The organism is Bacteroides sp. (genome assembly GCF_030151085.1).
GTDB lineage: Bacteria > Bacteroidota > Bacteroidia > Bacteroidales > Bacteroidaceae > Bacteroides.
In genome coordinates this window covers 1-57,671 of record NZ_JASLER010000098.1, presented here as the reverse complement: position 1 = coordinate 57,671, position 57,671 = coordinate 1, and the positions used below count along the sequence as shown (strand labels likewise).

Here is a 57,671-nt window from a genome sequence, read left to right as displayed (position 1 = left end):
ACATACTGGGTAGGGTTTACTGCACTTGCTGAGAAGTTCATTACACTTGCCATTACTACTGCTAACATTACAACTGCTTTGGAGATTAAGTTCGTTTTCATAATCGTTATTTTTTTATTGTTATTACTTCGTTTTCTGAGGTGGTGTTTTTGTCAACCGCCTTCGCCTATATATAGTCAATTCGCGTGCCAAACTAGTAATTGGTTGATTATCAGTGATTATCCAAAATGAAGCTATGTCCGCTTTCGGACAAGTGTCCGCACAGAAACGAACAATATCAATAAAAAGCAATCATTATGTTTGCGTTATCATCAATAAAGCATGTTCATTTCTACTGGAAAAGAGCCAATCAGGCAATCAAGTATTTACCGTATATTGAAAATAATTATCTAGTCAGTGATAACTAACTTTCCGGTATGGTTAAAACAATTTCTAAACATGCAATAAATATATAAGCTGTTTGCAACCGACTTATGGGATGTTTGCAACCAACCGATGAGCTGTTTATAACCAACTTATAGGACGTTTGTAAGCAGCCCACTAGTTTGTAGGCATAGAAAGGATTATTATTAGGGTTGAAAAAACTTATTTCTAGTGATTTAAGAGGTTATATTACACATTGTTATTTAATTCATTTCAAGTAAGTAATGAATTAAATGCATATATCTTATTTTTCGACGCAGATAACGCAGATTTAATGGCTGCGCTATGAGTAAAAGAAAAATCTGCGTTGTCAGCGTCATCTGTGTCAAAAGATTAACTCCCCCCCCCGTCAGATACCCTTTTTAGTGATTGGTACCTTCAAATAAGTCACGGCTATCTTTTGAATTCTGCGAACTCCGCTTGAAATGATTGAAAGTGTAGCTGATAGACAGCGTGATAACGGGAAACTTTGGTCGTATATGCGTGATAGATTGTAGGTTAGGAGTGATAATTTCACTCTTATAACGTGCAGAGTTGAATATATCCCGGAAGGCCAGGGTTGATTGCAGATTGGAACCCAGCCATTGCTGACGGATAGCCAGATTGACAAACCAGAAGGAATCCGACCGTCCTTGGGTAGTCACTGAAGGACCTACAAAGTTGCCGTCCAATTGAATACGAGTGTTCTTGAACACACGCAAGAGATTATTTACGGTTACGTCGTAATTGGTGCTCGTCTCTTTTTTACCTCCCGAATTGATGTTGTTCACTACCTTATAATAATAGACATTACCGTTCACATTCAGGTTCCACCATTTGTTGACTATGAATTGTCCGCTTAGTTCCATGCCCAGTGCATGGTCATTACCTACATTAGCCATTGAGTCCAGTGTAACCCCAGCTTCGTATGGTACGCGTAAACGCTCAATTTTATCTTTGCGCGACCGGTAGAACAGGCTCGATTGCAGCACCTGCTCACCGATGCTCTTTTTATAATTCAGTTCAAATGAATGTATGTATTCGGGACGTATGTCGGGATTTCCAATTTCGGCCGTATAATAGTCGCGATAGGTGATATACGGTTCCATATAAAAGAGTTGCGGGCGATTAGTCCGGTAAGAATAGGCAAATGTCAGTTTCTGCTCATGAGGTAGCGTGTAGCCGATGTGTACCGAAGGGAATATCTCAAAACGGTTTTCGGTGCGCTTTGCCCCTTCAATAGAGCTGCGCAGCACTTGGTGCGTATGCTCCCCTCTGACTCCAGCCTGTATATCGAATGCCTTGTAACTGTCACTTCCTATCAGGTAAACCGAATGGATTCCGCGTTGAAAGTAGAAAGTATTGTATATATCTTCACGCCAGTAAAATTCCTGTTTCTCCGGGTTCCAGAATTGCATGCTGTAATCACCGTCTTCCAGATAGGAATGATACTGATAACCACTTTCCAAAGTACCGGTTTTGCTGTATGGGTAATTATAGGTAAGATCTGCCTCCACAGTGCGGCGTGTTTCACTTTCCCAGGCACGGTGTCCCTGTTGGCGTTGCCCGCTCTTGTCGAAAAGATCGCTTTGAAAATATTCAAGCGGATCGTTTTCGATGCCTATCCTGAAGCTTCCGTTCAAGGCATGTCCGTCGTCGTCGAACTTGTGCGAGAATCCAGCTTTGGCACTGTTGACAGTCGAATGCAGGTTGTACATGTCGCGGCTGTTGTGATTGTACGGGCCGGATACGCCGTTGGCATCCGTATGCATTTCTGTATAATCCAGGTTTCCTTCACGGGTGAATTTATCATAAACGATCTCCAATTCTGCATTGACCGATGTTCGGGGAGAGAAGGCATAGTCTACGCCACCCCGTAATCCATAATGATAGTTTTTCCCTTTTCGGGGGCCGTTGGATATGGAAGTGGTGGTGATGTTATCAACAATGGTAGTCTTGCTCTGTTCGAAATCACTTTCACGTATCGGTTGATTCCAGTGTCCAGCGAGGTGCCATTGCAGTTTGTTATGTTGCTGTGACAGTAAGAAGTCTATGCTGTTGGAGAGAGCTGTGCTGCCCGACAGATTAACCATGCCGTTAATGCCCTGTTGCTTATTCTTCTTGGTGATGATATGAATCATACCCACTTCTCCGTCTGTGTGGTAGCGTGCCGAAGGAGTGGTAATGATTTCAATGTTCTCTATTTGTCCGGCAGGTATCTGCTGCAATGCCTGACTGCCCGAATAGAAACTAGGCTTTCCATCGATATATACCTTGAAACCGCTGCTTCCTCTGAAAGTCACTTCTCCGTCTGCATCGACCCGGAACGACGGAGTGTTTTCAAGAATATCCACTGCTGTGCCCCCACTGCTCATCAGCGCGCTGGAAGCATCTATAATTTTCTTGTCCAGTTTGTAAACCACTTGCCTCTTCGTGCCTTTCACTACGACTTCGGCTATACCGATTTCCAGCGGTTGCAGTTCGATCACTCCCATGTCCGTAACCCGTTCAGTAGGGTGGATAACAATTGAATCCCGCGTATAAATATCATATCCCAGAAACTTCACCATCAGCGAATAGGTTCCGGCTTCCACGCCTGACAACAGGAAACTTCCGCTAAGTTCCGTATGAGTTTTGGCAATGATGCCTGCTCCATTCTTCGAGAGGTAAACATCGGCAAACTCCAGCGGATTGCCTGTACCTTTTTCACGAACTATCCCTTTGATTTGCGAAGAATTCGCTATTACGGATTGGAAGCAGAAAAAGAAAAAAAGAAGAATAAATGTACTTTTCATGTCGATTATTTTATAATGTGTGCTGCAAAGATAATCAGATGCTTCAAAACCGGAAAGAAATGAATTAATTATAACTCAGTACTGTGACATATTAGTAGAAACCTTTTTCAATCCTTATTTGAAATAAGCTTTGCGTAAAGCTTAATGTAATACAAAACATTTCATGGAAGTGATTTGTTAAAATGAAAGAATTAATGATGTCTTCAATATATAATGAAATTTGATATGACTAAAAAGATAGATTATATTTCTTTGTTCGCACGTATAGCTATTGCTTTGAGCTTTCTGTCAGCAGTTGCAGACCGCTTTGGATTGTGGACACCTCTTTTGGGGAATGAGAATGTTGTTTGGGGTAATATGGATAACTTTATCACATATACCGGTATCTTAGTACCGTGGGTTCCTAAACTCGTATTACCACTTTTAGCTTGGGGAGTTACCATTGCAGAAGTTGCCCTTGGAGTATTATTGATAGTTGGCTACCAGAAACGTATAGTATCACTTCTCAGTGGACTTTTATTAGTGGCTTTTGCATTCTCTATGTTGCTCTTTTCTAGTTTCAAGGCTCCATTGGATTATAGTGTATTCTCGGCAGCGGCTTGTTCTTTCCTACTATTCAAAAACTATCAGAAAGAGAAGTAAGATAGGATGGATTAGTTAATCCATCCCTTTATTCTTTCTGTAATCGGCAGGAGATACTCCTGCCCGGCGTTTAAAGAACTTACCAAAGGACGATTGGTCAGAGAAACACAGTGTTGCCGTAATTTCTTGTATAGAAAGTTTGGAGTAAGTCAACAGGTTGCGCGCATCACTATAAAGCATTTCAAAGATAAAGTCACAGACACTTTGCCCGGTGATGCGCTTTACAATTAAGGTGAGGTAATGCGCCGAAATATTCAGTTGGGAAGCATAGAAATCTACTTTATGCTCTTTACGGTAATTCTCTATCAGCAGTTCTATGAGAGCTTTGATGATGCTTTCATGGCGCGTCAGGCTGGGGTCGTCGTACCATTCACTTTTCCGGTCGATAACATCGCTCAGGTCGAGGTAGAAAGCAAAAAGGGTATTCAGAATAACATCTTTATAATGCCGATGGGCAGTGTTGACGATTGCCCGGTCGATGGCGGATATTCGTGTGGAGAGAAGGGAAATATCTTCAGGAGCCATAACGAGTATGGGGGCGTTGTAAAGTCGGACGCCATATCGTATTCGTCGGTAAATCATATCAGTAGAGTCCATCTCCTTCATAAACTCTTTACTTACAAAAAGACAAAGGCAACGGAAATCGGGACTGCAATTTTCGAAAAAGAGGAGATGGGAAGCGGAAAGGACGAAGGTCGTATTGGCTGAGACCGAATGGGATTGATGATTGATGTTTGCCTGCGCTGTTCCAGATAAAACCAATATGCAGATAGTGGCATTGAAGAAGACCGGAGAGAATAGATGTTTCCGGATACCCTCTGCATCGAACTCCACACAATTAATCTTCCTCCGTATAGGTTCTTTATCCCCTTGTAGGAAGTCACTGATGCTCTTTATGTGAATGGGCCTTTTCATGTCCTGATGCTCCTTCTTAATCTTTGTACAAAGGTACTCAAAAGAATGGAATGGTACAAATAAAACCAGTATTGTGTAATTTGAGATTTTAAGAGGTGAGGCTTTTTCCCGACCTTTGCCGCCGATTTTGAGAACAATAATTAATTAGTTTACAATAGGTATTATATGAGGAAATTTACTCTTTCTCTATTCATGCTTTCAGGAATGGGGTGTGGTGCTTGTATCTTGGCCCAAACCCCTTCCAATTGTGTTTTGAGCATAGAACAGATGTTTGAACTGGCTGATAAGAACAGCCGTAGTATCAAGACCTTTGACTTGGCGGAACAGGAAGCCGGACAGGCTGTGAAGGTGGCGAAGAATGCTTTGTTACCCTCAATTGATGTCTCCCTCTCTGCCAGCTATCTGGGCGATGCTTGGATTGCCGACCGTGATTTCTCGGATGGTGAAAACGCGCCTATGCCGCACTTCGGGAATAATTTTGCTATCGAAGCTTCACAAGTACTTTATGCCGGTGGAGCTATTACGAGCAATATTGCAATGGCAAAACTGCGCCAACAAGTAGCGCAATTGGACAAGGACAAGAATCGGCAAGATATTCGTTTTCTGCTGGTTGGTAATTATCTGGAGTTATATAAACTGCGTAATCAGGCGGAGGTATATAAGCAGAACATCGAACAGACCAAACGCCTGCTGACTGATATCACAGCAAAAGCACACGAAGGCCTTGCTTTGAAAAACGACATCACCCGCTATGAACTACAATTGAAGTCGCTGGAACTGGCACTGACACAAATAGAAAATAGTCAAATTATCATCAACAATCAGCTCGTCACCATTCTGGGGCTTCCGCGGGAAACCGTGATTGGCATTGATTCTTGTATTCTTGACAAACTTCCCTTAGTTTCTCCCGAAATGGAATGGCAGAATACCGCTGCCGAACAGCTTCCGGCATTGAAACAGGCAGAACTGGGTATCAAACAATCGCAGCATGGCGAGAAACTGGCGAAGTCCGAACGCTTACCATCTGTTGCCTTGTTTGCTGCTAATCTTTTGGATGGCCCGATTACCATTGAGGTGCCTCCCATTGATAAGAACCTGAATTATTGGTATGTCGGGGTAGGAGTGAAGTTTAATATCGCTTCTATTTATCAGTCCGGTAAGAATATCCGCAAGGCGAAGATTGCCACGCAACGTGCCGTGGAGGGCAGGCGTCTGCTGCAAGAAGATGTACAGACTGAAGTAAAAGCAGCATACGTCCGCTTCGGAGAATCATTCACCATTTACGATACGCAACTAAAGAGCCTTGAACTGGCTAGTCAAAATTATGATATTATTCGCAATCGTTATCTGCATGAGTTAGCGCTAATTACCGATATGCTCGATGCTAGTAATTCCAAACTAAGTGCAGAATTACAGGTGGCAAATGCGCGTATCAATATTCTGTTTAATTACTTCAAGTTGAAGAAGACTACAGGAAGAATTTAGTGAAGCAGAGTTTCGATAAAAGTTATAACTATTCACATGACTAATCAAAGTCTCAATTAATTAAAATATAAAGAGCAATGAAGCACAAAACTAAAAAGTTAATCTACAACATCGTAGTAATCATTCTTATACTGGCTGGGATCTGCTGGGTAAGCTCCCGTTTTATTCATTTGGGTAATGTGGAGTTTACTGATAACGCACAAGTGAAACAACTTATCGTCCCTGTGAATTCCCGTGTGCAAGGCTTTATTAAGGAAGTCCGTTTTAAAGAAAACCAGACAGTGCATAAAGGCGATACTTTGGCCTTGATAGAAGATACCGAGTATCGTTTCCGCCTGGCACAAGCTGAGGCGGATTATCAGAATGCTCTATCCGGTAAATCGGCTATGACGACTACGATTCATACGACGCAGAACAATATCTCCGTATCGGATGCAACCATTGAAGAAGCCCGTATACGCATGGAGAATGCAGAGCGCGAATATAATCGTTACAAGAATCTTTACGAGCAGGAAGCTGTTACCCGTCAGCAATATGATGGGGTAAAGACGGACTATGATGCACTAAAAGCCCGTTATGAGGTGTTGCTTCGGCAAAAACAATCCACTACTTTGGTGAAACAAGAGCAAACGCAACGCCTCGACCAGACCGTTGCCGGCATTCAGCTTGCCGAAGCTGCACTTGCCTTGGCTAAATTGAATCTTTCTTATACCGTCATCCTTGCCCCTTGCGATGGAACGACCGGACGTAAGAATATTCAGGAAGGTCAGTTGATACAACCCGGACAAACCATTGTCGATGTAGTCGATGCTAACGACCGATGGATTATCGCCAATTACAAAGAAACCCAAACCGCCAATATCAGCGAAGGCAATCTAGTCGAAATAGAAGTCGATGCCATTCCCGGCATTACTTTCCGGGGAATAGTGAAATCTCTTTCAAGAGCTACCGGCGCCAGCTTTTCGCTGCTTCCACAAGATAATTCTGCCGGTAATTTCGTAAAGATAGAACAGCGCATCCCCGTTCGTATAGAGTTTACGCCGGACAACCGCCCCGAAGATATGAACCGCCTATGTGCCGGTATGAATGTAGAATGCGAAGTAAACTATTAATCCTATGCACGAAACAGGACCTTTTTCTATCCCTGCCATCCGTGATTTTGTCCCGGAGAAGTGGAAGCCGTGGATTATTATCTGTATGGTAGTCATCTTCCAACTTTCCGGTGGCATCTATATGGCGGCGGCAGGTGAGATGGTTGGCTCACTGGCACTGATGCAGGAAGATATCATGATGGCAGGTTATGCTTCTATGGCAGGCATGGCGTTGACATTTGCCATCATGTTCCGGCTGAAATTCCAGTTTACCTCGAAGGTGGCATTCCTCACTTGTTGTACGGCGCTAATCATTTGTAACCTGATTTGCGTAAATACAGATTGTGTGCCTCTTTTGGTGGGAATCAGCTTTATTTCGGGCTTTTTCCGCATGTGGGCTACCTTTGAATGTAATTCAACAATACAACTTTGGCTTACTCCAAAGCGTGACCTTTCCATCTTTTTCTGCTTCATATACTTGCTGGTGAACAGTTGTATCCAGCTGTCGGGACTTGCCACTATTTACGTTTCCTATTTCACGAAGTGGGAATATATGCACTGGTTCATCATTGGTTTGCTGGGCTTTGTAATGCTGCTTGTGATGGTACTTTTTCGCAATATCCGTGTGATGCGCAGGTTGCCGTTATATGGGATCGATTGGCTGGGGGCTTTATTATGGGGCTTAATTCTTCTTTGTATCATCTTCATCTGTCTTTACGGTGACCATTATGACTGGTTTGAATCCGACTATATTCGCATGGCTACATTGGCAGGACTGGTGATGTTGCTGCTCAACATTTGGCGTGCATCATTCATCCGGCATCCGTTTATTGCACTCAAGACGTTCAGTTATCGCATGGTATGGTTGCCGTTTCTTCTTTATATATTGATAGATTTCCTGCTTGCCCCGTCACATTTGTTGGAACATGTCTATCTGGAAGGGATTCTCGGTTATGATTCCTTGAATACAGTTTCTTTGAATTGGGTGGTGATGCTTGGCATTGTGGCGGGTGCATTCTTTACCTATCAGACATTTGCCTTGCGTAAATGGAGCTATAAAGTGATGACGGTCATTGCATTTACTTCTATCGTGGGTTATTTGGCGATGTTCTATTTCACTATCGACTATAATCTGCCTAAGTCGGCTTTAGTACTACCTGTTTTTCTGCGAGGCTTCGGGTATGTGATTATTGCGATTTGTTTTCTCACGGCTTTGTCTCGTGTGCCGTTCGAGAACTTTTTTCAGGCAGTCGGTGTTCAGGCGTTTGTTAGTGCTGCTTTCGGTAGTGTGCTAGGAACAGCTATGTTAGGTGAAATCTTGAAATTTACACTGAAACGGAATGCGATGCTTCTTGGTACAAATCTCGATCATGTAAATCCCCTAGCTTCACATATTCCTTTAGGACAACTCTATGGTGTCGTGCAGCAGCAAGCGCTTATAGTGTCAATGAAAGAGATTTTTGGTTGGCTGACACTATTAGGTTTATTCTGTTTGCTTTTGTTTATGGTGAATGAGAGCAAGGTACGTCCACAAAATGCAATACATCCTACTTACAAAGCTATTCGTAAGTTAGTGAAACGGGAGACGTGGCAATCGACGCACGAGGAATGAAATGGCTATTAATCCGCGCTACTTTGAACAACGTACAGGTTGACATACAATTCGCTTGACAGATTTATACCCTTTTTCTTATCATAATCAGTTGAAAATCGCTACCTTTGCACCTCTAAACGATAATTTCATTGACACTATGATATCTGTAGAAGGACTGAAGGTAGAATTTAATGCCACCCCTCTGTTTGAAGACGTCTCTTACGTCATCAACAAAAAAGACCGCATAGCCCTTGTGGGTAAAAACGGTGCGGGCAAATCTACCATGCTCAAGATACTGGCTGGCATGCAGCAGCCTACCTCCGGCGTAATTGCTGTTCCCAAAGAATGTACCATCGGTTATTTACCTCAGGTAATGATACTCAGCGATGAGCATACCGTAATGCAAGAAGCCGAACTTGCCTTTGAACACATCTTCGAAATGCAGGCGGATATTGAACGCATGAACCAACAACTTGCCGAACGTACGGATTATGACAGCGAAGATTACCAAAAACTCATTGACCGCTTCACTCACGAGAACGAACGTTTCTTGATGATGGGCGGTACCAATTACCGTGCCGAAATAGAACGCACCCTTATGGGACTCGGTTTCTGCCGTGAGGATTTTGACCGCTCCACCAGTGAGTTTTCCGGTGGTTGGCGCATGCGTATCGAATTGGCAAAACTTTTGCTGCGCCGTCCCGACGTATTGTTGCTTGATGAGCCTACCAATCATCTAGATATCGAGAGTATTCAATGGCTGGAGAATTTCCTCTCTACTCGTGCCAATGCGGTAGTGCTCGTCAGCCATGACCGTGCTTTCCTCAATAATGTAACTACCCGTACCATTGAAATCACTTGCGGCCGCATCTATGACTATAAAGTGAAATATGACGAATTTGTCGTGCTTCGCAAAGAGCGCCGTGAACAGCAACTTCGTGCCTACGAGAATCAGCAGAAGCAGATTCAGGATACCGAAGACTTCATCGAACGTTTCCGCTATAAAGCCACTAAAGCAGTGCAAGTACAGAGCCGCATCAAACAACTGGAGAAGATAGACCGTATTGAGGTGGACGAGGAAGACAACTCCTCACTTCGACTTAAATTTGTTTGTAGCAGCCGTAGTGGTAATTATCCGGTCATCTGTGAAGAGGTAGCCAAAGCCTACGGCAATCATGTTATTTTCCACGATGTAAATCTGACCATAAACCGTGGTGAGAAGATAGCGTTTGTTGGAAAGAATGGTGAAGGTAAATCTACCCTCGTGAAGTGTATTATGGATCAGATTACCGACTATACCGGTAAACTGACTTTAGGACATAATGTGCAGATAGGCTACTTTGCCCAGAACCAAGCACAGTTGCTCAACGAAGATCTTACGGTTTTCGATACGATAGATCATGTTGCCGTAGGTGATATCCGTCTGAAAATACGCGATATTCTCGGTGCTTTCATGTTTGGTGGCGAAGCTTCGGACAAGAAGGTAAAAGTACTTTCCGGTGGAGAGCGTACCCGCCTTGCTATGATTAAGCTGTTGCTGGAACCGGTGAATTTCCTTATTCTCGATGAACCGACGAACCATCTTGATATGCGATCTAAAGATGTGCTGAAAGATGCTATTCGTGAATTTGACGGTACAGTGATAATTGTCAGTCACGACCGTGACTTTTTGGATGGACTTGCGACTAAAGTATATGAATTCGGTGGAGGATTGGTGAAAGAACATCTCGGAGGTATCTATGACTTCCTTCAAAAAAAGCAGATAGAGAGCCTGAACGAGTTGCAGAAATCTTCTGGCTTATCGGCTTCGCTGGCTACTAATAAGACAGTAGAAGCTGACAATGTCCAGCCTTCGGATAACAAACTCTCTTACGAAGCTCAGAAAGAACTGAATAAGAAATTGAAGAAATTAGAACGTCGGGTGGCAGACTGTGAGTCTGAAATAGAACAAACCGAATCAGCCATTGCCATCCTTGAAGCCAAGATGGCTACCCCGGAGGGTGCGTCGGATATGTCTCTTTATGACCAGCATCAAAAGTTGAAAAGCCAACTGGACCGTGTGATGGAAGAGTGGGATGAGGCTTCTGTGGAGATGGAAGAAGCAAGAAAAGGATGATAAAACTGTAAACTATAACTTTATAACATTATTTTATGAGAGCATTTCATTATTTACCTATCGCAGCGTTCTGTCTAATGGCAGCATCCTGCAGCACAGGCAAGAAGCAAGCCGAACTTACAGCCGGCATCCAACTTGCCAATCTTGACACAACGGCTCTACCTGGAACCGATTTCTATGAATACGCTTGTGGCGGTTGGATGAAGAATAATCCTATTCCAGCCGAATATTCACAATATGGTTCTTTTACCATTCTGGCGGAAAAAAATCGTAAGCAGATTCAAGGACTTATCGAAGAGTTAGCTGCTACTCAGCACGAAGCTGGTAGTGTAGCTCAGAAGATCGGCGATCTTTATAAAATTGTGATGGACAGCGTCAAACTGAATAAAGAAGGTGTAGCTCCCATCCAACCGGAACTGGACCAACTGGCCGCCTTGAAAGATACGAAAGATGTTTATGCACTGCTGGGAGATTTGCAAAAGAAAGGTATCATTGCATATAATGTTATGTATGTTGGCGCTGACGAGATGAATAGCTCCATGAATGCCGTTCTGGCTTATCAATCCGGTTTAAGTATGGGCGAACGCGAATACTATCTGGAAAATGATGAGGCTACCGCTAAAATTCGTGACGCTTTCCGTACTCATGTACAGAAAATGTATCAATTGGCCGGTTTTGATGAAGCAGCCGCAAAGAAGGGTGTTGAAGTTGTTATGGATGTAGAAACCCGTCTTGCCAAGGCATTCCGCTCTCGTACGGAATTGCGTGATCCGCATGCCAACTATAATAAAATGAGCATCGAAGAGTTGCAGAAGAATTATCCTACTTTCGATTGGAATGCTTATTTATCTGCGCTGGGATTGAAGGATGCGAAAGAAATAATTGTCGGTCAGCCTGCTTCTTTGAAGGCTGCTGCTGATATTCTGAACACTTTGCCTGCCGATCAACAGGGCCTTTACTTGCAATGGAAGTTGATTGACGCTTCTGCCGATTATTTGAATGATGCTATGGCTGAACAGAATTTTGATTTCTATAGCCGCACGATGTCCGGTACGCAAGAAATGCAACCCCGTTGGAAGAAAGCAGTGGGCACTGTAAGTTCTGCGTTGGGTGAAGCTGTTGGCCAGATGTATGTAGAGAAATATTTTCCTGCTGCTGCCAAAGAACGTATGGTTACTTTAGTGAAGAACTTACAAGAAAGCTTGGGTGAACGCATCCAGAACCTTGCTTGGATGGGTGATTCTACTAAAGTGAAAGCTTTGGAGAAACTGGCTACCTTCCACGTGAAAATCGGCTACCCTGACAAATGGAAAGATTATTCTACATTGGAGATCAAGGATGATTCTTATTGGGCAAATATGGAACGTGCCAATCAGTGGGGACATGCTGAGATGATTGCCAAAGCCGGTAAACCGGTTGATAAGGATGAGTGGTTGATGACTCCTCAAACTGTAAATGCTTATTACAATCCTACTACCAATGAGATTTGTTTCCCTGCCGCTATCCTGCAATATCCGTTCTTTGACATGAATGCTGACGATGCTTTCAATTATGGTGCTATTGGTGTGGTAATTGGACACGAGATGACTCACGGATTTGACGATCAGGGACGCCAATACGATAAAGACGGTAACCTGAAAGATTGGTGGACAGAAGAAGATGCCAAACGTTTTGACGAACGTGCACAGATTATGGTGAATGTATTCGATAGCATTGAGGTTGCTCCGGGTGTATATGGCAATGGTCGTATGACTTTGGGTGAAAATATCGCCGACCACGGTGGCTTGCAGGTATCTTACCAGGCATTCAAGAAAGCGACTGCCAATGCTCCGCTTGCCGAGAAAGACGGCTTTACTCCCGAACAACGCTTCTTCCTGGCTTATGCAGGAGTATGGGCTAATGACATTCGTCCTGAAGAAATACTGAACCGTACGAAGAGCGACGTTCACTCATTGGGTAAATGGCGTGTGGATGGTGCATTGCCGCAAATCGGTGCTTGGTACGAAGCATTCAATATCACTGAAAAAGATCCGATGTTCTTGCCGGTGGAAAAAAGAGTTTCCATCTGGTAAAATCGGAAAATATTTCCTTTAAAAAAGGCAGCAGACTGGCGACAGATGCTGCCTTTTTTAATTATACCTAATTTATTGTATATGAATGTATGAACGAATAAACAAAATTTGTAACTTTGCACACCAAAATACTTATATACGCATACTTTAATACGCAAATCCATGTCTGAAACAAAAAGAATTAAAACAGCATTGGTGTCCGTTTACCATAAGGAAGGTTTAGACGAAATCATTACCAAGCTGCATGAAGAAGGTGTAGAGTTCCTTTCAACCGGTGGAACCCGTCAATTTATAGAATCTTTAGGTTACCCCTGCAAGGCAGTGGAAGACCTTACTACATACCCTTCCATTCTGGGTGGACGTGTAAAGACTTTGCATCCGAAGATTTTCGGAGGTATTCTTTGTCGTCGCGGATTGGAACAAGACATGCAACAAATTGATAAATATGAAATTCCCGAAATAGATATTGTAATCGTCGACCTTTATCCGTTTGAGGCAACAGTTGCCAGCGGTGCCGACGAACCTACTATTATCGAGAAAATTGATATAGGTGGTATCTCTTTGATTCGTGCCGCCGCTAAAAACTATAACGATGTAGTTATCATTGCTTCTCAGGCTCAATATCAACCGTTCCGCGATATGTTGATGGAACATGGCGCTACAACTACGCTTGAAGAGCGTCGCTGGTTTGCTAAAGAAGCTTTTGGCGTTTCTTCTCACTATGACTCAGCTATCTTTAACTACTTTGATGGTGAAGAAGGTTCTGCCTTCCGCCAGTCGGCAAACAGTCAGAAGACTTTGCGTTATGGCGAAAATCCTCATCAGAAGGGTTATTTCTTTGGTAATCTGGATGCGATGTTCGACCAGATTCATGGCAAAGAAATCTCATACAACAATCTGCTTGACATCAATGCAGCGGTTGATTTGATTGATGAGTTTACAGAAACGACTTTCGCCGTTTTGAAACATAACAATGCTTGCGGTCTGGCTTCACGTCCTACCGTACTCGAAGCATGGAACGATGCACTTGCAGGTGATCCGGTTTCTGCTTTCGGTGGCGTGCTTATCACCAATGCGGTGATTGATAAAGCTGCTGCTGAAGAAATCAACAAGATCTTCTTTGAGGTGATCATTGCTCCCGATTATGATGTAGATGCATTGGAAATCCTCGGTCAGAAGAAGAATCGTATTATTTTAGTTCGCAAGCAGGCAACCCTTCCTAATAAGCAATTCCGTTCTTTGCTGAATGGGGTATTGGTACAAGACCGTGACCTCAAAGTAGAAACTCCGGAAGACTTAAAGACTGTTACAACAAAAGCTCCTACAGCACAGGAAGTTGAAGATATGCTTTTCGCCAATAAGATTGTAAAGAACAGTAAATCGAATGCGATTGTATTGGCAAAAGACAAGCAATTGTTAGCAAGCGGTGTCGGTCAGACTAGCCGTGTTGATGCTTTGAAGCAAGCTATCGAGAAAGCCAAGAACTTCGGTTTTGAACTGGAGGGCGCTGTAATGGCAAGTGATGCTTTCTTCCCCTTCCCCGACTGTGTGGAAATAGCAGGCAATGAAGGTGTAAAAGCTGTTATTCAACCGGGTGGAAGCATTAAAGATGAACTTTCATTTGAGTATTGCAACGAGCATGGCATTGCAATGGTAATTACTGGATTCCGTCACTTTAAACACTAATTAGGATTTACGATTTGACGATTTACGATTTACGATTAAAGTTACATTGTGAATCTAAATCTCAAATTGTAAATAAGAGAAATATTAATCGTAAATCGTAAATAGTTAAATTGTAAATACACATGGGATTATTCTCTTTTACTCAAGAAATAGCGATGGACCTTGGCACAGCCAATACCATCATTACCACAAATGGTAAGATTGTGGTGGATGAGCCTTCGGTAGTGGCATTGGACCGTCGGACAGATAAGATGATTGCCGTGGGCGAAAAGGCAAAGTTGATGCACGAGAAGACTCACGAAAATATACGTACCATCCGTCCGCTTCGTGACGGTGTAATTGCCGACTTCTATGCTTGCGAGCAGATGATACGCGGACTTATCAAGATGGTGAATAACCGCAATCGTTTGTTTTCTCCTTCACTCCGTATGGTGATTGGTGTTCCTTCGGGTAGTACCGAAGTAGAACTTCGTGCTGTACGCGACTCTGCCGAGCATGCCGGTGGACGTGATGTCTATTTGATTTTTGAACCGATGGCTGCTGCTATTGGTATCGGCATCGACGTGGAGGCTCCGGAAGGTAACATGATTGTTGATATAGGTGGTGGTTCTACGGAAATTGCCGTTATCTCTTTAGGAGGTATCGTTTCTAACAATTCTATCCGTATAGCCGGTGATGACTTTACAGCCGATATTCAGGAATACATGAGCCGTCAGCATAACGTGAAAGTCAGCGAACGTATGGCCGAGCGTATCAAAATCAATGCGGGTGCTGCCTTGACCGAATTAGGTGAAGATGCTCCGGAAGATTACATTGTGCACGGTCCGAACCGTATCACAGCACTGCCGATGGAAGTACCTGTTTGCTATCAGGAAGTGGCACACTGTCTGGAGAAATCCATCTCTAAGATTGAAACTGCTGTTCTGAGCGCATTGGAGAATACTCCTCCCGAACTTTATGCCGATATTGTACACAACGGTATCTATCTGGCAGGTGGCGGTGCTTTGCTTCGTGGACTGGATAAACGTTTGACTGATAAGATAAACATACCGTTCCATATTGCGGAAGATCCTTTGCACGCTGTTGCCAAAGGTACGGGAATTGCATTGAAGAATGTTGATCGTTTCTCATTCTTAATGAGATAATACAGGCATGCGAAATTTACTGAACTTTCTCATTAAATACAATTACTGGTTCCTCTTTCTTTTGTTAGAGGTGACCAGTTTTGTTTTATTGTTCCGTTTCAACCATTACCAGCAGAGTGTATATTTTACGTCTGCTAACGGAATTGCAGGGAAGGTTTATGAGGTTTCGGGAGGCATTACTTCCTATTTCCATTTAAAGTCTGTAAACGAGGACTTGCTTGATCGTAATATGTTACTGGAACAGCGCGTTTCCTTTCTTGAAAAAACCTTGGCTGAAAATGGCATGGACTCGGTAAGATTGTATAGCATGGAACGGCTTGCCCCCGAAGGTTATCGCATATTCAAGGCAAGTGTCATTAAGAACAGTTTGAACCGGGAGAATAATTACATCACTTTGGATCGGGGCATTCAAGAAGGTATCCGTCCCGAAATGGGAGTGGTTGATGCTAACGGTGTAGTGGGTATTGTTTATAAGACGTCCCCGCATTATTCTTTGGTTATACCTATACTGAATAGTAAGTCCAGTATTAGTTGTAAGATTGTGGGTAGCGACTATTTTGGCTATTTGAAGTGGGAGGGGGGCGATTCACGTTATGCCTACCTGAAAGACTTACCTCGGCATGCAGAATTTAACTTGGGCGATACGGTAGTAACCAGTGGCTATTCCACTGTATTTCCCGAAGGTGTAATAGTAGGAACGGTAGATGATATGTCCGATTCACACGATGGACTTTCTTACCTGTTGAAAATAAAGTTGGCTACGGACTTTGGTAAAGTGAGTGATGTGCGAGTTATTTCGCGTAGTGGGCAAGAAGAGCAAAATGCGTTAGAAGCAAAAGAGGAAGAAAAGTGATCATCAATTATCTACATAAAATAGGGTGGTTTATCGGTTTGGTACTGTTACAGGTACTGATATTGAACAATGTACATATTGCCGGGTATGCCACCCCATTCTTATATATCTACCTGATATTAAAATTTGAATCGGATGTTCCTCGTAATGTTCTGATGCTTTGGGCTTTCTTTTTGGGATTGACCATTGATATACTCTCTGATACTCCGGGAATGAATGCGGCGGCTACTGTTATGTTGGCTTTCCTACGACCTGTATTCCTGCGACTGTTTGTACCTCGTGATACACTGGACGGTTTAGTGCCGGCAGTCCGTACAATGGGAGTTGCTCCCTTCTTGAAATACTTAATTGTTAGTGTCTTTGTACATCACGGAATGCTGCTTACCATTGAATTCTTTTCTTTTGCCCACATCGGTACACTGTTGCTGAGGATTGTGGCAAGTACATTGTTGACTGTTACTTGTATCATGGCAATGGAGGGGATTAGGAAGAAGTGATTAGTGATTTGAGGAGGAAGAATGGCAAAAGATTATATACTGGAAAAGCGAAAATATGTAGTAGGCATGGCAGCTGTTGTCATCGTCATTATTTATGTATTGCGTTTGTTCGACTTGCAAATCATGACGGATGATTACAAGAAGAATGCAGATAGTAATGCCTTTTTAAATAAGATTCAATATCCTTCTCGTGGTGCTATTTATGACCGGAATGGTAAATTGCTGGTATTTAATCAACCTGCATATGATATTACTTTCGTTCCCCGTGAGGTGACACAACTGGACACACTTGACCTTTGCCGTACACTGAATATCACCCTCGAACAGTTTGAAAAACGTATGAAGGACGTAAGGAACCGTTGGATGAATCCCGGCTATTCCAAATATACTCATCAGACTTTTATGACACAGCTTTCCGCCGAAGAGTGCGGCGTATTTCAGGAAAAGCTGTTTAAGTTCTCCGGGTTTTATATTCAGCGGCGTACTATCAGACAATATACGTATAACTCTGCCGGTCATGCATTGGGAGACATCGGAGAAGTATCAAAGAAAGATATTGAGAACGATGATTATTATATCCGTGGCGACTATGTAGGTAAGCAAGGTATTGAGAAATCTTACGAAAAATATCTTCGTGGAGAGAAAGGAGTCGAAATTTTGCTTCGCGATGCTCATGGGCGTATTCAGGGTCATTATATGGATGGAAAACTGGATCGTCCTTCTGTTCCTGGTAAGAACTTGACTTTGGGTATTGACATAGACCTGCAAATGTTGGGTGAGCGCCTGTTGCAGCATAAAATTGGATCTATTGTTGCCATTGAACCTGCAACGGGAGAGATTCTTTGTATGGTATCTTCGCCGACTTTTGATCCTCACTTGATGATTGGGCGTCAACGTGGTAAGAATCATCGGATATTGCAAATGGATAAACGGAAGCCATTGCTGAACCGGTCTATTATGGGAGCTTATCCTCCGGGATCTACCTTCAAGACAGCCCAAGCATTGACTTTTCTTCAAGAAGGAATTGTGCACGAGGATTATCCGGCCTTCCCTTGTGGACATGGATTTAACTATGGAAGTTTGCACGTTGGTTGTCACGCTCACGGATCGCCTCTGCCTTTGGTGCCGGCAATTGCTACTTCTTGTAACTCTTATTTCTGTTGGGGACTGTTCAGGATGTTTGGTGATAAGAAATATGGCAAACCGCAAAATGCGATTACCGTTTGGAAAGATCACATGGTGTCACAAGGTTTTGGTTACCGGCTTGGAACTGACTTACCTGGTGAACAACGAGGTCTGATTCCAAATGCCGCTTTCTATGATAAAGCATACCGAGGCTCTTGGAATGGACTAACTGTCATAAGTATTGCTATTGGTCAAGGTGAAGTTCTTGCTACTCCATTGCAGATAGCCAATCTTGGAGCAACGATTGCCAATCGCGGACATTTTATAACTCCGCATATCGTGAAAGAAATACAGGATAATGAACTGGATAGTCTTTATCGCTTTCCACATTATCCGACAATTGACAAAATGCACTATGAAGAAGTAGTGAAAGGTATGCGTGCGGCTGTTACCGGTGGTACTTGCCGTTTACTCAATACTATCCTCCCGGGTATCGAATCTTGTGGTAAAACGGGTACAGCTCAGAATCGTGGAAAAGACCATTCCGCTTTTATGGGATTTGCTCCTATGGATAATCCGAAGATAGCTATTGCTGTTTATGTGGAGAATGGAGGATTTGGAGCAACCTTTGGTGTACCTATCGGAGCTTTAATGATGGATCAATATCTGAATGGGAAGTTATCTCCTGCCAATGAGATACTGGCAGAAGACTTCAGTAATCGAGTAATATTGTATGGTGACGAGGAGAGATAGTATATGGAAATCGCTGGATTGGGTAACAATTGTTGTTTACCTGATGCTGATTGTATTCGGCTGGTTCAGCGTTTGCGGGGCAAGTTACGATTATGGTGACCGTGACTTTCTGGATTTCTCAACCCGTGCCGGTAAGCAGTTTGTGTGGATTATATGTTCTTTCGGATTGGGATTTGTTTTGTTGATGCTGGACGATGCCCTTTATGATACATTCTCATACCTTATATATATAGGACTAATGCTACTTCTTATAGTCACGATATTTATTGCGCCCGATACGAAGGGGTCGCGGTCGTGGCTGATATTAGGACCGGTAAGTTTGCAACCGGCGGAGTTTGCTAAGTTCGCGACGGCATTAGCGCTGGCTAAGTATATGAGTGCTTATTCGTTTACAATGAAGAATTGGAAGAGTGCAGTAATGCTATTGTTCTTGATCTTGTTTCCGATGGTACTGATTATTCTGCAACGGGAAACAGGTTCCGCATTGGTTTATTCTGCTTTCTTCCTGATGCTTTATAGAGAAGGAATGCCGGGAGTTGTTTTATTTTCCGGTATTTGTGCGGTGGTTTATTTTGTGGTCGGCATACGTTTTGACAATGTAATGATTGCAGATACGCCTACGCCGATTGGTGAATTTGTAGTATTGTTAATGGTACTACTATTTGCCGGCGGAATGGTGTGGGTTTATAAAAAGCGATGGGCACCTGCCTGTAATATCATACTGGGCTCTTTGGGGGGATTACTTATAGCTTATTTGGTCTCAGAGTATGTGGTACACTTCAATCTAGTGTGGGTGCAATGGGGACTTTGTGCAGTTGTTATCTGTTATCTTTTGTTCTTGGCATTGAGTGAACGTCATTTTTCTTACATTCTGATAGGCTTGTTTGCTCTTGGATCCATTGGCTTCCTTTATTCCAGTGATTATTTCTTTAATAAAGTGTTGGAGCCGCATCAACAGATACGTATCAAGGTTGTGCTTGGTATGGAAGAAGATTTGACTGGTGCCGGATATAATGTGAACCAGTCAAAAATAGCTATTGGATCGGGTGGCTTGATGGGGAAAGGTTTCCTGAACGGAACTCAAACGAAGCTGAAATATGTTCCCGAACAAGATACGGACTTTATCTTTTGTACTGTAGGAGAAGAAGAAGGTTTTGTGGGCTCTGCCGCTGTATTGCTTTTGTTTCTTATCCTGATATTGCGGTTAATTGTCGTAGCAGAGCGACAACCTTCGGTTTTTGGGCGTGTGTATGGATATTCGGTACTCAGCATTTTTCTGTTTCACCTTTTTATAAATATCGGTATGGTATTAGGCTTGACGCCGGTAATTGGCATCCCATTGCCTTTTTTCAGTTATGGTGGTTCTTCATTATGGGGCTTCACTATCTTACTCTTTATTTTCCTGCGGATTGATGCAGGACGAAATCGCAGGCTATAGCGTTCTACTTTATAGGAAAATGATGCGCTCATTTAGAGGTGTTCAGCGTGTCCAAGCAGGAAATGTCCGTTCCCACGTGGGGAAACGAACGTTCCCATTAGGAGAAACGGATGTTCCCATTAGTGGAAACGGGAGTTTCTATTAGAGGGAAAAATAAGTATTTGCTTTTATTTCTTCAGTTTAATACCGATGTCGTTGATTCCGCTTAGCACTTTGTCAGGAAGGGTGTAGGCTATCTTGAATTGATAGATACCCGATTTACTAATTTGGACACCTCCTACCGAAAATTCAGACTGATAGAGGCTGCCCCAGCCAGTACCTTTCCATTTACCTTCTTTATCGGCTAGAGTGAGTTGAAGAGAGTCGGTTGGTAAAGAGGTAGAATCAGGGGTTTGATAGTTAATGGACAGATTGAGATTTTGGTAAGGATAGTCATTTCGGTTCCTGATTTCTACGGATAACTTATAATAAGTGAAAGAGTCGGGAACCTCTACTGCAAAAGAGAGTGTATCTTTCTGCTGCCATCCTTCCGCAGGGATTGATTGGAAGGAATGATATACAGTCTGTTTGTCGCAAGCAAACAATGCACTTGCGACAAACAGCAATATGATACTTTTCAGATAGAAACTACTATTCTTGAACCGGTTTATCATTGTTGTGGGCAGGTCTTTCTCCTTGCGGTCTGGGATTGTTGTTACGTGGCGGTCTACGGTTATTATTCCGTTGCTGATGATCCCCTTGTCTTTGTTGATCCTTAGGTCGGGAGTGTTGTTGATCTCCTTGTCTGGATGGCTGCTGCCCTTGTTGCCTGGGCTGCTGTTCTCCTTGTCTAGGCTCTCCTGGTCTAGATTGTTCCCTGTTTTGAGGAGCAGACTGCTCACCTCCTTGGGGACGGTTGTCATTAGGTCTTCTCTTTTTCTTGTTACGGTTGTTGTTGCCACCATTCCCTTCTCTGTTGTCACCACCATTCTTACCTTTGCGGCTACGGTCAAAGCGGGTAAGGCTTTCTTGTTCCAACAGATCTACCGGTTTCTTAGGCTCAGGGCGATGAATCTCTTCAACTAAATTATCCGGTTTGATACCTCGTCTGTTTAACCCGATTATTTCGAAAGCACGTCTTCCACTGATAGTAACCAAGTTGGCAGGAATATTTTTATCACTGGAATAAGTTATCTGATTGTTTAAGATATCAGCTTTGAAGAAATAGTAGAAGCCATCTTTAGTTTCCAATTCAATTTCTCTGGAAGGCAGACGTTTTTGTGCTTCTACGTAACAGTCTACTTCATAATTGAGGCAACACTTCAGTTTGGCACACTGACCGGCAAGCTTCTGAGGATTGAGTGAAATGTCCTGGAAGCGTGCTGCACTGGTTGATACCGAAACAAAAGAAGTCATCCAGGTAGCGCAGCATAATTCGCGTCCGCAAGGTCCAATACCACCAATGCGTCCGGCCTCCTGGCGTGCACCGATTTGTTTCATTTCAATGCGAACATGAAAAGCATCAGCAAGTACCTTAATCAATTGGCGGAAGTCTACACGTTCATCGGCAATGTAGTAGAAGATGGCTTTGTTTCCGTCTCCCTGATACTCCACATCTCCGATTTTCATGTTGAGATTAAGATCTACAGCTATTTGGCGGGCACGTATCATGGTGGAATGCTCGCGACTTTTGGCTTCATTGTATTTATCCATATCTACCGGCTTAGCTTTGCGATAGATACGTTTGATGTCGGCTTCCGACTTAATGTTAGCCTTCTTCATCTGTAGCGGAACAAGGCGTCCGGTTAGTGTTACCACACCGATATCGTGACCGGGGGTAGCTTCTACGGCTACAATATCTCCTTTTTCCAAAGGTATCTTATTGCTGTTACGGAAATAGCCCTTACGGGTATTCTTAAACTGAACTTCCACTAAATCGCTTTCTTCGGCATTGCCGGGAATATCGGCGAGCCAATCGTAGGTATTCAGTTGCTTGTCTTGCCTGCCGCAGCTTTTGCAGCAGAGACCTCCGCTTCCATTATGTAGTTTAAATTCCATTCTTATCTATTGTTTTAATAATACAATCATTTTTAGTGAAAAATCAAAGAAAACCATTCTGGCATTGACGTTCTGCTCTATATGTACTTGCGCTTCGGTCAGCTCGTCCATAATGCCCATAACGTTTCGTTCGTTGACGAATGGGGCAAAACGGGTAGCGAAGTTCTGTTCAGGCAATGTCATATAACTCATCTCTTTTTGATGCAAATTATAGATGAAGTTCTCCCGAATCATGCGTTGGCAGTATTCCAAAAAGTGTTTTTGACGCTCGCGTCCTATACTTGCCAGTTGTTCGCTCCATTGCTTCATTTCCCTTATTTTACGTTGATAAGAGAGACGCATCAAGTTGACAAACAGCTCGAAAAAAAGTTCATTCTCTTCGTTCAGATGGATGGTTTCCAGTGCTTTGACAAAGTCTCCATTTGCGAGATGGGCTATCGTTTCACTGTCTCTGGGCTGCACTCCATATTTTTGTTGCAAGGCTGCTGCCATATCCGATTCTTCGATCTTATTGATGTTGAAACGTTGTGTACGACTGAGGATGGTTTGCAAAATCATCTCAGGAGCTTCGGATATTAACAGGAATATTGTTTTCTCAGGTGGTTCCTCCAATAGTTTGAGTAGCTTATTGGCACATACTTCATGCATCTTTTCCGGCAACCAGACTATGGTTACTTTATAACCTCCTTCGCTGGACTTCAAACTGAGTTTACGAGTAATTTCGTCACTTTCTTTGGCATAGATAATGGCTTGACCATTCTCAGCATCCATCTCATTCAGCCAATGGTTTAGCCCGAAGTAAGCACTATTGAGCAACAGGTTGCGCCAACTAGCAATATAGTCATCGCAAACTTCTTTCTTACTCTTGGCATTTTTTACAATCGGAAAAACGAAGTGCACATCGGGATGTACCAGTTTATTCCATTTTACACAAGAGGGACAAGTACCGCACGCATCTGTTTCCGTACGGTTAGGGCAGCAGATATAACGGGCATAGGCCAATGCTAATGGAAGTTTGCCTACTCCTGACGGACCACAAAAAAGTTGTGCATGAGGAATACGCCCTTCTTGCACTTCTTGTATCAGCCTTTGTTTGGCAGCTTCTTGTCCTATTACATCTTTAAAACCGAACACGATATATTAGTGATTAGTGATTAGTGATTAGTAATTAATCACGATAATCAGTTAGTTCTCAATTCTTATTTCTTAATAAATTTGCTTGGCAACTTCTTTGATGCTGTCTGTTGCTCCTACAGAATAGAAGTGCAGACTTGGGATACCATGTGCCATAAGCTCCTTGCATTGTTGCACACACCACTCAATACCTACTTGTTGTGCATCAGCGTCACTCTTGCATTTCAAAGTTTCTTTAGTCAGATCTTCGGGCAAATCAACTTTGAATGTTTTGGGGATCATACTGAGTTGCGACATCTTCTTAAACGGTTTGATACCTGGAATGATGGGAATGGTAACACCTGCTTGGCGGGCACGTTCCACAAAATCGAAATATTTCCGGTTATCATAGAAAAGTTGGGTAACTGCATATTCGGCACCCATTTCCATTTTCTTCTTTAGCCAGTAGATGTCTGAATCTAAGTTGGGAGATTCTTCATGTTTTTCTGGATAGCAGGCTACACCGTATGAGAAGGGGGTATTGGTGACTTTCATTTCCGAACCATCCACGAAAATACCATTGTTGAAATTATTGATTTGTTCCTGTAGTTCAATCGCATGATGGTAGCCATCACCTTCCGGAGTAAACACGGATTCATGCTTTGCTTTGTCACCACGTAATACCAATAGGTCGGTAATTCCCAGAAACTGTAAATCGAGCAAAACATATTCTGTCTCTTCCCGGCTAAAACCACTACAAAGAATATGGGGGACAGCCGTAATGTTGTATTTATTTTGGATGGCAGCCGCTACAGCTACAGTACCCGGACGACGACGTAGACGATTCCGTTGGAATAATCCGTTGCCAAGGTCTTTGTATACATACTCGCTACGGTGTGTGGTAATGTTGATGTATTTGGGATCGAATTCTCGTAATGTATCTATGGTTTGGTACAGCTTATCAATGCCTGTGCCTTTCAAAGGTGGCAATATTTCAAATGAAAAAGCTGTTTTTTCGTTACTGTGTATCAGGTCGATTACTCTCATTTCTTTTTCGTTATCTTTGTCTAATTGGCAAAAATCTTGCACATTGGGAACAAAAATACGAAAAAGAAATGAGATATGCCGAAAATGGCGGCTATTCTTTTATACAGCGAATGGAAAGACCTTTATAATAATTATAGCCCGTTGCTATCGTTTGATCTTTAACCATTTCATTACTTTGCCCCATAAAAAATACAGTTTGTTCAGGAACTTTACCGGTTACTTCATCCAAACTCCAAAAACCTGCCATCTTGTATATGTTCGCATGATAATTCTGAAACCACATTCCGGCAGGATACAAGTTGAACATTGTCTTATTTTCTACCGGAGCGACATCGCCGGTTCCATGTCCTGCATACTGCCATTCCCCTGATTTCAGTAAAGAAGCATCTTCGTTTATATAAGCATTCAGCTTATCCCAGTCTGCTGTTGTTGGTATTTTCCATCCGTATGGAGCTATTGACTTTGTATTTACAGCTTCTCCGTTATAAAAGTAAAAATCATAGTCTTTTGCTTTGTAATATCCGGGATCTTTACCAAGGTTTATTAGCAATGCTATAGGACTACCGTCTTGATAATAAGTAGCTCGTAGATTATCTTTCATCCAATATTGAGTACCTATTTTTACAATAGGATATTCTTGTACCCCATTTTTTGTGTCACGTATCGTGTATTTTGCAATACTTACGTTGATGGGTGCCTCCGGTTTGCTTTGGAAAATGTTGCCGTCTTTGTCAAAGTAGATTTCGTTGATGGCTGCTGAGTTACCGGCATCGTAGCTAAATGAATTTTTCTCCTTATCCCAGCAGATGATTCCACCATTAATCGCTTCTTTGGTATCCAATAGTTGAAGTACTTTTCCTCTGCTTAAATCGGTTGTTTCATCTTCCTTAACCGGGTAGACTACAATTGCTTTTGAGGTCAGTTTTCCTGATGACAGATATTCTTTGCATATTTCTGCTATTGGCTTATTGTTTGAATAAACCCGGTATACATTGGATTGGGAGAAGGAAAGAACAGATAAGTGAAGGGCGGCATAGCTTCCATTATTGTTTGTGTTGTCTAATGCAATACAAGATTCCCATTCTTTGATTGACCCAATCATGCTGCTCAATATATTACTATTAGCCTGCATTGATGTTATCCTGATTTCATATTGCTTGCTACCTGCTATTTCCTCAGGGGTGGGTATGGGACAGCTATATATTCGTCCGTTCCACTCCATTTGAAGTGATTGCTCTTTGCTGATTGGTTGAGGGATGATAATAAACTCTTTGCCTGTTAGATTATTGTCTTTGTCTTTTTCCCATGTACCCGATGAGATAATATCCGATACGGTTCCATCTGATAGATTGAAAGTTCCTTTTGTCAGGTCATATTCTGCATGTGTGTAGAAACCGGTGGCAATAATTCGTGGATTTGCTTTTAGCATGTTATCTATATTTTCATTTTTGCCCGGGATAAGGGTGATTTTCATTTTAGTAAGTTTGTGCTGGTACTCTAATTCTACGGTTTCGCTACTGCTAGCAGTTCCGGTGGCTTTTGCTAAAACAAAATCGCTTTGCGAATAGGCATCTTTATCGTTTTGGTTGGATTGTACAGATATGGGAATAAGGGAACTTCCGGTTGGAATACCCTCATCACAGTAAGGGTAGTAGCTGATAAAATGCAGGGTTGCATCTTCTCCTTCCGGATAAAATATATCTTTGGAAGGTATCAGGGTGTTATTGCTTCCACAAGTCAGACATAAGTTGTCGAGGTATCGCTTCTGGTCAATGCTGAATTCCGGTAGCATTGCGTACAACGCTACTTTATCACCTTTGTCAAAAAGATTGTTGGTAGCTTTGGTTGAGGCTTTACCTTCTTTTATGGCGAAAGTGATTGGTACACTTCCTTCTTGAGTCTCTTTTTCGATTTGATTAACACATGCTGTAGTACAGCAAAATAGTGTCATAAAAAACATGTTTCCAATTAGCGTTTTCTTTTTCATAATATAGAATTTGTTCGGGATGGTAACTGCCTATATCCCTGTTAATATTCACTGATCTAGTGTATCTAAATATAGACTGAGTAGTACCTAATTGGTATGGAAAAGTAGTTGCGCTTTAGGATGCTAATTGTTAATGTCTCGCTAGACATTATGGTGCATTTCACTCTGTGTTTATCGCACTTTTTCGTTATAAACGGTAACAAAAGTAGTTTTATATATTGAATGGTAGACCATAAATCAATAAAAACTTTTATAAATTATTTATCACACTCTGATTTTTTGTCTAACTTTACACACTAAAATCGTATATAGTAATAAGTTAAACCATAGATATAAATTCATGCCTTTAAATTTACCCGATAAACTACCTGCTATAGAGTTGCTTAAAGAAGAGAATATTTTTGTCATTGACAACTCTCGGGCAACGCAACAAGACATTCGTCCATTACGCATTGTGATCCTGAATCTCATGCCGTTGAAGATAACGACGGAAACGGACTTAGTTCGTCTGCTATCCAATACCCCCCTTCAGGTGGAAATCTCTTTCATGAAGATAAAGAGCCATACTTCTAAAAACACGCCAATAGAACACATGAAAACGTTCTACACCGATTTTGAGAAGATGCGGGGCGAGAAGTACGATGGAATGATTATTACCGGTGCTCCGGTAGAGCAGATGGACTTTGAGGAAGTTACCTATTGGGATGAAATTACAGAGATTTTCGATTGGGCTCGTACGCATGTCACTTCGACCTTATATATTTGTTGGGCGGCACAGGCTGGGCTTTATCACCATTATGGTGTACCCAAATATGCTTTAGGTAAGAAGATGTTCGGTGTTTTCGAACATCGTACATTGCAACCTTTGCATCCCATTTTTCGGGGATTTGATGATATGTTCTTTGTGCCTCATAGCCGTCATACGGAAGTGCGCAGAGAAGATATACTGAAAGTACCGGAATTGACAGTGCTTTCCGAATCAAAAGAAGCAGGTGTATATTTGGCGGTGGCTCGTGGCGGACGTGAGTTCTTCGTAACCGGTCATTCTGAATATTCCCCGTTAACTCTGGATACGGAATATCGTCGCGACTTAGATAAGGGATTGCCTATTGAAATGCCTCGCAATTATTATGTGGATGACGATTTAGAAAAGGGCGTTTTGGTACGTTGGCGTGCGCATGCCAATTTATTATTCTCCAACTGGCTGAATTACTTTGTATATCAGGAAACGCCGTATAATATTAATGATATTGAATAAACAACGAGTGATAAAGCAAAGAAAAATAGAGCTGCTGGCTCCTGCCAAGAATTTGGAATGTGGTATTGAAGCAGTGAATCATGGTGCGGATGCTGTGTATATCGGTGCCCCTAAGTTTGGTGCCCGTGCTGCCGCCGTCAATTCACTGGAAGATATTGCAGCTTTGGTGGAACATGCTCATCTGTATAACACCCGTATCTATGTTACCGTTAATACCATTCTGAAAGAAGAAGAGTTAGAAGAGACGGAGAAGATGATTTGGGAATTATACCGTATCGGTGTGGATGCATTGATCGTTCAAGATATGGGTATCACGAAATTGAATCTTCCGCCTATTCCGTTGCACGGCAGTACCCAGATGGATAACCGTACTCCGGAGAAAGTGCGTTTTCTGGCTGAAGCTGGTTTTCGTCAGGTGGTGCTGGCGAGGGAACTTTCTTTGCAAGAGATACGTGACATCCACGAAGCATGTCCCGAGGTGCCGCTTGAAGTTTTTGTGCATGGGGCACTTTGCGTCAGCTATAGTGGGCAATGCTATGTCAGTCAGGCATGTTTCGGGCGGAGTGCCAACCGGGGCGAATGTGCGCAATTCTGCCGGTTACCGTTTAGTCTGGTAGATTCTGACGGCAAGACGATAGTGCGTGATAAACATTTGCTTTCTTTGAAAGACCTCAATCAGAGCGAGATACTGGAAGAACTGCTGGATGCAGGCGCTACTTCCTTAAAGATAGAAGGTCGCCTGAAAGACGTTACATACGTGAAAAACGTCACAGCAGCGTACCGTCAGAAGTTGGATACCATTTTTGCCCGTCGTAAGGAGTATGTACGTGCTTCTTCGGGTACTTGCCATATCGACTTTAAGCCTCAGTTAGATAAGAGTTTCAGTCGAGGCTTCACTCATTATTTCCTTCAGGGAAGGGAACAGGATATTACTTCTTTCGATACTCCTAAATCATTGGGAGAAGAAATGGGTACCATGAAGGAGCAGCGAGGCAATTATCTTACCGTTGCCGGTGTGAAGTCCTTCCATAATGGAGACGGTGTTTGTTTCCTCGACGAGCAGGGACGTCTGCAAGGTTTCCGCATTAACCGGGTGGAGGACAATAAACTTTATCCGGCAGGGGAGATACCTCGCATCAAACCACGTACCCGTCTTTATCGCAATTTCGATCAGGACTTTGAGCGCATCCTTACCCGTAAATCTGCCGAACGTAAGATCGGTATTTTCTGGGAACTATCTGAAACCGCTTTCGGCTTTGCTCTTTCGGTTGCAGACGAAGATGACAACCGGGTTACTCTTTCTTTCCCTTATTCAAAAGAACTGGCACGTACGCCGCAGCAGGAAAATCTACGGTCTCAATTGAGTAAACTGGGTAATACACCTTTTGAGGTAAAGGCAACTTTGTCGGAAGATACCGCAGGGATTATGATCCGCTTTACCGAAAACTGGTTTATTCCTGCTTCTGTTGTAGCCGACTGGCGCCGCCAGACTATTGATAAATTGATGGCTGCCCGCCGCATTACCTACCGTCGCGAACTGGCTGTATGGAAACCTACCCAACATGCCTTCCCCGCTAATTCTCTGACGTATTTGGGAAATGTAATGAACAGTGCAGCCCGGGGCTTCTATCTGGAGCATGGATTATCTTCCGTGTCGCCGGCTTACGAAAAACAGACTGTACCCCAGGCGGTACTTATGTTCTGCAAACATTGCCTGCGTTATAGTATGGGGTGGTGTCCCACTCATCAGAAAGGCCATTCTCCTTACCGTGAACCTTATTTTCTGGAAGGTACGGACGGTAAACGATTCCGCTTGAGTTTCGACTGTAAGAATTGTCAGATGAAAGTATATGGAAATGAAGAATAAGGAATTAAGAATGAAGAACTTGCAAAGGAAGGACTACGAAAGTCTGATGGGCAACTGTTGGCAGGTAGTGAGAGGTAGGAGGCATTTCTTGCACTCCTTATGCTCCCTGCGCGCGCTCTTATTCTTCATTCTTTATTCTTCATTCTTCATTTCTCTGGTTTCTTGCCACTATCCCCGTCCCAATCTGGAAGACGAGGAGATGAGTGAGAAAACCCGTGACTCGCTGACCTACTTATACGAACGGCATTATACATGGAATACGAACCTGGAAGTGCATGCCGATTCTATAAATCTTGCTTGTTTGCCCGTAAAAGATTGCTATAATATGCTCTATCAGGGGGACCGGGTAGTAGTAGCAGAATTTGCCATCCATCCTGCAGACAGCGTGGATAGCGTGTGGGTGAAGTTGGCGCATTCGCAAGAGATACAAGGCTGGCTGAGGGAGTCGGAGATGATGCATGCCTTTGTGCCGACGGACAGCATTTCACAGTCTATCTATCTGTTTAGTGATACGCATGCCTCGTATTTTTTTATCATCTTTGCACTATTTGTGGCTGCCTGGCTTTTCCGGGCATTCCGTCGCAAGCAGTTGAGGATGGTTTATTTCAATGATATCGACAGTGTTTATCCGTTATTGTTATGTCTGCTGATGGCGTTTAGTGCTACGGTTTACGAGTCGATGCAGGTATTTGTGCCCGATACGTGGCAGCACTTCTACTTTAATCCTACTTTGTCGCCCTTCAAGGTGCCATTCGTCCTTTCTATATTCTTGATGAGCATTTGGCTGTTTATCATCGTGCTGTTGGCGGTACTTGATGATTTATTCCGCCAACTTTCCCCGGCAGCGGCTGTATTCTATCTTTTAGGATTGGCGTCCTGTTGTATCTTCTGCTATTTCTTCTTTATTCTCACCACATATATTTACGTGGGCTATCTGTTTTTGGCAGCTTTCCTTTGGGTGTTTGTCAAGAGGTTGCGAGTGTCTCTCACCGTGTCCCGATACCGTTGCGGTAAGTGTGGACAAAAAATCAAGGAAAAAGGCATTTGTCCGCATTGCGGTGCTATCAATGAATAATGTTTTAGTGCAATACATTACTCATTTCATTACAAATTATAATCTAAAGTATCATTACTTTTATCCTCGCTACAAGGCAATCTGAACGGGGGCTTTGTTCGGCACCGAGGAACGAGTCGTTCGACACCGGGGAACCCTACCTTCGACACCGAGGAACCCCTTGTTGCTCGGTGCCGTTCTTTTCAGCTATTGGAATGAATGGTAAGATAATAGTATAATTTTTCTTAGAACCTGCAACGCAATTCTATACCAGCTTGTACCGGACGGCCTTTTTGCATAAATCCGTTGCCCATGCTTTCGAAGTAGAAGGCTGCATAATCTTTATCCAATGCATTGCGCACCCAGAAATCAATTTGCCCACGGCCTTTCTGGAAGCTGACACGTCCGTTCAGTGTTCCGTAGAATGCCTGGCTGACTGTATTTTCTTCCGTCCAGTAGATGCGTCCGGCGGCGGTGTAGTTGGCATTCAACTGAATGCGGTCCAGAAAGTGCCCCGGATTGATACGGAAGACGTATTGTCCGCCGATGTTCATTGTGTGCTTGGGAACAAAAGGTACATAATTACCCTTGTAGTTGTTTTTATCACTTGTTGCATAATCTTTGAAAGTGGCGTATGTATAACCGTAACAAGCGTTTAAAGTCAAGGCATCGGTCAGTGCTGCGCGCAGACTGGCTTCCGCTCCATAACTATGACTTTTTCCAGCATTCACGGTGATGCGTCCCAAACCTTTTTCGGCAAATTTGGAAATCTGTTGGTCACGGGTATCCATGTAGAAAGCGGAGACATCGGCTAGCAGGCGGCCTTCCCATAATGTCAAGTGAGTGCCTATTTCGTAATTCCAAGTATATTCAGGTTTGTAACGGGTAGCTTCTTGTACATCGGGCACCTCGTTTTTCATCTTTGTTATCATGGCGGACATTGCACTGAATGTGGGGTCGGCGGCAATGGCATCCATCATCGAATTGCTTAGTACGCCTGTGATGAGGTCGGAGAACATCTGTATGTTGTATCCTCCTGAACGATATCCGCGGGCGGCGGTGGCGTATACATTGTTTCCCTTTCCCCACTCATATTGCAAGGCAAATTTAGGCAGTAGCTGAACATAGTCTGTTGATTCTTTACCCAAGTATGCCGCGTCAGCTTTCAGTCCTTTACTTTCGAGATTCATAGGTGGCTTTGCCATGACTAACGAGAAGTTAAAGTCCGTAGTACTTGACATGGAATTATAATCCATCCGTATCTTCTCATAGTCTAGACGTAATCCGATGGTGGCCGACAATCCTTTTATCAACAAATCATTGAAGGTGGATTGATGGAAAAGTGCGCCACTTAGAGTGGGTGTATCGAAGCTGCCGCTCACTCGCAGGCTTTCATTATTGATGCTCAAATGCATGGTAGGCGCTCCCGGTTTGGAGGCAAGTCCGTCGAAAACATTATTCGCATTTCCTTCGATGACCTGATTGATACCTTCTTTATGAAATTCTACCGGACCTTCCGTATGCAGCCATTGATAGAATCCAAAAGCTCCCGTAGTCCACTGCCAGCGGCGGTTGGGTTTGGATTTGAGAACAATTTCTTCGGAGATGGTATTCATCTTCTGCTTCTGTTCGATATTAAAAATATTCTCGGGAGTAAAATCCTGATCCATGAACATACGGTCTCGTAGGAACTGGTAACCGGTGACGGCACTCAGTGTGAAGTTCTGTGCCTGATATTCAATATTCAGTCCGGCGTTCATCAGGTTGCGGTAATAACTGCTCCGTTCGTCGTTGGAGATTTTACCGATATAAGGTTTCAATTCTTCTTTTTGTTCTGTGGGGTTTATTTTCCCCATATAGAAGTACGGATAACCTCCCTGATCGCTATATTCGTAGCTGATGTTCAAGTCCAGTTTCAAATTCTCAGTGGGCAGGTAGATGCCACGGAAACGGCCGCCTGCCGATTGTCCTTTGTCCACCTTTTCGTTGTTTCGCACTACATTGCGGAAGAATCCACCTTGATAGTCGTAAAAACCTCCGGTAGAGAAAGCGAAGCGGTCCGATACCCGGTGATAATGGGTTACTGAAGCATTATAAGCATTGTGTGTACCTGCTCCCATACGCAAATCCGTGCCTTGATAGCTGAAAGGGGATTTGGTGTGTACCTTAATCAATCCGCCCATCGCATTGCGACCGTACAGTGTGCCTTGCGGGCCACGCAATACGTCGATACGCTCCACGTCGGAGTAATTGAAGTCGAAGGCGGACTTGTCTATATAAGGTATATTATCTACATACAATCCTACGGATGGAGTATTGATACGTGAGCCGATACCACGGATATAAACCGCTGAAGTCAACCGCGAACCATAATCGGGGATAAACATATTAGGAACGAGTGAAGTCAAGTTTTTGATAGAGTTCACTTGTGTGGCTTGCATGTCTTGCTGGGAGAGCAAGGTTACGGCAGCGGGTTGCTCGCGCAACTTCTTGTTTTCTTTGGGTGCTGCGATGACAAGTACTTCTTCTACATCTACTACTTTTAGTGTATCTGCTTCTTCTGCCAGGATGTTTCCGGTTGATAGAAAGGATAAAACCAGAGCGAAAATTCTATATTTGTTCATAGGTTAATTTATTTCGTCTGCAAAGTAAGGGGAAATCGGTAGCATACGCAATCCTCATTTATGAGGAAAAAGGCTATATCCTGTCCGCCTCCACATATCCGTGCATCACAGCATAAATGGTAAGTCCCGAAACAGATTTGATGCCGAGTTTCTCCGTAATATTCTTTCGGTGTGATATAACGGTAGTCAGACTGATATTCAGTTTATCTGCTATTTCTTTATTGATAAGTCCCTTGGTGACTAAAACCAACACTTCTATTTCGCGGGCGGAAAGGTCGTGCTCGCTGGTAGTGTTCGGCATGGTTTCGGGATGCTTGCCGGGAGTTTGCTTACCCGGATGCCCATGATTGTGCCCGTATTGATGTAACTGCAAGATAGTCTTCACCAAACTCTTTTCGTCTTGATAAATATTCAAGGTAAGCACTCCTGATAGTTGAGGCTGGTTATCACCGCCTGTCAGTACTATCGTCTTAGGTTTACGTTCAAGGAAGAAAGCGGTATGCTCGAAATAAATCTGCGAAGAGATGAAATAATGGGCGTACATGTCCGGAGTATCATCCATCAGTTCCGCAAAAGAGTGAAAAGAACGGATGGTAGCCATTGGAATAATTTCTTCCAAAAGATTTTGTAATCCAAGGCAAGACAAGGTATTGGAGGTGATAATTGCTATTTCAGGAATCATATACTTGACATGTTTTTGCAAAAATACGGATGATTCATGATAAAGCAATAGAATTTTTGAAATAAGAGAATGTTTTTCTTTATTCTAAGTTAGAACTCTGTTACTCCTTATTTTGTTATATGCTTATAATTAACTTAAAACCTTAGCGTTATGATATATGATATAGCCATTATCGGCGGTGGACCCGCCGGATATACAGCTGCCGAAAGGGCGGCTGCAGGCGGTTTGAAGACCGTCTTGTTTGAGAAGAAAGCCATTGGCGGTGTGTGTTTGAATGAAGGGTGTATTCCTACAAAGACTCTGTTGTATTCTGCAAAATTGTGGGACAACATGAAAGGTGCTGCAAAATATGGTATTTCTGTCCCCGATGGTCCTGCTTTCGACATGAAGAAAATTATCGACCGTAAGAATAAAATCGTGAAGAAACTCACAGGAGGAGTAAAGATGACTGTAACCTCATACGGTGCTGTTATTGTGGAACAGGAAGCTGTGATTGTAGGCGAGCAGGATGGTTTGTTCCGTATCTCTGCTGGCGGCGAAATATACGAAGTGACTTATCTGCTGGTTTGTACCGGTTCCGATACTGTTATTCCACCTATTCCGGGACTATCTGAAATTGATTACTGGACTTCCAAAGAAGCTTTGGAAAGTTCTGTACTACCCGAATCTCTCGTTATTATTGGCGGAGGTGTCATTGGTATGGAATTTGCTTCTTTCTTTAATAGCATGGGTGTTCAGGTTAGTGTTATTGAAATGATGCCCGAGATATTGGGTGCTATGGATAAAGAAACCAGTGCTATGCTGCGCTCCGAATATCAGAAACGGGGTATTAATTTTAATCTGAATACCAAAGTGACTGCGGTTAGCAAAGAAGGAGTAACGATTGAGAAAGATGGAAAGTCTTCACTTGTAAAAGCTGATAAAGTGCTGGTTAGCGTAGGGCGTAAAGCAAATTTAGGGCAGGTGGGATTGGATAAACTGAATATCGAACTGCTTCGGAACGGTGTGAAAGTAGATGAACATCTGTTGACATCCCACCCTCATGTATATGCTTGTGGGGATATAACGGGACGTTCCATGTTGGCTCATACCGCTATCCGCGAAGCGGAAGTCGCCATTAACCATATCCTGGGAGTGGAAGACCGCATGAACTACGATTGCATTCCCGGTGTGGTGTATACCAATCCTGAAGTTGCCGGAGTGGGGAAGACGGAAGAAGAATTGAAAGCTGCCGGTATCAGCTACCACGTGCAGAAACTTCCTATGGTCTATTCGGGCCGTTTTGTTGCAGAAAATGAAACCGTGAATGGTCTTTGTAAAATGATTCTGGACGATGACGACCGTATCATTGGTTGTCACATACTGGGCAATCCTGCTTCTGAAATCATTGTGATTGCAGGTATTGCTATCCAAAAGGGTTATACGGTGGAAGAATTCCAAAAGAGTGTCTTTCCGCATCCTACGGTCGGTGAGATTTTCCATGAAATACTTTTTTCGTAATGTTGTGCATAGACAATCGTTGCACGGATATCTATTGGAATCTGGCAGCAGAAGAATATCTTTTGAAGCAGAAGAAGGATAATTACTTTATGCTTTGGCAGTCGGACCCCTGTGTCGTGATTGGGAAACACCAGAATGTACAGGCCGAAGTGGACGAACATTATCTTCAGGAAAAGGGCATTTCATTAGCACGCCGTTTTTCGGGTGGAGGGGCGGTTTATCATGATATGGGGAACATAAACCTGAGTTTCATTGAAACTGTAAACCAACCCGATTTCGAATATTACTTGCAACAAACTATTGACTTCCTCGACCAAATGGGGGTCACTGCTTATTCGGATAAACGAATGGGAATTTACGTTGATGGTCGGAAGATTTCGGGTAGTGCACAATGCATTCACAAGAATCGGGTGATGTATCATTGCACATTACTCTTTTCTACGGATCTCGAAGTCTTGAATGCTTCATTAAGGGGCAATTCGGATTCTGAAAACTTACTACCTGGTTCGCAAACAGTGCGTGCTGTTCCTTCTGTGCGGAGTGAAGTAACGAATATCAGTGAACATTTAATTACTCCCGTTACCGTTAAACGTATTATCCGTCTGCTTCTTCATTATTTTCTGGAGAATGATGAGAATCAGTCGTACCGCTTTACTCATAAAGATGTGGAAGCTATCGAACGTTTGAAGAATGAAAAATATGCCAATGAAGAATGGATATACAATAAGTCGGTATTAACTTTTACGTAAGTTAAAACCTTATTATCCAAATATTTGTTTAAGTATAAACGAATAACTTAAAACCTAACTATATGTCAAGATTTGAAATAAAGATGCCTAAACTGGGCGAAAGTATAACCGAAGGAACTATTATCTCCTGGTCGGTGAAAGTAGGAGATGTCATAAAGGAAGACGATGTCCTGTTTGAAGTAAATACAGCTAAAGTGAGTGCTGAGATTCCCTCTCCGGTTGCTGGTAGGATCCTGGAGATTTTATTTAAAGAAGGTGATACGGTTGCGGTTGGTACCGTAGTAGCCATTGTAAATATGGACGATGAAGATGAGGATGAAGCTCCTCTTTCAACTTCTTCTGAGGAGAAAAAAGAAAGTTCTTCTTCACCTGCTGCTGAAACACCGGCACAAGAACTTCCTCTGGCTAAAGCCGTTAAGACAGAAGAAGAACGATGGTATTCACCAGTTGTACTTCAGCTGGCACGTGAGGCACATATCCAGCAACAAGAACTTGATACTATTCCCGGAACCGGTTATCAAGGACGTCTAAGTAAAAAAGATATAAAGCATTACATTGCCCAAAAACAGAAGGGAACTGCAAGTATCGCTGTTCCAAAGGCTGCTTCGCAACCTGTTTCTACTGAAAGTCCCAAACAGCAGCCCGTATCGCAACCTGCTCCTCAGCCTGCACCACAGTCTGTTGCACCACAGCCTGCTAAACCAGCTACTGTAACTTCCTCTTCCGAAGGTGTGGAAGTAAAAGAGATGGATCGTGTACGTAAAATGATAGCAGACCACATGGTTATGTCCAAGCATACTTCTCCTCATGTTACTACATTGGTAGAAGTCGATATGACCAAATTGGTGAAGTGGCGTGAAGCTCACAAAGATGCCTTCTTTAAACGCGAAGGCGTGAAACTTACTTATATGCCTGCCATCACTGAAGCTACAGCGAAAGCCTTGGTTGCTTATCCGCAGGTGAATGTTTCGGTCGAGGGTTACAATATTCTCTATAAGAAGCATATCAATGTTGGTATTGCGGTATCTCAGAATGATGGGAATCTGATTGTGCCTGTTGTGCATGATGCCGACCGTTTGAATCTTAGTGGATTAGCCATTTCGATCGATGCTCTTGCTGCCAAGGCACGTGTGGGCAAGTTGACCGGTGATGATATTTCAGGTGGTACCTTTACAATTACTAACTTTGGTACATTCAAGTCTCTGTTCGGTACACCTATTATCAATCAACCGCAAGTAGCCATTCTTGGTGTAGGAGTTATTGAAAAGAAACCGGCTGTTATCGAGACACCCGAAGGAGATGTGATTGCTATCCGTCATAAGATGTATTTATCATTATCCTATGACCACCGTGTAGTGGACGGTTCTCTTGGAGGAAACTTCCTCTATTTCATTAAGAATTATCTGGAAAACTGGAACGAATAACTTAAAACTTGACCGTTATGAAGAAATATGATATTAAAACCACTGATGTTGAAACACTGAAAAAGTGGTATTATCTGATGAGCCTTGGGCGTGCGCTTGATGAAAAAGCGCCTGCCTATCTATTACAATCCCTTGGTTGGTCCTATCATGCTCCATACGCAGGACATGATGGTATACAACTCGCCATGGGGCAAGTCTTTACCAAAGGGGAAGATTTTCTTTTTCCTTATTACCGGGATATGCTGACCGTACTTTCTGCCGGAATGACTGTAGAAGAACTTATATTAAATGGTATCTCCAAAGCTACCGATCCCGGTAGTGGCGGACGTCACATGTCCAATCACTTTGCGAAACCCGAATGGCATATCGAAAACATCTCCTCGGCAACGGGTACGCACGACCTGCATGCAGCAGGCGTAGCACGTGCTATGAATTACTATGACCATAAAGGTGTCGTAATTACTTCCCATGGCGAATCGGCAGTTTCCGAAGGCTTTGTTTATGAAGCCATCAATGGTGCCAGCCTCGAACGCCTGCCCGTCATCTTTGTATGGCAGGATAATGGCTATGGCATCTCCGTACCAAAGAAAGACCAGACTGCCGCCCGTAAAGTAGCCGATAACTTCTCCGGTTTCAAGAATCTGAAGATTATTCATTGTAATGGTAAGGATGTATTCGACTCTATGAATGCCATGACTGAAGCCCGTGAGTGGGCTATCGAAACCCATAATCCGGTTATTGTGCAAGCCAATTGCGTGCGTATCGGTTCGCACTCTAATTCGGATAAGCATACTTTATATCGTGATGCAGGAGAACTGGCATACGTAAAAGAAGCTGATCCACTGATGAAATTCCGTCGTATGCTTCTGCGCTATAAACGCCTTACAGAAGAAGAATTGGCTGAGATTGAAGAGAAAGCCAAGAAAGAACTATCGGCTGCTAACCGTAAAGCGCTTGCAGCTCCCGATCCTGATGCGAAGAGCATCTTCGATTATGTGCTCCCCGAACCTTACGAACCGAAGAAGTATAAAGACGGTGTACAGAACGAAACCGAAGGTGAAAAGAAGTTTATGGTAAACGCTATCAATGAAACCCTGAAAGCTGAGTTCCGCCATAATCCGAATACCTTTGTTTGGGGGCAGGATGTAGCCAACAAAGATAAAGGGGGTGTTTTCAATATAACTAAAGGCATGCAGCAGGAGTTTGGAGACAAACGGGTTTTCAGTGCTCCTATAGCCGAAGATTATATTGTAGGTACGGCAAATGGCATGAGCCGTTTCGACCCTAAAATCCGTGTGGTAATAGAAGGAGCTGAGTTTGCCGATTACTTTTGGCCTGCCGTAGAACAATATGTAGAGTGTACGCACGAGTATTGGCGTAGCAACGGGAAGTTTGTTCCTAATGTGACTTTGCGTCTGGCTTCGGGTGGATATATCGGTGGTGGACTTTATCATTCCCAAAATATAGAAGGCGCTTTGGCAGGATTACCCGGTGCAAGAATTGTTTGTCCGTCTTTTGCTGATGATGCAGCAGGACTATTGCGGACAAGTATGCGTTCACGTGGATTTACTTTGTTCCTCGAACCGAAAGCATTGTACAATTCGGTAGAGGCGGCTACTGTAGTTCCCGAAGATTTTGAAGTGCCTTTTGGGAAAGCGCGTATCCGTCATGAAGGTTCCGACCTTAGTATCATCACATACGGCAATACAACGCACTTCTGTTTGAGTGTAGCCGAACGTTTGAAGGCAGAAGCCGGTTGGGGTGTAGAAGTGATTGATATCCGTTCGTTGATTCCACTAGATAGGGAAACTATCTACGAATCTGTAAAGAAGACAGGTAAAGCATTGGTCGTTCATGAAGATAAGGTCTTCGGTGGATTTGGTGGTGAAATAGCAGCCAGTATCAGTTCCGATTTATTCCGTTACTTGGATGCACCGGTCGAGAGGGTAGGCTCTACCTTTACTCCGGTAGGCTTTAATACGATACTGGAACGTGCTATCTTACCAAATACCGATAAAATATATGAAGCAGCCAAGAAACTGTTAGAATTCTAAATTGTAACTATAATGAAAAAGATAGGATTATTTTACGTGGCAAATGCCGTGAAAACTTCGCAGATAGCAAAGAAGATCCGTGAAGTATTGGGAGCGGAAAATATAGATATTATTCCGGTAGAGAAAGCTTGGGGGGATGATTTTAAATCTTACGACAATCTGATTGTTGGTGTGTCCACTTGGTTTGATGGGGAATTGCCGACATTCTGGGATGAACTGATTCCTGAATTAGAAACATTAGATTTGAAAGGTAAGAAAATAGCCTTATTCGGCTTAGGCGATCAGGTGAATTATCCCGATAACTTTGTAGATGGACTGGGTATTTTGAGTGAGTCTTTTGAAAAAGCCGGTGCTACGCTTGTCGGATTTACTTCTGTCGAAGATTATACGTTCAATCACTCTAAAGCATTACATGATAATAAATGGTGTGGTTTGGTGATTGATGTGGAAAACCAATCAAAGTTGACTGACAAACGTATTAAGGATTGGTGCGAGCAACTGAAGAAAGAATTTTGAAATAGTGATTAGTATTAAGTGATTGGTGATTAGCTAGCTGCGTAATTGCGCAGCATAGCAATCACTAATCATTAATTATAAATCATTGCTTTAGCGGCTTCCGCGCATCGTTCTCCGTCAATACCTGCCGAAACAATACCTCCGGCATAACCAGCTCCTTCTCCACAAGGGAATAGTCCCTTGATGCGGACATGTTGCAGGGTTTCTTTGTCTCTAATAATGCGCACCGGTGCCGATGTTCGTGTTTCTACACCAATCATAACCGCTTCATTCGTTAAAAAGCCGTGGCTATATTTTCCGAATTGCTGGAAGCCTTTGCTTAATCTTTCTGTAATGAAAGGTGGCATCCAGAAATGTAGCGGAGAAGATACCAATCCGGGTGCATACGAACTTTCGGGTAAATCATAACTCAACTTCTTTCTTGTGAAATCTGCCATTCGTTGTGCCGGTGCTGTTTGCTTCATATTCCCTTGTTGCCAGCAGAGGCGTTCCAGATTCTCTTGAAAATACATCATTGCTAATGAAGAATGATGAATGGTGGATGAAGAATCGGACTGTACAGTTGTGCCGCATGGCAATTCTTCATTCAATAAGTCTTCCGGTTGTATTTCCACTACCATGCCGGAGTTACTCCAACGGGAACCACGGTTGCTGGGGCTCATGCCGTTAACAACGATCTGTTGAGGACCACTGGCGGCGGGTACAATAAATCCACCGGGACACATGCAGAAACTATACACTCCTCGTCCGTCAACTTGGTTCACAAAACTGTATTCGGCGGCGGGTAGATATTTACCGCGTCCGTTCCGGTTGTGGTATTGTATTTGATCTATTAGCTCCGCTGGATGCTCCAAGCGTACACCTACAGCAATGCCTTTGGCTTCAATCTCTACATTATTGGCTGCTAGCCAGCGATATACATCTCTTGCGGAATGTCCGGTAGCCAGTATCACGGGCCCTAGGAAAGTTTTCCCGGTATTGGTTTCTATGCCTTTCACCTCATCTTTCTCAATAATCAGCGCATCCATGCGAGTTTCAAAGTGCACTTCTCCACCACATTCTACAATGGTATTTCGCATGTTCTCAATGACGCGCGGCAGCTTATCCGTGCCTATATGCGGGTGTGCATCTACTAATATGGATGTTGAAGCTCCATGCTGGCAGAATACATTCAATATCTTATCCACATTCCCCCGTTTTTTACTGCGGGTATATAGCTTTCCGTCTGAGTAGGCACCTGCACCTCCTTCTCCAAAGCTATAATTGGATTCCGGGTCTACAATCTGCTGGCGACTGATTTGCGCAAGATCCTTTTTGCGTTCACGTACATCTTTACCACGTTCAACAATGACCGGGCGTAGTCCGAGTTCAATAAGGCGTAAAGCTGCAAAGAGTCCTCCTGGACCGGCGCCTACTATGATAACCTGTGGCTTTCCTTCTACATTGTTATATGAAGAGTGTTGATATTCATCATCTGTAGGCATCTCATTCAAATATGCCCGTACATTCAGGTTGACGAAGATGGTTCGTTGGCGTGCGTCAATGCTGCGCTTCAGAATACGCGTTGCTGTAATCTCCCGTGCATTCAAGCCTTTTTCTTGTACCAGGTACTCTTTTAGTCGTTGTTCATTTGCCGCTATTTCGGGCAGAACGCGAAGTTGATATTCTTGTATCATAATGTTTATCCGAATAATGTTCTGAATGCTTCTTCCACCTTCCGAACGGGGATCAGTTCTATTTTTATCTTCTTGGTATTTAGTCCCTGCATATTATATTTGGGCAATATGAATTGCTTGAAACCCAGTTTCTCTGCTTCTCCAATTCGTTGTTCAATGCGATTTACCGGGCGTATTTCTCCTGACAAACCGATTTCACCTGCCATGCAGATTTCCGGTTCTATCGCCGAATCCATGTTGCTGGAAAGAATGGCGCTGATTACAGCAAGGTCTATCGCCGGATCATTTACTTTTAGTCCGCCGGCAATATTTAGGAATACATCTTTTTGTGCCAGTTTAAAGCCGACACGTTTTTCCAATACTGCCAGTAGCATATTCATCCGTCGGATATCAAAGCCGGTGGCGGAGCGTTGAGGATTGCCGTATACGGCACTACTTACTAATGCTTGCGTTTCAATCAAGAAAGGTCTGATGCCCTCAATAGCAGAGGCAATGGCTATGCCGCTCATGCCTTCGTGGTCTTGGCTCAAGAGTAGTTCCGAGGGATTGCTTACCTGGCGTAACCCGTCCTGACGCATCTCATAAATACCTAGTTCGGCAGTACTGCCAAAGCGGTTCTTGATACTGCGGAGGATACGGTACATATAATGCTGGTCACCTTCGAATTGAAGTACAGTATCCACAATATGTTCTAATACTTTGGGACCGGCAATGCTACCTTCTTTATTGATATGCCCTATCAGGATAACTGCCGTATGGGTCTCTTTGGCAAAACGTAGGATGGAAGCCGAACATTCCCGCACCTGAGCGATGCTTCCCGGAGATGATTCAAGAGTTTCGGTTGAAATGGTTTGTATAGAGTCGATAATAACCAAATCAGGTCGTGTGTTCTTGATATGTACATATATCTGTTCCAATGATGTTTCGCAAACGATGAGGCAATCACTGGAAGAAGATGTCAGTCGGTCGGCACGAAGTTTAAGCTGTCGGGCACTCTCTTCACCGGAGATGTAGAGTATTCGCTTATCCGGTATTTGCAGTACGGTTTGCAGGACTAGAGTAGATTTCCCAATACCCGGTTCTCCACCTATTAATACGAGAGAACCTTGTACCAGTCCACCTCCTAATACACGGTTTAGTTCGTCGTCGTGAAGGTTGATGCGGGGTTCGTCATCGGCAATGATTTCATTGAGGGTTACTGGCTTGGCTTTGGTGGTTTCTATTCCGGAAACGGGACGTTTGTTCACAACTTCTTTATGTACTACTTCTTCCACGTATGAGTTCCATGCTCCACACGACGGGCATTTACCTACCCACTTGGGAGAGTCTTGTCCGCAGTTGTTACACACATAAACCGTTTTATCTTTTGCCATAACCAAACATCTTTCTATAAATGACTGCCCAAAGGTACATTTTTTCATGGGAGAGGCAACAGAGTCTCAGGGAGTTTTTTTATATTTGTAGATAGAAAATCATTTTAAAAATAAGAAGCCATGATAGAAGATATTCTTAAGTATAACAAAGAGTTTGTAGTCAATAAGGGATATGAAAAATACATTGCGAATAAGTATCCCAGTAAAAAGATAGCAATCCTCTCTTGTATGGATACTCGTTTGACGGAATTGCTACCGGCAGCTCTAGGGCTTAAGAATGGTGATGCGCAGATTATCAAGAATGCGGGTGCTGTTATTTCACATCCTTTTGGTAGTGTTATCCGAAGCCTGACGGTGGCTATTTACGAATTGGGAGTAACGGATATTATGGTGATTGCTCATTCTGATTGCGGTGCTTGCCACTTGAATAGTGACCAGATGATAGAACACATGAAGGCACGGGGCGTCAAACAGGAAACAATTGATATGATTCGTTTCTGCGGAGTCGATTTTAATTCTTGGCTGTATGGCTTTGAAGACACTGAAAATTCCGTGAGAGGAACAGTCTCAGCTATCATAAATCATCCGTTGATTCCAAATGATGTTCATGTGCATGGATTTATTATAGATTCAGTAACAGGTGCTTTGACTCCGGTGGAATTCTAATTGCGTGGCTTACTTCTTATCTGGGCTGATGAGAACTGCCTAAGAATATGAATAAAGATCAGTCGTTACCTGAAATAGGAATCATGTGGCATGATTGTAGGAATCATACGTAATGATTGTAGGAATCATACCGTATGATTGTTAGCTCATCTTTGGATGCTGTAAGTTATTGTCTTGAAGTGAAGGCAACTCATCTCCATGTGGATAGCAATTCCTTACATCATCAATATAAGTTGATAATGACCAATAGAATCGCAAGTACAGAGCTATACGCAGGTTACCATCACCTTTTAATTGCTTTCTGTTTTATAACATATTCTGTAAATTGCAAGTAATGAGCAAATTGTTTTCCTTTGCGGCAGGATAGTTCAGCACAGTTGTCCTATCCGTTTTTAAGAACAATTTGATTCATTTGCTATGAAAGTTATTTTTGGGCAGCAGACAACTAAAGTCAAACAGTTGGCTGATCTGATAGGTCATGATATCTCAATGGGTAAATATAAGGTAGAGGATGCTTTGCCTTCTATCAATCAGTTGAGCCAGGACTATAAGGTGTCCAGAGATACGGTGTTCAAGGCTTTCATTGATTTAAAAGAGCGAGGACTCATTGATTCTACTCCCGGCAAAGGCTATTATGTAGTGAATCGGCAGAAGAATATTCTTTTGCTGCTCGATGAATACACTCCTTTTAAAGATATACTCTACAATAGTTTCGTCAAGCGCCTCTCTTCACAATATAAAGTAGATTTGTGGTTTCACCAATATAAGGAATCTATGTTTAACGCTATCCTTCGGGAGTCACTGGGGAGATATAATAAATACATCGTAATGAACTTCGACAATGAGAAGTTTTCTCCTTATTTATATAAGGTGGATGCTTCCCGTCTTTTATTATTGGATTTCGGTCAGTTCGACAAAAAAGAATGTTCGTATATCTGCCAGGACTTTGGAGAGTCGTTTTATCAAGCAATGTCTCAGTTGACCGACCGGTTGCAACGTTATCGTAAGTTAGTTCTGTTCTTTACTAAGGAGAGCAAACATCCCAAGGAGACCTGTGAATTCTTTAAGAAGTACTGCATAGATCATAAGCAAGATTTCGATGTGATTGAGAATATGGATAACTTGGAGGTGCAACCCGGTGAGGTTTATATTGCTATCCGCCAGGTAGACGTAGTAGAACTCGTTAAGAAAAGCCGTGCGGCAGGACTTACTTGCGGAACAGATATTGGCTTGATAGCCTATAATGATACGCCGGCTTACGAAGTGATTGATAAAGGAATTACCGTAATGAGTGTGGATTGGAAAAAGATGGGAACCATGATGGCGGACTTTATCCTTACCGGTAAACCTATACAAACTTATCTGCCTACAGAAGTGCATTTAAGAGGGTCATTATGACTTTTTTTATAGGTAGTTATCAGCATAGTTCAGCATAGTGATAATGTATTATTAATTCAAAATAGAGAATATGAAGAAGTACCCCAAAATTGGGATTCGTCCCACAATCGACGGTCGTCAAGGTGGCGTTCGTGAAAGCCTTGAAGATAAAACCATGAGTCTGGCTAAAGCAGTAGCCGAGTTAATTTCTACTAATCTGAAGAATGGAGACGGCAGTCCGGTAGAATGTGTGATTGCCGACGGTACTATCGGTCGTGTGGCGGAGAGTGCAGCATGTGCCGAGAAGTTTGAGCGCGAAGGAGTAGGAGCTACTATCACAGTGACTTCTTGCTGGTGCTATGGTGCCGAAACAATGGATATGAACCCCTATTATCCGAAAGCCGTTTGGGGATTCAACGGAACAGAGCGCCCGGGAGCTGTATACCTGGCTGCCGTATTGGCAGGACATGCTCAGAAGGGATTGCCTGCATTTGGTATCTACGGACGCGATGTACAAGATCTGAATGACAATTCAATTCCTGAAGATGTTGCCGAGAAGCTTTTGCGTTTTGCACGTGCTGCACAGGCTGTTGCTACTATGCGCGGGAAGTCATATCTGTCTATGGGTAGCGTTTCCATGGGTATTGCCGGTTCTATTGTCAATCCTGATTTCTTTCAGGAGTATTTAGGTATCCGTTGTGAATCTGTAGACCTGACTGAAATTATTCGTCGCATGACCGAAGGTATCTATGATAAAGAAGAGTTTGCCAAAGCTATGGCATGGACAGAAAAGTATTGTAAGAAGAACGAAGGCAAAGACTTCAATGCTGTTGCCAAAGCGAAAACCCGTGAACAGAAAGACGAAGATTGGGAGTTTATCGTAAAAATGACCCTTATCATGCGCGACCTGATACAAGGTAATCCTAAACTGAAAGACATGGGATTCAAGGAAGAAGCACTTGGACATAACGCCATTGCAGCCGGTTTCCAGGGACAACGCCAGTGGACCGATTTCTATCCGAATGGTGACTACTCTGAGGCTTTGCTGAATACTTCATTCGACTGGAATGGCATTCGTGAAGCATACGTTGTAGCTACTGAAAATGATGCATGCAACGGTGTAGCTATGCTGTTTGGGCATCTGTTGACCAATCGTGCACAAATATTCTCGGATGTACGTACTTATTGGAGTCCCGAAGCAGTAAAGCGTGTGACAGGTAAAGAGCTTACCGGTTTGGCTGCCAACGGCATTATTCACTTGATAAATTCCGGTGCCACTACTTTGGATGGTACAGGTCAGCAAATGAATGGGCAAGGTGAACCCGCCATGAAACCCCATTGGGAGATATCCGAAGCTGAAATGGAGAAATGCCTCGAGGCTACTACTTGGTATCCTGCCAATCGTGATTATTTCCGTGGTGGCGGTTTCTCTTCCAACTTCTTGTCAAAGGGTGGCATGCCTGTTACAATGAGTCGCTTGAATCTGGTAAAAGGTCTTGGCCCCGTACTCCAGATAGCCGAAGGCTGGACTGTAGAGATAGAACCTGAAATACACAAACTTCTTGATGAACGTACCGACCGTACTTGGCCTACTACTTGGTTTGTGCCTCGCCTTTGCAATAAGCCGGCATTCGAAGATGTTTATTCTGTGATGAATAACTGGGGAGCCAATCATGGAGCAATCAGCTATGGGCATATCGGTCAGGATTTAATTACATTGGCTTCTATACTTCGTATTCCGGTTTGTATGCACAATGTAGATGAAAAGAAGATATTTCGCCCCGCTGCATGGAATGCTTTCGGTATGGATAAGGAAGGAGCCGATTATCGTGCTTGTAGTACTTACGGACCTATTTATAAATAATTGAAGTGTGAATCGTATGATTACCAATGAATATATAGAACAGTTTGTTGCCCAAGCCCATCGGGTAGGTGATGCAGGGCTTACAGTTTGTAGTAGTGGCAATCTTTCCTGGCGCATAGGAGAAGAGGTTTTACTTTCCGGAACAGGCTCTTGGGTTCCTTCTCTTACGAAAGAGAAGGTGGCTGTTTGCCGGCTTGCCACGGGAGAAGTTCTTAATGGTGTAAAACCATCTATGGAAAGCGGATTTCACTTGGGGGTACTTCGGGAGCGTTCCGATGTGAATGTGGTGCTTCATTTTCAATCGCCTTATGCTACAGCTGTAGCTTGTATGAAGAATTGTCCGCAGAATTTCAATGTAACGGCAGAAATACCTTGTCATGTAGGACGGGACATACCGGTAATTCCTTATCTTCGTCCAGGTTCTGCGGAGTTGGCTCAAGCTGTTGTCGGGGCTATGAAGGAACATAATTCAATCTTACTGAAGAAGCATGGACAAGTGGTTTGCGGTAAAGATTTTGATCAGGCTTTTGAGCGTGCCATGTTCTTTGAAATGGCTTGCCGGATTATTATACAGTCCGGTGGTGACTACACAGTACTGACGCCGCAGGAGATTGAAGACCTTGATACATATATCTTAGGTAAAAAGACTAAATGATGAATACCTATTTAGCAGTTGACTTTGGAGGTGGAAGCGGTCGGATAATGGCCGGTTCCATTGACCAAGGGGTGCTGAAACTCGAAGAAGTGTATCGCTTTCCTAACCGGCAAGTGCGAATGGGTAATCATATATATTGGGATTTCCTGTCTTTATTCGAGGAAATGAAGAACGCACTTCGTCAGGCTGCTCTCAAAGGATACTCCGTCAAGAGCATCGGCATTGATACGTGGGGAGTGGACTTTGGTTTAATTGATAAAGACGGCAATTTGCTTGGAAACCCCGTCTGTTATCGTGATTCGCGTACGGATGGTTTGCCGGAAGAACTTTTTGATGAGGCTGAGTTGTCGGCGCATTATGCACAGGCGGGTATTCAAATGATGTCTATCAATACACTTTTTCAGCTTTATAGCATGAGGAAAGGGGATGATGTTCAATTAAAAGTTGCCGATAAACTCTTGTTTATGCCCGATTTGTTTAGTTACTATCTTACAGGTGTTGCTAATAATGAGTATTGCATCGCTTCTACTTCAGAGTTGCTGGATGCCCGTACACGTACATGGAATCATCCTCTGATAGAGAAGATAGGTCTACCACAACACTTGTTTGGTGAAATAGTGATGCCGGGTACTGTACGTGGAAAACTGAAACCGGAGATTCAGGAAGAAATTGGCTTATCGGAAGAAGTGGAAGTGATAGCAGTCGGTTCACACGATACATCGAGTGCCGTATTTGCGGTTCCGGTTACTACGTGCGGTTGTAGTGCTTTCTTGAGTTCGGGTACTTGGTCGTTGCTCGGTGTGGAAGTACAGCAACCTATTTTGACGGAAGATGCTCGCAAAGCCGGGTTCACCAATGAAGGTGGAGTGGGAGGTAATATCCGTTTTTTGCAAAATATAACAGGTCTTTGGATGTTGCAATGTCTTATCAGTCAGTGGAAAGAGCGAGGTGAAGAAACTGATTATGAATATCTGATTACGTCCGCTGAAGTAGCTGACATATCTTCCATGATAGATGTTGATGATAAATCTTTCCAAAATCCGATAGATATGGAAACTGCCATTGCCGATTATTGTCGACAACATGCTTTGCAAATACCGGTTTCGCAAGGAGAATATGTACGATGTATTTTACAATCACTGGCACAACGCTACAAACGTGGGATTGAGCAACTGAACAGCCTGATTCCACATCCGGTAGAACAATTGCATATAGTAGGAGGAGGCTGTCGTAACCGTTTGCTTAATCGTCTCACGGCCGAAGCATTGGGAATCCCGGTCTATGCAGGACCGGTAGAGGCTACTGCCATCGGCAATATTCTAGTGCAAGCATTGACCAAAGGCGACATAAAAAGTCGAAGCGAAATCAAAGAAATAATTTAAAGAATCTACTACCATTATGAATGACACAAAAAAAACTTCGATTCTTAGTAAGAATGGTGTGAGTTATCTGATACCTTTTATTATGATCACCAGTTGCTTTGCTCTATGGGGCTTTGCCAACGATATTACCAACCCCATGGTGAAAGCTTTTTCCAAAATATTCCGCATGAGCGTAACTGATGGAGCTTTGGTACAAGTTGCTTTCTACGGCGGTTACTTTGCCATGGCTTTTCCGGCTGCTATGTTTATCCGTCGGTTTTCCTATAAGGCAGGTGTAATGTTGGGACTAGGGCTGTATGCAGTTGGTGCTTTTCTGTTTTTCCCGGCTATGTTGTCTGGTAGTTATTATCCTTTTTTGATAGCTTACTTCATATTGACATGCGGATTGTCTTTTCTTGAAACCAGTAGTAATCCGTATATACTTTCGATGGGAACAGAAGAGACGGCTACCCGTCGTCTGAACCTGGCACAGTCTTTTAACCCGATGGGTTCATTGCTGGGTATGTATGTGGCAATGAACTTTATTCAGAACCGCTTGAACCCCATGGATACTGTAGAACGCGGTCAGCTCTCTATCAGTGAATTTGAAACGGTTCGTGATTCAGATTTGAGCGTATTGATTACTCCTTATCTTATTATAGGTGCTGTGGTCTTGATGATGCTTTTATTAATTCGTATGGTGAAGATGCCTAAGAATACCGAACAGTCGCACGACATCAATTTCTTGCCGACGTTGAAACGCATAGTTCATATCCCTCACTATCGGGAAGGGGTTATTGCTCAGTTCTTCTATGTAGGTGCGCAGATTATGTGTTGGACGTTTGTCATTCAGTACGGTACTCGTTTGTTTATGGCTGGAGGCATGGAAGAGAAAGCGGCGGAAGTATTGTCACAAGAGTATAATATAGTGGCAATGGTTATTTTCTGTATCAGCCGGTTTATATGTACTTTCATCTTACGCTATCTCAGCCCGGGCTTTTTACTGAAGATACTGGCGATTGCTGCCTGCATATTTACGGTAGGAGTTATATCTTTGCAAAATATTTTAGGAATGTATTGTCTGGTCGGTATATCAGCATGTATGTCATTAATGTTTCCCACAATTTATGGAATAGCATTACGGGGATTAGGCGATGATGCCAAGTTCGGAGCTGCCGGACTTATAATGGCTATTTTGGGTGGCTCTGTGTTACCGCCGCTTCAAGCAAGCATTATCGACCAAGGTACTTTGTTTGGCATGCCGGCAGTAAATCTTTCATTTATATTGCCTCTTATCTGCTTTGTTGTAATTATTATGTATGGGCATCGCTCGTATAGACGTGAGAAAGCCTAACGAATATAAAATATGATTTTCATGAAAAATAGAAGCTTAGTTTTACTTGTACTGTGCCTTTCCTGTTTATGGGGAATGGCACAAGAGAAGAAGGTTGTAAAGGTTGCTTGTATCGGCAACAGTATCACCTATGGTTCAGGCATCAAGAACCCGTTTCAGAATAGTTATCCGGGACTGCTTTCTCAACTCTTGGGCGAAGACTACGACGTAAGGAATTTCGGTGTTAGTGCTCGTACCCTGCTCAATAAGGGTGACAATCCTTATATGCGCGAACAGGCCTTTCGTGATGTGCAGTCTTTCCAACCCGATATTATCACCATCAAGTTGGGTACTAACGACAGTAAATCCCATAATTGGAAGTATGGAAAAGACTTCCGGAAAGATCTGAACGCGATGCTCGACATTCTACAATCTCTTTCTTCTAAACCTAAAATCTATCTCTGTTTACCTGCCGCTGTCTTTAAAAATAACTTTGATATCAATGACAGTGTGATTTCTACTTGCATTATTCCCATTCTTCGCGATGTAGCCAAGAAGCGCAATCTGTCTGTTATCGATCTCTACTCTGCATTGAAACCTAATCCCGATTATTATGTAGATGGCGTTCACCCCAATGAACAAGGCGCTGCTCTTATAGCCGGCGAGCTCTACCGTACTCTAACCGGCAAGGAAGTTCCTGCTATCAATACCGAACAAGCTTTTCCCGGAAAGAAATCACAATGGGCAGGTTATGACCGTTACGACTTTTTTTACAACACACGCCAAGCAACTGTTGTCGTCCCTCGTAAGGCAGCCGAAGGTCGTCCCTGGATATGGCGTCCCGCCTTTTTTGGTGCATTTCCTTCAGTAGATGTGGCTTTACTTGAGAAGGGATTCCATGTTGTTTATTTCGATGTGACCTATCTTTATGGTAGCCCCCGTTCACTCAATCTGGGTGATGCCTTCTATAATGTAATGTGCCGGTACTACAATCTTTCTCCGAAAGTAACTCTCGAAGGGTTTAGCCGTGGCGGACTATTTGCTGTTAACTGGGCGGCAAGGAATCCTAGCAAAGTGGCCTGTATTTACCTCGATGCTCCGGTGTGTGACATGACTCGCTTTGCTACCTTCAAAGACCCCAATCTGTGGGCTGACTTTCTCAAAGAGTGGGGATTGACGAATGAAGCAGTAAATGGTTTTAAGGGAAATGCTATCGACAACCTTGCCCCTTTGGCTGCAGCTGGTATTCCCATTATAGCAGTCTGCGGTGATAGCGACAAGACTGTTCCTTATGAACAACACATGAAACTGGCTGCCGAGCGTTACCGTGCCTTGGGTGGCGTAGTCGAAATCATTCTGAAACCTGGTTGCGATCATCATCCCCATAGTCTGGATAATCCGGAACCGGTAGTCGATTTCATTCTCCGTTATCAGTCCGGATATCAACAGAAGCAAGTGATTCATCAACGGGGTAGTCTAGCCAATTCCTATCTGAAATTTACGAAAGAGAAGAAAGGCTGTGTTGCCTTCTTGGGTGGTTCCATCACCGAAATGCGTGGTTGGAGGGATATGATACAAGAAGACTTGAAACAACGTTTCCCTGATACGGAGTTTACATTTGTTGATGCAGGCATTGGCTCTACAGGTAGCACTCCGCATGCTTTCCGTTTGGATCATGATGTTCTGCAGAAGTGCACCCCCGATTTGTTATTCTTCGAAGCTGCGGTGAATGATGATACCAATGGTTTCAATTACATTCAGCAGGTGCGTGGTACGGAAGGCGTAGTTCGTCATGCCCTTACTGCCAATCTGGAGATGGATATTGTGATGATGCACTTCATTTATGACCCGTTTATTCCTTTGCTCAATCGAGGCATTCAGCCACAGGTGATTATGAACCATGAGGGAATTGCCAATTATTACAATCTTCCCAGCATCAATTTGGCTGAAGAGGTGGCTCGTCGTATGCGTGACGGTGAGTTTAATTGGGATGATTTCGGAGGTACACATCCAGCCTGGAATGGGCATAAGATATATGCTGCTGCCATCAACCACCTTTTTGATTTGAATTGGAGTGGGGAGGTGGTTCATAAATCCATTCAATCCCATGCATTGCCACAGAATCCGATAGATACCTATTCGTACATAAACGGAAAGCTCATCGACATCCATGCCGCCAAGCAACTCATTGGTTGGAAGATAATAGATGACTGGACACCTACAGTTAAAGCCGGTACCCGCAATGGTTTTGTAAATGTTCCTATGTTAGTTGCTAATCGTGCCGGAGCAGGTTTATCCCTTTCCTTTGAAGGTCGTGCCATCGGTATTTTCGGCGTTTTTGGTCCACAGGCTTGTACATTGGAGTATAGTGTAGATGGATCTCCATTCAAGAAGCTCGACACTTATACTCAATGGAGTAAAGGTCTGTATTTGCCATGGGTCTATATGTTGGAAACAGAACTTGCACAAGGTCGGCACACTTTGCAGTTGCGTGTAGCAAAAGGCGACAGAACTGAATGCGAGATTCGGAATTTCGTAGTAAATTGATGCTATACTGTAATCTCTCCTGCCAGTGGCTGCCCCATTAACTCTCTTATTTTATCTACCGGATAGTCATGCCCCAGGAGGAACATCAGTTTTGTTACGGCAGATTCAGTGGTGCTATCATATCCGCAGACTACTCCGGCTTGTATCAATTGATAGCCTGTTTCGTAGCGTTCCATTTCTACAGTACCGGCGCTACATTGGGTTACATTGACAATGATAATTCCTCTCTTGCTGGCATCAAGCAGATGGCGGAGGAACCATTCCTTACGTGGAGCATTGCCCGAACCGTAGGTTTCGAGGACTACTGCTTTCAAGTCTTTGGTAGCAAGTATAGCTTCTACGATATTCTCTTGAATGCCGGGGAATAACTTCAGTACGGCAATATTTGTATCAAGTAAGTAATGCGGAGTCAGCATTTGCTGGTCGTTATGCGCATGAATCTGCACATTATTATATTTAATATGTATACCTGCTGAGGCAAGCACCGGGTAATTGAAGGAACGGAAAGCATTAAAGTTTTCCGCATTAATCTTGGTAGTGCGGTTGCCACGCATCAAATGATTTTCGAAGAAGATACATACTTCAGGTACAATAGGTTGTCCGTTGGCATGGCAGGCAGTGGCTATCTCGATACTGGTTAGCAGATTTTCCTTACCATCCGTGCGGAGCACCCCGATAGGGAGCTGTGAGCCGGTAAGTATAACAGGTTTACTCAGCCCTTCGAGCATAAAGCTAAGGGCAGAGGCGGTATAAGCCATTGTATCCGTGCCATGCAGAATGACGAAGCCGGTGTATCGATCGTAATTATCACTGATAATGTGTACGAGTTTGCGCCATGCATCCGGGTCCATATCCGAAGAATCCATTGGAGGATCGAACTGATAAGTATCTATACGGAAAGCATACCTCTGAAGTTCGGGCACATGTTTTTGCAGTTGCTCGAAGTTGAAGTTCTCTAAGGCACCGGTTTCTGCATTCTCTATCATTCCGATAGTTCCACCGGTGTATATTAACAAAACGGAAGTGTTTTCTGGGTTCATGCTTGATTTTCTTTCTGTATTCTATCGCAAATATAGTGATATATCTTGAAAATAATATCAAATTGTCATAAAAGAACTGCGGCATTTGCGATAAAGTAGTACTTTGACTGTGAAAATGTTAGTTGCCGAATGCGCATATTTCTTGCCTTTTTAATAGCTTTCTATATTTTTATCGCAAAAAAGTCGCAAAAAGTGATAGATTGAATGTTTTTATTCTTACTTTTGCAACACTTATCAGAAAGGATAGAAATAGAGACAATGAACAAGTACTATCAACATACAGTCACATCGATGTGTACCATGACCCTTAGGGGTTAAGGATAGTATTTTGTGTTTCTACGTGTTACACCATTTTCAAACAGCTTTTTTATTTAATTCAAGTCAATACAAACCGTTTAGGTTTGTCTCCGACACATTGTATCAACCATCTCAATAATATAAAGAGAAATGAAAGTATTAAAATTCGGTGGTTCGTCCGTAGGTTCCGCCAGCAGTATTTTGAGCGTCAAGAGAATTGTAGAAGCAGTAAACGAACCGGTGATAGTGGTAGTGTCCGCATTGGGTGGCATAACAGACAAACTGATTAACACCTCCAAGATGGCAGCAGTGGGAGATGCTTCTTATGAAAACGAATTCCGCGAGATTGTTTACCGTCATGTAGAAATGATTAAGGAAGTGATTCCGGCAGGTGAAGCTCAAGTAGCTTTACAGCGTCAGGTAGGTGAGTTGCTCAATGAACTGAAAGATATTTTCCAGGGTATTTATCTGATTAAGGATCTTTCGCCGAAAACTTCCGATACGATTGTAAGCTACGGTGAACGCCTTTCTTCCATTATAGTGGCAGAGCTGACGGGAGCGGAATGGTTTGATTCGCGTAAGTTTATCAAGACTGAGAAGAAGCACTCCAAGCATGTAATAGATGTTGATTTGACGAACCGTTTGATTCGTGAAACTTTTCAAAATCTGCCCAAATGTTCGTTGGTGCCCGGATTTATCTCTACTGATAAAGTCTCCGGTGATGTAACAAACCTGGGACGTGGTGGTTCTGATTATACGGCTGCCATCATTGCGGCTGCCCTCGATGCCGAAACTTTAGAAATCTGGACTGATGTAGATGGCTTCATGACTGCTGATCCGCGTGTGATAACTACCGCTTATACGATCAGTGAATTGAGTTATGTTGAGGCTACCGAGCTTTGTAACTTCGGTGCCAAAGTCGTTTATCCGCCAACGATTTATCCGGTTTGCCACAAGAATATACCCATATTAATAAAGAATACGTTCAATCCCGAAGGTGAGGGAACTATTATCAAGCTTGATTCTAACGGAAAGAGCAAGGCAATTAAAGGTATCTCTTCCATTAATGATACCAGTTTGATTACCGTGCAAGGTCTTGGTATGGTGGGCGTGATTGGTGTGAACTACCGTATCTTCAAGGCATTGGCTAAGAATGGTATTAGTGTGTTCCTTGTATCACAGGCATCTTCTGAGAACTCAACCTCTATCGGTGTGCGTAATGCTGACGCTGATTTGGCATGTGAGGTTTTGAATGAAGAGTTCGCTAAAGAAATCGAGATGGGAGAGATTTCACCTATCCAAGCAGAGAAGAACTTGGCTACAGTGGCCATCGTAGGTGAGAATATGAAACATACCCCGGGTATTGCCGGTAAGCTATTCGGAACGTTGGGACGTAATGGTATCAATGTGATAGCTTGTGCGCAAGGTGCTTCGGAAACTAATATTTCTTTTGTAGTAGATTCCAAGTCTTTGCGTAAATCATTGAATGTAATTCACGATTCATTCTTCTTGTCCGAATATCAGGTATTGAACTTATTTATTTGTGGTATCGGTACGGTAGGCGGTAGCTTGGTAGAGCAGATTCGCAGCCAACAACAGAAACTAAAGATGGAGAACGGATTGAAACTTCATATAGTAGGTATTGCCGATGCAGATCGTGCTATGTTCAATCGTTCAGGTTTCGATCTTGCCAATTATCAACAAGAACTGAAAGAGAATGGTAAACCGAGTACTCTCGAAACTCTGCGTGACGAAATTATCGGTATGAATATCTTTAATTCTGTGTTTGTTGACTGTACGGCAAGCGCAGGCGTGGCTTCACTCTATAAGGATTTGCTGCAACACAATGTATCTGTAGTAGCTGCTAACAAGATTGCTGCTTCTTCGGAATACGATAATTATCGCGAACTGAAACAGATTGCCCGTCAGCGTGGTGTGAAGTATTTGTTTGAAACGAATGTAGGTGCAGGTCTTCCTATTATTAATACAATTAATGATCTCATCCATAGCGGTGACAAAATATTGAAGATTGAAGCTGTGTTGAGCGGTACTCTGAATTATATCTTCAACAAGATCAGTGCAGACATTCCTTTCAGCAAGACTATCAAGATGGCACAGGAAGAACGCTATTCCGAACCCGATCCGCGTATCGACCTTAGTGGTAAGGATGTAATCCGCAAACTCGTGATCCTGGCGCGTGAAGCTGGTTATCGTTTGGAACAGAGCGATGTGGAAAAGAATCTCTTTGTGCCTGATGATTTCTTTGAAGGTTCATTGGAAGACTTCTGGAAGAAAGTACCAAGCCTTGATGCCGATTTCGAAGCACGTCGCAAAGTATTGGAAGCCGAGAATAAACATTGGCGTTTCGTTGCGAAGCTGGAAAACGGTAAAGCATCTGTAGGTTTGCAGGAAGTAGGTTTCAACCATCCGTTCTACGGTTTGGAAGGTAGCAACAATATTATCTTATTGACTACCGAACGTTATAAGGAATATCCGATGATGATACAAGGCTATGGTGCCGGTGCGGGCGTAACGGCTGCGGGTGTCTTTGCGGATATTATGAGTATAGCAAACGTTTAAAGTTTGATGATTTATGAAACACATCATTATACTGGGTGACGGTATGGCTGACTGGCCTGTAAAGGCCTTGGGCAACAAGACTTTGTTGCAAGCTACCGATACGCCTTATATGGATAAACTGGCGCGAATGGGACGTACGGGACGGTTGATGACTGTTGCTGATGGATTTCATCCGGGCAGTGAGGTGGCGAATATGTCCGTTCTGGGCTATGATCTGCCGAAAGTATATGAAGGTCGCGGTCCATTGGAAGCGGCAAGTATTGGTGTGGATTTGCAGCCGGGCGAAATGGCGATGCGTTGCAACATAATCTGCATTGAAGAAGATAACATCAAGAATCATTCTGCCGGACATATCACCACTGAAGAGGCGGATGTGCTGGT

General features: G+C 43.2%; 41 protein-coding genes and 1 pseudogene (1 of these 42 running past the window's edge). 29 read left to right on the top strand and 13 right to left on the bottom strand.

Translation table 11 applies throughout. From position 1 onward, the window contains the following. Window positions 1–101, bottom strand: partial view of a DUF3836 domain-containing protein gene (locus tag Q1W14_RS21175; RefSeq protein ID WP_300704786.1) — the 5' end (the start) only. Its footprint begins 325 nt before the window's first position; the window shows 101 of its 426 coding nt (coding positions 1–101); its start codon is at window positions 99–101; the stop codon falls past the left edge of the window. Between the two features lie 684 nt (window positions 102–785). Then, window positions 786–3,197, bottom strand: coding sequence for a TonB-dependent receptor (locus Q1W14_RS21170; protein WP_300704785.1), 2,412 nt, complete (start codon window positions 3,195–3,197; stop codon window positions 786–788). Between the two features lie 225 nt (window positions 3,198–3,422). On the opposite strand from Q1W14_RS21170, the gene Q1W14_RS21165 reads away from it, so the two are divergent. Then, a complete protein-coding gene (locus tag Q1W14_RS21165; protein WP_300704783.1) occupies window positions 3,423–3,839 on the top strand; it encodes a DoxX protein in 417 nt (138 codons plus the stop codon). Between the two features lie 15 nt (window positions 3,840–3,854). Here Q1W14_RS21165 and Q1W14_RS21160 read toward each other — a convergent pair whose 3' ends face one another. Beyond that, window positions 3,855–4,754, bottom strand: a complete 900-nt coding sequence (locus Q1W14_RS21160; protein ID WP_300704781.1) for an AraC family transcriptional regulator — start codon at window positions 4,752–4,754, stop codon at window positions 3,855–3,857. 165 nt (window positions 4,755–4,919) lie between these two features. Between Q1W14_RS21160 and Q1W14_RS21155 the strand changes: the two genes are divergently transcribed. From Q1W14_RS21155 to rodA, 11 genes are all read left to right on the top strand, one after another. After that, window positions 4,920–6,239, top strand: a complete 1,320-nt coding sequence (locus tag Q1W14_RS21155) for a TolC family protein (RefSeq protein ID WP_300704779.1) — start codon at window positions 4,920–4,922, stop codon at window positions 6,237–6,239. Between the two features lie 77 nt (window positions 6,240–6,316). Then, complete coding sequence (locus tag Q1W14_RS21150) at window positions 6,317–7,351, top strand: HlyD family secretion protein (RefSeq protein ID WP_300704777.1); 1,035 nt, start codon at window positions 6,317–6,319, stop codon at window positions 7,349–7,351. 4 nt (window positions 7,352–7,355) lie between these two features. Then, entirely contained in the window at window positions 7,356–8,942 is a 1,587-nt protein-coding gene (locus tag Q1W14_RS21145; protein WP_300704775.1) for a hypothetical protein, read from the top strand. 139 nt (window positions 8,943–9,081) lie between these two features. Beyond that, on the top strand, window positions 9,082–11,040 hold the full coding sequence (locus tag Q1W14_RS21140; protein WP_300704774.1) for an ABC-F family ATP-binding cassette domain-containing protein: 1,959 nt from the start codon (window positions 9,082–9,084) through the stop codon (window positions 11,038–11,040). A 35-nt stretch (window positions 11,041–11,075) separates the two neighbouring features. Beyond that, window positions 11,076–13,112, top strand: coding sequence for a M13 family metallopeptidase (locus Q1W14_RS21135; protein ID WP_300704772.1), 2,037 nt, complete (start codon window positions 11,076–11,078; stop codon window positions 13,110–13,112). Between the two features lie 162 nt (window positions 13,113–13,274). Then, window positions 13,275–14,798, top strand: coding sequence for a bifunctional phosphoribosylaminoimidazolecarboxamide formyltransferase/IMP cyclohydrolase (gene purH, locus Q1W14_RS21130; RefSeq protein WP_300704770.1), 1,524 nt, complete (start codon window positions 13,275–13,277; stop codon window positions 14,796–14,798). A gap of 122 nt (window positions 14,799–14,920) precedes the next feature. Then, on the top strand, window positions 14,921–15,943 hold the full coding sequence (locus Q1W14_RS21125; RefSeq protein WP_300704768.1) for a rod shape-determining protein: 1,023 nt from the start codon (window positions 14,921–14,923) through the stop codon (window positions 15,941–15,943). A gap of 7 nt (window positions 15,944–15,950) precedes the next feature. Further along, entirely contained in the window at window positions 15,951–16,796 is an 846-nt protein-coding gene (gene mreC, locus Q1W14_RS21120) for a rod shape-determining protein MreC (RefSeq protein ID WP_300704766.1), read from the top strand. Further along, complete coding sequence (mreD, locus tag Q1W14_RS21115; RefSeq protein ID WP_300704765.1) at window positions 16,793–17,293, top strand: rod shape-determining protein MreD; 501 nt, start codon at window positions 16,793–16,795, stop codon at window positions 17,291–17,293. The genes mreC and mreD overlap by 4 nt, the downstream gene beginning before the upstream one ends. Window positions 17,294–17,314: 21 nt before the next feature. Further along, on the top strand, window positions 17,315–19,171 hold the full coding sequence (locus tag Q1W14_RS21110) for a penicillin-binding transpeptidase domain-containing protein (protein WP_300704763.1): 1,857 nt from the start codon (window positions 17,315–17,317) through the stop codon (window positions 19,169–19,171). Then, window positions 19,152–20,609: a rod shape-determining protein RodA gene (gene rodA, locus Q1W14_RS21105; RefSeq protein ID WP_300704762.1), complete on the top strand. Its 1,458-nt coding sequence runs from the start codon at window positions 19,152–19,154 to the stop codon at window positions 20,607–20,609. The genes Q1W14_RS21110 and rodA overlap by 20 nt, the downstream gene beginning before the upstream one ends. A 167-nt stretch (window positions 20,610–20,776) precedes the next feature. Here rodA and Q1W14_RS21100 read toward each other — a convergent pair whose 3' ends face one another. The 5 genes from Q1W14_RS21100 to Q1W14_RS21080 form a co-directional block, all read right to left on the bottom strand. Continuing rightward, window positions 20,777–21,262 (bottom strand): gliding motility lipoprotein GldH, encoded by a 486-nt coding sequence (locus Q1W14_RS21100; protein ID WP_300704760.1) that lies wholly within the window; start codon window positions 21,260–21,262, stop codon window positions 20,777–20,779. Beyond that, complete coding sequence (gene ricT / locus Q1W14_RS21095; protein WP_300704759.1) at window positions 21,240–22,646, bottom strand: regulatory iron-sulfur-containing complex subunit RicT; 1,407 nt, start codon at window positions 22,644–22,646, stop codon at window positions 21,240–21,242. The genes Q1W14_RS21100 and ricT overlap by 23 nt, the downstream gene beginning before the upstream one ends. Before the next feature lie 6 nt (window positions 22,647–22,652). After that, the gene (locus Q1W14_RS21090; protein ID WP_300704757.1) at window positions 22,653–23,780 is read right to left on the bottom strand and encodes a DNA polymerase III subunit delta; all 1,128 of its coding nucleotides are present in this window, start codon (window positions 23,778–23,780) and stop codon (window positions 22,653–22,655) included. Window positions 23,781–23,852: 72 nt separating this feature from the next. Further along, entirely contained in the window at window positions 23,853–24,806 is a 954-nt protein-coding gene (gene metF, locus Q1W14_RS21085) for a methylenetetrahydrofolate reductase [NAD(P)H] (protein ID WP_300704755.1), read from the bottom strand. A gap of 91 nt (window positions 24,807–24,897) precedes the next feature. Continuing rightward, window positions 24,898–26,793, bottom strand: coding sequence for a fimbrillin family protein (locus Q1W14_RS21080; RefSeq protein ID WP_300704753.1), 1,896 nt, complete (start codon window positions 26,791–26,793; stop codon window positions 24,898–24,900). A 340-nt stretch (window positions 26,794–27,133) separates the two neighbouring features. On the opposite strand from Q1W14_RS21080, the gene metA reads away from it, so the two are divergent. The 3 genes from metA to Q1W14_RS21065 are packed head-to-tail and all read left to right on the top strand — an operon-like array spanning window position 27,134 to window position 30,993. Continuing rightward, window positions 27,134–28,051: a homoserine O-succinyltransferase gene (metA, locus tag Q1W14_RS21075; protein ID WP_300704751.1), complete on the top strand. Its 918-nt coding sequence runs from the start codon at window positions 27,134–27,136 to the stop codon at window positions 28,049–28,051. Window positions 28,052–28,058: 7 nt separating this feature from the next. Further along, window positions 28,059–29,918, top strand: coding sequence for a U32 family peptidase (locus tag Q1W14_RS21070; protein WP_300704798.1), 1,860 nt, complete (start codon window positions 28,059–28,061; stop codon window positions 29,916–29,918). Between the two features lie 46 nt (window positions 29,919–29,964). Continuing rightward, window positions 29,965–30,993 (top strand): hypothetical protein, encoded by a 1,029-nt coding sequence (locus tag Q1W14_RS21065; RefSeq protein WP_300704796.1) that lies wholly within the window; start codon window positions 29,965–29,967, stop codon window positions 30,991–30,993. Between the two features lie 224 nt (window positions 30,994–31,217). Here Q1W14_RS21065 and Q1W14_RS21060 read toward each other — a convergent pair whose 3' ends face one another. Both Q1W14_RS21060 and Q1W14_RS21055 read right to left on the bottom strand, forming a co-directional pair. Next, window positions 31,218–33,596, bottom strand: a complete 2,379-nt coding sequence (locus Q1W14_RS21060) for a TonB-dependent receptor (protein WP_300704750.1) — start codon at window positions 33,594–33,596, stop codon at window positions 31,218–31,220. Window positions 33,597–33,669: 73 nt separating this feature from the next. Next, window positions 33,670–34,278, bottom strand: coding sequence for a LuxR C-terminal-related transcriptional regulator (locus Q1W14_RS21055; protein WP_300704748.1), 609 nt, complete (start codon window positions 34,276–34,278; stop codon window positions 33,670–33,672). Between the two features lie 150 nt (window positions 34,279–34,428). Here Q1W14_RS21055 and lpdA point away from each other — a divergent pair, with 150 nt between their 5' ends. The 5 genes from lpdA (at window position 34,429) to Q1W14_RS21030 (ending at window position 40,521) form a co-directional block, all read left to right on the top strand. After that, window positions 34,429–35,778, top strand: a complete 1,350-nt coding sequence (gene lpdA, locus Q1W14_RS21050) for a dihydrolipoyl dehydrogenase (RefSeq protein ID WP_300704746.1) — start codon at window positions 34,429–34,431, stop codon at window positions 35,776–35,778. Continuing rightward, window positions 35,778–36,527, top strand: coding sequence for a lipoate--protein ligase family protein (locus Q1W14_RS21045; protein ID WP_300704744.1), 750 nt, complete (start codon window positions 35,778–35,780; stop codon window positions 36,525–36,527). The genes lpdA and Q1W14_RS21045 overlap by 1 nt, the downstream gene beginning before the upstream one ends. A 62-nt stretch (window positions 36,528–36,589) precedes the next feature. Next, entirely contained in the window at window positions 36,590–37,951 is a 1,362-nt protein-coding gene (locus tag Q1W14_RS21040) for a dihydrolipoamide acetyltransferase family protein (RefSeq protein ID WP_300704743.1), read from the top strand. Window positions 37,952–37,968: 17 nt separating this feature from the next. Next, window positions 37,969–40,005: a thiamine pyrophosphate-dependent enzyme gene (locus Q1W14_RS21035; RefSeq protein WP_300704742.1), complete on the top strand. Its 2,037-nt coding sequence runs from the start codon at window positions 37,969–37,971 to the stop codon at window positions 40,003–40,005. A gap of 12 nt (window positions 40,006–40,017) precedes the next feature. Then, window positions 40,018–40,521 carry a flavodoxin gene (locus Q1W14_RS21030; RefSeq protein WP_300704740.1) on the top strand — a complete coding sequence of 168 codons (504 nt, stop codon included), beginning with the start codon at window positions 40,018–40,020 and terminating at the stop codon, window positions 40,519–40,521. A 71-nt stretch (window positions 40,522–40,592) separates the two neighbouring features. Here the strand turns inward: Q1W14_RS21030 and Q1W14_RS21025 are convergent, their stop codons facing one another. Together Q1W14_RS21025 and radA are read right to left on the bottom strand one after the other, a co-directional pair. After that, window positions 40,593–42,197 carry an NAD(P)/FAD-dependent oxidoreductase gene (locus Q1W14_RS21025; RefSeq protein WP_300704739.1) on the bottom strand — a complete coding sequence of 535 codons (1,605 nt, stop codon included), beginning with the start codon at window positions 42,195–42,197 and terminating at the stop codon, window positions 40,593–40,595. A gap of 5 nt (window positions 42,198–42,202) precedes the next feature. After that, the gene (radA, locus tag Q1W14_RS21020) at window positions 42,203–43,570 is read right to left on the bottom strand and encodes a DNA repair protein RadA (protein WP_300704737.1); all 1,368 of its coding nucleotides are present in this window, start codon (window positions 43,568–43,570) and stop codon (window positions 42,203–42,205) included. Window positions 43,571–43,690: 120 nt separating this feature from the next. On the opposite strand from radA, the gene Q1W14_RS21015 reads away from it, so the two are divergent. The 7 genes from Q1W14_RS21015 to Q1W14_RS20985 all read left to right on the top strand — a co-directional run bounded on the left by Q1W14_RS21015 (window position 43,691) and on the right by Q1W14_RS20985 (window position 53,373). Further along, the gene (locus Q1W14_RS21015) at window positions 43,691–44,236 is read left to right on the top strand and encodes a carbonic anhydrase (protein WP_300704735.1); all 546 of its coding nucleotides are present in this window, start codon (window positions 43,691–43,693) and stop codon (window positions 44,234–44,236) included. 417 nt (window positions 44,237–44,653) lie between these two features. Continuing rightward, on the top strand, window positions 44,654–45,634 hold the full coding sequence (locus Q1W14_RS21010; RefSeq protein ID WP_300704733.1) for a GntR family transcriptional regulator: 981 nt from the start codon (window positions 44,654–44,656) through the stop codon (window positions 45,632–45,634). Between the two features lie 70 nt (window positions 45,635–45,704). After that, window positions 45,705–47,477, top strand: a complete 1,773-nt coding sequence (gene fucI, locus Q1W14_RS21005) for an L-fucose isomerase (protein WP_300704731.1) — start codon at window positions 45,705–45,707, stop codon at window positions 47,475–47,477. Between the two features lie 16 nt (window positions 47,478–47,493). Then, entirely contained in the window at window positions 47,494–48,132 is a 639-nt protein-coding gene (locus Q1W14_RS21000; RefSeq protein WP_300704795.1) for a class II aldolase/adducin family protein, read from the top strand. Continuing rightward, a complete protein-coding gene (locus tag Q1W14_RS20995; protein ID WP_300704794.1) occupies window positions 48,132–49,514 on the top strand; it encodes a rhamnulokinase family protein in 1,383 nt (460 codons plus the stop codon). Before Q1W14_RS21000 ends, Q1W14_RS20995 begins: the two co-directional genes overlap by 1 nt. 16 nt (window positions 49,515–49,530) lie before the next feature. Next, on the top strand, window positions 49,531–50,847 hold the full coding sequence (gene fucP, locus Q1W14_RS20990; protein ID WP_300704729.1) for an L-fucose:H+ symporter permease: 1,317 nt from the start codon (window positions 49,531–49,533) through the stop codon (window positions 50,845–50,847). 21 nt (window positions 50,848–50,868) lie between these two features. After that, window positions 50,869–53,373 (top strand): alpha/beta fold hydrolase, encoded by a 2,505-nt coding sequence (locus tag Q1W14_RS20985; protein ID WP_300704727.1) that lies wholly within the window; start codon window positions 50,869–50,871, stop codon window positions 53,371–53,373. 2 nt (window positions 53,374–53,375) lie between these two features. On the opposite strand, the gene Q1W14_RS20980 is transcribed toward Q1W14_RS20985, so the two are convergent. Then, window positions 53,376–54,413 carry an asparaginase gene (locus Q1W14_RS20980; RefSeq protein ID WP_300704725.1) on the bottom strand — a complete coding sequence of 346 codons (1,038 nt, stop codon included), beginning with the start codon at window positions 54,411–54,413 and terminating at the stop codon, window positions 53,376–53,378. A 447-nt stretch (window positions 54,414–54,860) separates the two neighbouring features. Between Q1W14_RS20980 and thrA the strand changes: the two genes are divergently transcribed. Both thrA and Q1W14_RS20970 read left to right on the top strand, forming a co-directional pair. Continuing rightward, the gene (thrA, locus tag Q1W14_RS20975; protein ID WP_300704724.1) at window positions 54,861–57,290 is read left to right on the top strand and encodes a bifunctional aspartate kinase/homoserine dehydrogenase I; all 2,430 of its coding nucleotides are present in this window, start codon (window positions 54,861–54,863) and stop codon (window positions 57,288–57,290) included. Between the two features lie 13 nt (window positions 57,291–57,303). Continuing rightward, a pseudogene (locus Q1W14_RS20970) lies at window positions 57,304–57,671 on the top strand (phosphoglycerate mutase); the annotation flags it as partial.

Coding starts and splice junctions, on each gene's coding strand:
- Q1W14_RS21170 (WP_300704785.1), bottom strand. CDS start 3,197: ATGAAAAGTACATTTATTCTTCTTTTTTTCTTTTTCTGCTTCCAATCC.
- Q1W14_RS21165 (WP_300704783.1), top strand. CDS start 3,423: ATGACTAAAAAGATAGATTATATTTCTTTGTTCGCACGTATAGCTATT.
- Q1W14_RS21160 (WP_300704781.1), bottom strand. CDS start 4,754: ATGAAAAGGCCCATTCACATAAAGAGCATCAGTGACTTCCTACAAGGG.
- Q1W14_RS21155 (WP_300704779.1), top strand. CDS start 4,920: ATGAGGAAATTTACTCTTTCTCTATTCATGCTTTCAGGAATGGGGTGT.
- Q1W14_RS21150 (WP_300704777.1), top strand. CDS start 6,317: ATGAAGCACAAAACTAAAAAGTTAATCTACAACATCGTAGTAATCATT.
- Q1W14_RS21145 (WP_300704775.1), top strand. CDS start 7,356: ATGCACGAAACAGGACCTTTTTCTATCCCTGCCATCCGTGATTTTGTC.
- Q1W14_RS21140 (WP_300704774.1), top strand. CDS start 9,082: ATGATATCTGTAGAAGGACTGAAGGTAGAATTTAATGCCACCCCTCTG.
- Q1W14_RS21135 (WP_300704772.1), top strand. CDS start 11,076: ATGAGAGCATTTCATTATTTACCTATCGCAGCGTTCTGTCTAATGGCA.
- purH (WP_300704770.1), top strand. CDS start 13,275: ATGTCTGAAACAAAAAGAATTAAAACAGCATTGGTGTCCGTTTACCAT.
- Q1W14_RS21125 (WP_300704768.1), top strand. CDS start 14,921: ATGGGATTATTCTCTTTTACTCAAGAAATAGCGATGGACCTTGGCACA.
- mreC (WP_300704766.1), top strand. CDS start 15,951: ATGCGAAATTTACTGAACTTTCTCATTAAATACAATTACTGGTTCCTC.
- Q1W14_RS21110 (WP_300704763.1), top strand. CDS start 17,315: ATGGCAAAAGATTATATACTGGAAAAGCGAAAATATGTAGTAGGCATG.
- rodA (WP_300704762.1), top strand. CDS start 19,152: ATGGTGACGAGGAGAGATAGTATATGGAAATCGCTGGATTGGGTAACA.
- Q1W14_RS21100 (WP_300704760.1), bottom strand. CDS start 21,262: ATGATAAACCGGTTCAAGAATAGTAGTTTCTATCTGAAAAGTATCATA.
- ricT (WP_300704759.1), bottom strand. CDS start 22,646: ATGGAATTTAAACTACATAATGGAAGCGGAGGTCTCTGCTGCAAAAGC.
- metF (WP_300704755.1), bottom strand. CDS start 24,806: ATGAGAGTAATCGACCTGATACACAGTAACGAAAAAACAGCTTTTTCA.
- Q1W14_RS21080 (WP_300704753.1), bottom strand. CDS start 26,793: ATGAAAAAGAAAACGCTAATTGGAAACATGTTTTTTATGACACTATTT.
- metA (WP_300704751.1), top strand. CDS start 27,134: ATGCCTTTAAATTTACCCGATAAACTACCTGCTATAGAGTTGCTTAAA.
- Q1W14_RS21065 (WP_300704796.1), top strand. CDS start 29,965: ATGGGCAACTGTTGGCAGGTAGTGAGAGGTAGGAGGCATTTCTTGCAC.
- Q1W14_RS21060 (WP_300704750.1), bottom strand. CDS start 33,596: ATGAACAAATATAGAATTTTCGCTCTGGTTTTATCCTTTCTATCAACC.
- Q1W14_RS21055 (WP_300704748.1), bottom strand. CDS start 34,278: ATGATTCCTGAAATAGCAATTATCACCTCCAATACCTTGTCTTGCCTT.
- lpdA (WP_300704746.1), top strand. CDS start 34,429: ATGATATATGATATAGCCATTATCGGCGGTGGACCCGCCGGATATACA.
- Q1W14_RS21045 (WP_300704744.1), top strand. CDS start 35,778: ATGTTGTGCATAGACAATCGTTGCACGGATATCTATTGGAATCTGGCA.
- Q1W14_RS21040 (WP_300704743.1), top strand. CDS start 36,590: ATGTCAAGATTTGAAATAAAGATGCCTAAACTGGGCGAAAGTATAACC.
- Q1W14_RS21035 (WP_300704742.1), top strand. CDS start 37,969: ATGAAGAAATATGATATTAAAACCACTGATGTTGAAACACTGAAAAAG.
- Q1W14_RS21030 (WP_300704740.1), top strand. CDS start 40,018: ATGAAAAAGATAGGATTATTTTACGTGGCAAATGCCGTGAAAACTTCG.
- Q1W14_RS21025 (WP_300704739.1), bottom strand. CDS start 42,197: ATGATACAAGAATATCAACTTCGCGTTCTGCCCGAAATAGCGGCAAAT.
- radA (WP_300704737.1), bottom strand. CDS start 43,570: ATGGCAAAAGATAAAACGGTTTATGTGTGTAACAACTGCGGACAAGAC.
- Q1W14_RS21015 (WP_300704735.1), top strand. CDS start 43,691: ATGATAGAAGATATTCTTAAGTATAACAAAGAGTTTGTAGTCAATAAG.
- Q1W14_RS21010 (WP_300704733.1), top strand. CDS start 44,654: ATGAAAGTTATTTTTGGGCAGCAGACAACTAAAGTCAAACAGTTGGCT.
- fucI (WP_300704731.1), top strand. CDS start 45,705: ATGAAGAAGTACCCCAAAATTGGGATTCGTCCCACAATCGACGGTCGT.
- Q1W14_RS21000 (WP_300704795.1), top strand. CDS start 47,494: ATGATTACCAATGAATATATAGAACAGTTTGTTGCCCAAGCCCATCGG.
- Q1W14_RS20995 (WP_300704794.1), top strand. CDS start 48,132: ATGAATACCTATTTAGCAGTTGACTTTGGAGGTGGAAGCGGTCGGATA.
- fucP (WP_300704729.1), top strand. CDS start 49,531: ATGAATGACACAAAAAAAACTTCGATTCTTAGTAAGAATGGTGTGAGT.
- Q1W14_RS20985 (WP_300704727.1), top strand. CDS start 50,869: ATGAAAAATAGAAGCTTAGTTTTACTTGTACTGTGCCTTTCCTGTTTA.
- Q1W14_RS20980 (WP_300704725.1), bottom strand. CDS start 54,413: ATGAACCCAGAAAACACTTCCGTTTTGTTAATATACACCGGTGGAACT.
- thrA (WP_300704724.1), top strand. CDS start 54,861: ATGAAAGTATTAAAATTCGGTGGTTCGTCCGTAGGTTCCGCCAGCAGT.